This window comes from Micromonospora violae (assembly GCF_004217135.1).
In the GTDB taxonomy this organism is placed as follows: domain Bacteria; phylum Actinomycetota; class Actinomycetes; order Mycobacteriales; family Micromonosporaceae; genus Micromonospora; species Micromonospora violae.
Genome location: NZ_SHKK01000001.1, coordinates 748,754 through 804,571, shown reverse-complemented (window position 1 = coordinate 804,571; position 55,818 = coordinate 748,754). Strand labels below are relative to the sequence as shown.

The 55,818-nt window shown below is 72.0% G+C and carries 56 protein-coding genes (2 of these 56 only partly in view); 25 read left to right on the top strand and 31 right to left on the bottom strand.

What is annotated here, in order from left to right; all coding sequences use genetic code 11:
* A protein-coding gene (locus EV382_RS03545) for a cation:proton antiporter (protein ID WP_130400211.1) crosses the window boundary here: on the top strand, positions 1–1,167 show its 3' portion. The gene continues 129 nt to the left of window position 1, outside the view; the window shows 1,167 of its 1,296 coding nt (coding positions 130–1,296); its start codon lies beyond the left edge, outside the window; its stop codon occupies positions 1,165–1,167.
* 35 nt (positions 1,168–1,202) lie between these two features.
* Here the strand turns inward: EV382_RS03545 and EV382_RS03540 are convergent, their stop codons facing one another.
* The 3 genes from EV382_RS03540 to EV382_RS03530 all read right to left on the bottom strand — a co-directional run bounded on the left by EV382_RS03540 (position 1,203) and on the right by EV382_RS03530 (position 4,566).
* Complete coding sequence (locus tag EV382_RS03540; RefSeq protein WP_208758556.1) at positions 1,203–2,141, bottom strand: NAD(P)/FAD-dependent oxidoreductase; 939 nt, start codon at positions 2,139–2,141, stop codon at positions 1,203–1,205.
* 75 nt (positions 2,142–2,216) lie between these two features.
* Positions 2,217–2,717: a metallophosphoesterase family protein gene (locus EV382_RS03535; RefSeq protein ID WP_130400209.1), complete on the bottom strand. Its 501-nt coding sequence runs from the start codon at positions 2,715–2,717 to the stop codon at positions 2,217–2,219.
* A 16-nt stretch (positions 2,718–2,733) separates the two neighbouring features.
* Complete coding sequence (locus EV382_RS03530) at positions 2,734–4,566, bottom strand: glycoside hydrolase family 15 protein (protein WP_130400208.1); 1,833 nt, start codon at positions 4,564–4,566, stop codon at positions 2,734–2,736.
* A gap of 111 nt (positions 4,567–4,677) precedes the next feature.
* Between EV382_RS03530 and EV382_RS03525 the strand changes: the two genes are divergently transcribed.
* Positions 4,678–5,265, top strand: coding sequence for a YflT domain-containing protein (locus tag EV382_RS03525; RefSeq protein WP_130400207.1), 588 nt, complete (start codon positions 4,678–4,680; stop codon positions 5,263–5,265).
* Positions 5,266–5,309: 44 nt separating this feature from the next.
* On the opposite strand, the gene EV382_RS03520 is transcribed toward EV382_RS03525, so the two are convergent.
* Both EV382_RS03520 and EV382_RS03515 read right to left on the bottom strand, forming a co-directional pair.
* Entirely contained in the window at positions 5,310–5,897 is a 588-nt protein-coding gene (locus EV382_RS03520) for a DUF1684 domain-containing protein (RefSeq protein WP_130408402.1), read from the bottom strand.
* Complete coding sequence (locus EV382_RS03515; protein WP_165435706.1) at positions 5,894–6,295, bottom strand: winged helix-turn-helix transcriptional regulator; 402 nt, start codon at positions 6,293–6,295, stop codon at positions 5,894–5,896. Before EV382_RS03515 ends, EV382_RS03520 begins: the two co-directional genes overlap by 4 nt.
* Positions 6,296–6,389: 94 nt before the next feature.
* On the opposite strand from EV382_RS03515, the gene EV382_RS03510 reads away from it, so the two are divergent.
* On the top strand, positions 6,390–7,394 hold the full coding sequence (locus EV382_RS03510; protein ID WP_130400205.1) for a hypothetical protein: 1,005 nt from the start codon (positions 6,390–6,392) through the stop codon (positions 7,392–7,394).
* A gap of 166 nt (positions 7,395–7,560) precedes the next feature.
* Here EV382_RS03510 and EV382_RS03505 read toward each other — a convergent pair whose 3' ends face one another.
* The gene (locus EV382_RS03505) at positions 7,561–8,130 is read right to left on the bottom strand and encodes a TetR/AcrR family transcriptional regulator (protein ID WP_130400204.1); all 570 of its coding nucleotides are present in this window, start codon (positions 8,128–8,130) and stop codon (positions 7,561–7,563) included.
* A gap of 60 nt (positions 8,131–8,190) precedes the next feature.
* On the opposite strand from EV382_RS03505, the gene EV382_RS03500 reads away from it, so the two are divergent.
* Complete coding sequence (locus tag EV382_RS03500) at positions 8,191–8,679, top strand: FBP domain-containing protein (RefSeq protein ID WP_130400203.1); 489 nt, start codon at positions 8,191–8,193, stop codon at positions 8,677–8,679.
* A gap of 199 nt (positions 8,680–8,878) precedes the next feature.
* Here EV382_RS03500 and EV382_RS03495 read toward each other — a convergent pair whose 3' ends face one another.
* Positions 8,879–9,412: a GNAT family N-acetyltransferase gene (locus EV382_RS03495; protein ID WP_130400202.1), complete on the bottom strand. Its 534-nt coding sequence runs from the start codon at positions 9,410–9,412 to the stop codon at positions 8,879–8,881.
* A 157-nt stretch (positions 9,413–9,569) separates the two neighbouring features.
* Here EV382_RS03495 and EV382_RS03490 point away from each other — a divergent pair, with 157 nt between their 5' ends.
* Positions 9,570–10,052 (top strand): MarR family winged helix-turn-helix transcriptional regulator, encoded by a 483-nt coding sequence (locus EV382_RS03490; protein WP_130400201.1) that lies wholly within the window; start codon positions 9,570–9,572, stop codon positions 10,050–10,052.
* A gap of 11 nt (positions 10,053–10,063) precedes the next feature.
* Positions 10,064–11,050, top strand: a complete 987-nt coding sequence (locus EV382_RS03485; protein WP_130400200.1) for a pirin family protein — start codon at positions 10,064–10,066, stop codon at positions 11,048–11,050.
* A 64-nt stretch (positions 11,051–11,114) separates the two neighbouring features.
* Here the strand turns inward: EV382_RS03485 and EV382_RS33735 are convergent, their stop codons facing one another.
* Positions 11,115–11,243: a hypothetical protein gene (locus EV382_RS33735; protein ID WP_256441970.1), complete on the bottom strand. Its 129-nt coding sequence runs from the start codon at positions 11,241–11,243 to the stop codon at positions 11,115–11,117.
* Positions 11,244–11,378: 135 nt separating this feature from the next.
* Here EV382_RS33735 and EV382_RS03480 point away from each other — a divergent pair, with 135 nt between their 5' ends.
* Entirely contained in the window at positions 11,379–12,968 is a 1,590-nt protein-coding gene (locus tag EV382_RS03480; protein ID WP_130400199.1) for a phospholipase D family protein, read from the top strand.
* Here EV382_RS03480 and EV382_RS03475 read toward each other — a convergent pair.
* Positions 12,917–13,666 carry a hypothetical protein gene (locus EV382_RS03475; protein ID WP_130400198.1) on the bottom strand — a complete coding sequence of 250 codons (750 nt, stop codon included), beginning with the start codon at positions 13,664–13,666 and terminating at the stop codon, positions 12,917–12,919. The two genes, EV382_RS03480 and EV382_RS03475, sit on opposite strands and share 52 nt — an antisense overlap.
* Positions 13,667–14,033: 367 nt before the next feature.
* Here EV382_RS03475 and EV382_RS03470 point away from each other — a divergent pair, with 367 nt between their 5' ends.
* Positions 14,034–14,858 carry a SigB/SigF/SigG family RNA polymerase sigma factor gene (locus tag EV382_RS03470; RefSeq protein WP_130400197.1) on the top strand — a complete coding sequence of 275 codons (825 nt, stop codon included), beginning with the start codon at positions 14,034–14,036 and terminating at the stop codon, positions 14,856–14,858.
* Positions 14,859–14,986: 128 nt separating this feature from the next.
* Here the strand turns inward: EV382_RS03470 and EV382_RS03465 are convergent, their stop codons facing one another.
* Genes EV382_RS03465 through EV382_RS03455 form a run of 3 tightly spaced genes read right to left on the bottom strand, consistent with a single transcriptional unit; the run spans position 14,987 to position 17,760 of the window.
* On the bottom strand, positions 14,987–15,577 hold the full coding sequence (locus EV382_RS03465; protein WP_130400196.1) for a GNAT family N-acetyltransferase: 591 nt from the start codon (positions 15,575–15,577) through the stop codon (positions 14,987–14,989).
* Complete coding sequence (locus EV382_RS03460; protein ID WP_130400195.1) at positions 15,574–17,085, bottom strand: APC family permease; 1,512 nt, start codon at positions 17,083–17,085, stop codon at positions 15,574–15,576. Before EV382_RS03460 ends, EV382_RS03465 begins: the two co-directional genes overlap by 4 nt.
* Before the next feature lie 48 nt (positions 17,086–17,133).
* Positions 17,134–17,760 (bottom strand): GOLPH3/VPS74 family protein, encoded by a 627-nt coding sequence (locus tag EV382_RS03455; RefSeq protein WP_130400194.1) that lies wholly within the window; start codon positions 17,758–17,760, stop codon positions 17,134–17,136.
* A gap of 141 nt (positions 17,761–17,901) precedes the next feature.
* On the opposite strand from EV382_RS03455, the gene EV382_RS03450 reads away from it, so the two are divergent.
* From EV382_RS03450 to hrpB, 3 genes are read left to right on the top strand one after another with little or no spacing between them, the layout of a single operon-like run.
* A complete protein-coding gene (locus tag EV382_RS03450; RefSeq protein WP_279636437.1) occupies positions 17,902–18,768 on the top strand; it encodes a helix-turn-helix domain-containing protein in 867 nt (288 codons plus the stop codon).
* Between the two features lie 41 nt (positions 18,769–18,809).
* Positions 18,810–19,010, top strand: coding sequence for a DUF397 domain-containing protein (locus tag EV382_RS03445; RefSeq protein WP_130400193.1), 201 nt, complete (start codon positions 18,810–18,812; stop codon positions 19,008–19,010).
* Between the two features lie 28 nt (positions 19,011–19,038).
* On the top strand, positions 19,039–21,579 hold the full coding sequence (gene hrpB / locus EV382_RS03440; protein ID WP_130400192.1) for an ATP-dependent helicase HrpB: 2,541 nt from the start codon (positions 19,039–19,041) through the stop codon (positions 21,577–21,579).
* An 8-nt stretch (positions 21,580–21,587) separates the two neighbouring features.
* Here hrpB and EV382_RS03435 read toward each other — a convergent pair whose 3' ends face one another.
* Positions 21,588–22,313: a PP2C family protein-serine/threonine phosphatase gene (locus tag EV382_RS03435; RefSeq protein ID WP_130400191.1), complete on the bottom strand. Its 726-nt coding sequence runs from the start codon at positions 22,311–22,313 to the stop codon at positions 21,588–21,590.
* Positions 22,314–22,585: 272 nt separating this feature from the next.
* On the opposite strand from EV382_RS03435, the gene EV382_RS03430 reads away from it, so the two are divergent.
* The gene (locus EV382_RS03430) at positions 22,586–25,195 is read left to right on the top strand and encodes a glycoside hydrolase family 9 protein (protein WP_130400190.1); all 2,610 of its coding nucleotides are present in this window, start codon (positions 22,586–22,588) and stop codon (positions 25,193–25,195) included.
* Positions 25,196–25,260: 65 nt separating this feature from the next.
* Here the strand turns inward: EV382_RS03430 and EV382_RS03425 are convergent, their stop codons facing one another.
* Entirely contained in the window at positions 25,261–25,917 is a 657-nt protein-coding gene (locus EV382_RS03425; protein ID WP_130400189.1) for an HAD family hydrolase, read from the bottom strand.
* 238 nt (positions 25,918–26,155) lie between these two features.
* On the opposite strand from EV382_RS03425, the gene EV382_RS03420 reads away from it, so the two are divergent.
* From EV382_RS03420 to EV382_RS03410, 3 genes are all read left to right on the top strand, one after another.
* Entirely contained in the window at positions 26,156–27,070 is a 915-nt protein-coding gene (locus EV382_RS03420; RefSeq protein WP_130400188.1) for a hypothetical protein, read from the top strand.
* A gap of 114 nt (positions 27,071–27,184) precedes the next feature.
* Positions 27,185–28,435 carry an HNH endonuclease signature motif containing protein gene (locus EV382_RS03415; RefSeq protein WP_130400187.1) on the top strand — a complete coding sequence of 417 codons (1,251 nt, stop codon included), beginning with the start codon at positions 27,185–27,187 and terminating at the stop codon, positions 28,433–28,435.
* Between the two features lie 193 nt (positions 28,436–28,628).
* A complete protein-coding gene (locus tag EV382_RS03410) occupies positions 28,629–29,873 on the top strand; it encodes an MFS transporter (RefSeq protein ID WP_279636436.1) in 1,245 nt (414 codons plus the stop codon).
* Between the two features lie 3 nt (positions 29,874–29,876).
* Here the strand turns inward: EV382_RS03410 and EV382_RS03405 are convergent, their stop codons facing one another.
* The 5 genes from EV382_RS03405 to EV382_RS03385 form a co-directional block, all read right to left on the bottom strand.
* The gene (locus EV382_RS03405; protein WP_130400186.1) at positions 29,877–30,134 is read right to left on the bottom strand and encodes a UBP-type zinc finger domain-containing protein; all 258 of its coding nucleotides are present in this window, start codon (positions 30,132–30,134) and stop codon (positions 29,877–29,879) included.
* A complete protein-coding gene (locus EV382_RS03400; protein WP_130400185.1) occupies positions 30,131–31,702 on the bottom strand; it encodes a Na+/H+ antiporter in 1,572 nt (523 codons plus the stop codon). Before EV382_RS03400 ends, EV382_RS03405 begins: the two co-directional genes overlap by 4 nt.
* 38 nt (positions 31,703–31,740) lie before the next feature.
* The gene (locus EV382_RS03395; RefSeq protein WP_130400184.1) at positions 31,741–32,706 is read right to left on the bottom strand and encodes a TIGR03885 family FMN-dependent LLM class oxidoreductase; all 966 of its coding nucleotides are present in this window, start codon (positions 32,704–32,706) and stop codon (positions 31,741–31,743) included.
* A gap of 87 nt (positions 32,707–32,793) precedes the next feature.
* A complete protein-coding gene (locus EV382_RS03390; RefSeq protein WP_130400183.1) occupies positions 32,794–34,209 on the bottom strand; it encodes an NADP-dependent succinic semialdehyde dehydrogenase in 1,416 nt (471 codons plus the stop codon).
* 12 nt (positions 34,210–34,221) lie between these two features.
* Complete coding sequence (locus EV382_RS03385; protein WP_130400182.1) at positions 34,222–34,485, bottom strand: DUF6343 family protein; 264 nt, start codon at positions 34,483–34,485, stop codon at positions 34,222–34,224.
* Positions 34,486–34,671: 186 nt separating this feature from the next.
* On the opposite strand from EV382_RS03385, the gene EV382_RS03380 reads away from it, so the two are divergent.
* A complete protein-coding gene (locus tag EV382_RS03380) occupies positions 34,672–35,523 on the top strand; it encodes a GDSL-type esterase/lipase family protein (RefSeq protein ID WP_130400181.1) in 852 nt (283 codons plus the stop codon).
* A gap of 37 nt (positions 35,524–35,560) precedes the next feature.
* On the opposite strand, the gene EV382_RS03375 is transcribed toward EV382_RS03380, so the two are convergent.
* The 3 genes from EV382_RS03375 to EV382_RS03370 form a co-directional block, all read right to left on the bottom strand.
* Entirely contained in the window at positions 35,561–36,316 is a 756-nt protein-coding gene (locus EV382_RS03375) for an EcsC family protein (RefSeq protein WP_130400180.1), read from the bottom strand.
* Between the two features lie 49 nt (positions 36,317–36,365).
* Entirely contained in the window at positions 36,366–36,512 is a 147-nt protein-coding gene (locus tag EV382_RS32550; RefSeq protein WP_165435705.1) for a hypothetical protein, read from the bottom strand.
* 106 nt (positions 36,513–36,618) lie between these two features.
* Entirely contained in the window at positions 36,619–37,470 is an 852-nt protein-coding gene (locus tag EV382_RS03370; protein WP_130400179.1) for a peptidase M23, read from the bottom strand.
* A 441-nt stretch (positions 37,471–37,911) separates the two neighbouring features.
* Here EV382_RS03370 and EV382_RS03365 point away from each other — a divergent pair, with 441 nt between their 5' ends.
* The 3 genes from EV382_RS03365 to EV382_RS03355 are packed head-to-tail and all read left to right on the top strand — an operon-like array spanning position 37,912 to position 40,004.
* Positions 37,912–38,832, top strand: coding sequence for a proteasome assembly chaperone family protein (locus tag EV382_RS03365; protein WP_130400178.1), 921 nt, complete (start codon positions 37,912–37,914; stop codon positions 38,830–38,832).
* Positions 38,833–38,869: 37 nt separating this feature from the next.
* The gene (locus tag EV382_RS03360; protein WP_130400177.1) at positions 38,870–39,667 is read left to right on the top strand and encodes an exodeoxyribonuclease III; all 798 of its coding nucleotides are present in this window, start codon (positions 38,870–38,872) and stop codon (positions 39,665–39,667) included.
* A 19-nt stretch (positions 39,668–39,686) separates the two neighbouring features.
* The gene (locus tag EV382_RS03355; RefSeq protein ID WP_130400176.1) at positions 39,687–40,004 is read left to right on the top strand and encodes an antibiotic biosynthesis monooxygenase family protein; all 318 of its coding nucleotides are present in this window, start codon (positions 39,687–39,689) and stop codon (positions 40,002–40,004) included.
* A 117-nt stretch (positions 40,005–40,121) separates the two neighbouring features.
* On the opposite strand, the gene EV382_RS03350 is transcribed toward EV382_RS03355, so the two are convergent.
* Positions 40,122–40,925 carry a class F sortase gene (locus EV382_RS03350; protein ID WP_244236526.1) on the bottom strand — a complete coding sequence of 268 codons (804 nt, stop codon included), beginning with the start codon at positions 40,923–40,925 and terminating at the stop codon, positions 40,122–40,124.
* Between the two features lie 7 nt (positions 40,926–40,932).
* Entirely contained in the window at positions 40,933–41,535 is a 603-nt protein-coding gene (locus EV382_RS03345; protein ID WP_130400175.1) for a hypothetical protein, read from the bottom strand.
* A gap of 130 nt (positions 41,536–41,665) precedes the next feature.
* On the opposite strand from EV382_RS03345, the gene trmB reads away from it, so the two are divergent.
* A complete protein-coding gene (gene trmB / locus EV382_RS03340) occupies positions 41,666–42,373 on the top strand; it encodes a tRNA (guanosine(46)-N7)-methyltransferase TrmB (RefSeq protein ID WP_130400174.1) in 708 nt (235 codons plus the stop codon).
* A 112-nt stretch (positions 42,374–42,485) separates the two neighbouring features.
* Complete coding sequence (locus EV382_RS03335) at positions 42,486–44,999, top strand: DEAD/DEAH box helicase (protein WP_130400173.1); 2,514 nt, start codon at positions 42,486–42,488, stop codon at positions 44,997–44,999.
* A gap of 18 nt (positions 45,000–45,017) precedes the next feature.
* On the opposite strand, the gene EV382_RS03330 is transcribed toward EV382_RS03335, so the two are convergent.
* Complete coding sequence (locus EV382_RS03330; protein WP_130400172.1) at positions 45,018–45,737, bottom strand: MBL fold metallo-hydrolase; 720 nt, start codon at positions 45,735–45,737, stop codon at positions 45,018–45,020.
* Between the two features lie 112 nt (positions 45,738–45,849).
* Here EV382_RS03330 and EV382_RS03325 point away from each other — a divergent pair, with 112 nt between their 5' ends.
* The gene (locus EV382_RS03325) at positions 45,850–46,428 is read left to right on the top strand and encodes a TetR/AcrR family transcriptional regulator (protein ID WP_130400171.1); all 579 of its coding nucleotides are present in this window, start codon (positions 45,850–45,852) and stop codon (positions 46,426–46,428) included.
* Positions 46,429–46,567: 139 nt separating this feature from the next.
* Positions 46,568–47,212 (top strand): hypothetical protein, encoded by a 645-nt coding sequence (locus EV382_RS03320; protein WP_130400170.1) that lies wholly within the window; start codon positions 46,568–46,570, stop codon positions 47,210–47,212.
* A 239-nt stretch (positions 47,213–47,451) separates the two neighbouring features.
* Here EV382_RS03320 and EV382_RS03315 read toward each other — a convergent pair whose 3' ends face one another.
* The 5 genes from EV382_RS03315 to EV382_RS03295 form a co-directional block, all read right to left on the bottom strand.
* Positions 47,452–49,569, bottom strand: a complete 2,118-nt coding sequence (locus EV382_RS03315) for an acyltransferase family protein (protein WP_130400169.1) — start codon at positions 49,567–49,569, stop codon at positions 47,452–47,454.
* 178 nt (positions 49,570–49,747) lie between these two features.
* A complete protein-coding gene (locus tag EV382_RS03310) occupies positions 49,748–50,695 on the bottom strand; it encodes an ABC transporter substrate-binding protein (protein WP_130400168.1) in 948 nt (315 codons plus the stop codon).
* The gene (locus tag EV382_RS03305) at positions 50,695–51,615 is read right to left on the bottom strand and encodes an ABC transporter ATP-binding protein (RefSeq protein ID WP_130400167.1); all 921 of its coding nucleotides are present in this window, start codon (positions 51,613–51,615) and stop codon (positions 50,695–50,697) included. The genes EV382_RS03310 and EV382_RS03305 overlap by 1 nt, the downstream gene beginning before the upstream one ends.
* Positions 51,616–51,634: 19 nt before the next feature.
* A complete protein-coding gene (locus tag EV382_RS03300; RefSeq protein ID WP_244236525.1) occupies positions 51,635–52,741 on the bottom strand; it encodes a FecCD family ABC transporter permease in 1,107 nt (368 codons plus the stop codon).
* Complete coding sequence (locus EV382_RS03295; protein ID WP_130400166.1) at positions 52,738–53,784, bottom strand: FecCD family ABC transporter permease; 1,047 nt, start codon at positions 53,782–53,784, stop codon at positions 52,738–52,740. The genes EV382_RS03300 and EV382_RS03295 overlap by 4 nt, the downstream gene beginning before the upstream one ends.
* A 259-nt stretch (positions 53,785–54,043) precedes the next feature.
* On the opposite strand from EV382_RS03295, the gene EV382_RS03290 reads away from it, so the two are divergent.
* Entirely contained in the window at positions 54,044–54,403 is a 360-nt protein-coding gene (locus EV382_RS03290) for a YciI family protein (RefSeq protein ID WP_130400165.1), read from the top strand.
* A gap of 12 nt (positions 54,404–54,415) precedes the next feature.
* On the opposite strand, the gene EV382_RS03285 is transcribed toward EV382_RS03290, so the two are convergent.
* Positions 54,416–54,808, bottom strand: coding sequence for a cytidine deaminase family protein (locus EV382_RS03285; protein ID WP_130400164.1), 393 nt, complete (start codon positions 54,806–54,808; stop codon positions 54,416–54,418).
* 112 nt (positions 54,809–54,920) lie between these two features.
* On the opposite strand from EV382_RS03285, the gene hrpA reads away from it, so the two are divergent.
* Positions 54,921–55,818 carry the 5' portion of an ATP-dependent RNA helicase HrpA gene (hrpA, locus tag EV382_RS03280; RefSeq protein WP_130400163.1) on the top strand. Its footprint extends 3,161 nt past the window's final position, so only the first 898 of its 4,059 coding nucleotides appear in the window; its start codon is at positions 54,921–54,923; its stop codon lies beyond the right edge, outside the window.

Sequence of the window (55,818 nt, the reverse complement as noted above, 5' to 3'; positions counted from 1 at the left end):
TTCCTGCTGCCGGTCGGGCTGCCGTCACCGGATCCCCTGGCCCACCCGGAGCTGACCACCCACCTCACCGAGATCGGCGTGATCGTCGCGCTGATGGGTGCCGGGCTGAAGATCGACCGGCCGTTGAGTTGGCGGCGGTGGTCGTCCACCTGGCGGCTGCTGGCCGTCGCGATGCCCCTGTGCATCGCGACGGTGGCGCTGCTCGGCTGGTGGTGGGCGGGGCTGGTGCCGGCCACCGCGCTGCTGTTGGGGGCCGCGCTGGCCCCCACCGATCCGGTGCTCGCCGCCGACGTGCAGGTCGGCGAGCCGACCGACGTGGAGGACTCCGAGGACGAGGTCCGCTTCGCGCTGACCTCCGAGGCCGGCCTCAACGACGGGCTGGCGTTCCCGTTCGTCTACGCCGCGATCGCCATCGCCTCGACCAGCCTCGCCCCGCGCGACTGGATGGCCGAATGGTTCACCGTGGACGTGCTCTGGAAGATCGGCGTCGGCGTCGGCGGTGGCCTGCTCATCGGCTGGCTGCTCGGCAAGCTGTTCTTCCGCGCGCCCAGCGAGCTACGACTGGCCCGGCACGCCGAGGGTTTCCTGGCGCTGGCCGCCACGTTCCTGGCGTACGGGCTGGTGGAGGTGGTCGGCGGGTACGGCTTCCTGGCGGTGTTCGTGGCCGCCCGGGCCATCCGGGCAGCCGAGCGAACCCACGAGTTCCACTCGGTGCTGCACGACTTCGCCGAGCAGGTCGAACGGTTACTCACCCTGGTGTTGTTGCTGCTCCTCGGCGGCGCGATCGTGGGTGGCCTGCTGGGCCCGCTGACCTGGCCGGCGGCGGCCGTCGGGTTGGCGCTGGTGTTCCTGGTGCGGCCACTGATCGGCTGGTTGTCGCTGCGCGGCGCCCCGGGACGCCCGGCCGAACACTGGGTCATCTCGTTGTTCGGCATTCGCGGCGTCGGCTCGTTCTTCTACCTGGCGTACGCCACCACCAAGGCCGACTTCCCGCAGGCCGAGCTGCTCTGGGCGACCGTCGGGCTGGTGGTGCTCGTCTCCGTCGTGGTGCACGGCATCACGGCGACCCCGGTCATGCAACTGCTGGACCGGGAGGGCGAGCGGACCTCCGACCCGGCCGAGCGGGGCACCGACGCTCGACCGGTGGCGGCAGCCGGCCACGCCTGAGCGTGGCTGTCTCAGGCCCGCCGGGCACGGCTGCCTCAGGTCAGCCTGGCGGCCAGCGCCCGGCCGAGGTCCCGGCCGGAGCGCCAGGCGCTCTGCACCCGGGGCTTGCCGAACGCGTCGCCGGCCAGGCCGATCCCGTCGGCGTCGAGGTGGTAGGTGGCGTTGCCGGCGGCGGTGGTCGGCTTCGCGTACGTCCAGCGGTGCACGTGCACGTCGAGGGCCTGCTCGGGCAGTCCGAGCAGATCCCGGACGGCCTGCTCGATCGCCGGGCCGGCCCCGGTGGGTAGGGCCAGGTGCCCGGCCGCGAACTCCGGCACGGTGTGCGCGACCAGCACCGGCGCGCCGTCACCGCGCCGGTCGCCGTCGTCGCAGACGAGGCTGAGCACCGGATGGTCGTTGACGAACGCACCCCGGAAGTCCGGCCAGCGTCGGGTCGGGAAGCGCAGCACCGCGGCCAGCGACGGCGACCAGCGCTGCGCCTGCACGACCCGGGTGGCGTCGGCCAGGGCGGGGTCGAGCAGCAGGGCGGCCTGCGGGCCCGGCATGGCCAGGGCGACGGCCGCGCACGACTCCCCGTCGACGACCGGGCCGGGCTCGACGGTGAGCACCAACCGGTCGACGGTCACCGGCACCGCGCCGGCCAGGTGCTCGACCAACGACCGCAGCCCACGCGGCGCGGCGAAGCGCATCGGCCCGGGCACGTCCTGGCGTCCGTCGCGGTCGTACGACTGGAAGGTGTCAGTCCATTCGCGGACCAGGCCGGCGGCGCGCCACCGCTCGACCTCGGCGGCGAAGTCCGGATCGTCGACGGTGAAGTACGCCGCGCCGATGTCGGCGGGTCGACCCTCAAATCGTTTGCTGGCCATCCGGCCGCCACGGACGTGGCCCCGCTCCCGGACCTGCACGGGCACCCCGGCGCGAACCAGCTCCACCGCGCAGGCGATGCCGGCGATGCCCGCCCCGACCACGACCACACCCGACCGGCCCACCGTCATCAGGTGATCGTAGGTGGCCGGATCGGGGCGCATGAACGACCGGCGCGCGGACGGTCAGCCACGGGTCAGCCGGTGCAGCGTCACCTCGGTCAGGCGGCCGGAACCGATGGTGGCGGTGAGGTAGGTGGCGTGCGGTTGGGCGCGCCGGTCGGTGGGTGAGCCGGGGTTGAGGAGGCGCAGCCCACCCGGCGCCTCGGTGTCCCAGGGAATGTGCGAGTGCCCGAAGACCAGCAGGTCCACGTCGGGGAAGCGGGCGGCACACCGCTTCTCCCGTCCGGTCCGGGGGCCGGTCTCGTGCACCACGGCGACCCGCAGACCGTCGAGGTCGACCCGGGCCACCTCCGGCAGCCGGGCGCGCAGCGCCGGGCCGTCGTTGTTGCCGTACACCCCGATGAGTCGACGCGACCGCGCGGTCATCGCGTCGAGCAGCGTCTCGTCCACCCAGTCGCCGGCGTGCACCACCACGTCCGCCGCCTCGATCGCCGCCCAGAGTGGGCCGGGCAGGTCCCGGGCCCGCTTCGGTACGTGGGTGTCCGCCGTGAGCACCAACCGCATGCCGGCATTCTCCCTCTCAGGAACGCGTCGGGGTGAAGTGCGACGGTGCCATGCCCCGGCCGCGCAGCGTCGGGTCCCGCTCCACGTCGGTGAGCACACCGGCGGCGTTGATCAGACCGATGTGTGAGAAGGCCTGGGGGAAGTTGCCCAGCTGCTCCCCGGTCAGCGGGTCGATCTGCTCGGCGAACAGGCCCAGATCGTTGACCCGGGCGGCCAACGCCCGGAACAGGTCGTGTGCCCGACGCCGCTCACCGGCCAGCGCCAGACAGCCCACCAACCAGAACGAACAGATGACGAACGCCGCCGGGTCACCGTCCCAGCGCCGCAGCAGACCGTCGTGCGACAACCGCTGCTCCACCACCCGCATCGTCGAGCGCATCCGCGGGTCGTCGGCCCGCAGAAACCCCACCAGGGGCATGACCAGCACCGACGCGTCCAGCTCGTCGGATCCGAAAATCCCGGTGTACGACTGGAGCCGCTCGCTCCACCCCCGCTCGAGCACTGTCGCGCGGACCTCGTCGCGGGCGGCCGCCCAGCGGGCCACGTCCTGCGGCTCGCCGAGCAGGTCACCGAAGCGCACCGCCCGGTCCAGGGCGACCCAGCACTGCACCTTCGACGACACGTGGTGGTGTTCGACGCCGCGCTCCTCCCACATTCCCGCGTCCGGCAGCTTCCAGTCCTGCACGGCCTGGTCGGCGAGCACCCGGAGCAGGTGGTAGACGTCCGGGTGGAAGGGCTCCAGCCGGTCGCGCATCAGCCAGGCGGCGTCCATCGTCTCGCCGAAGACGTCGTTCTGCCGTTGCCGCCACGCGTCGTTTCCGATCATCACCGGCACGCTGTCCCGGTAACCGCCGAGCTGGTCCAGTTCGTGCTCGGTGAGGTCCCGTTCCCCGAGCACCCCGTACATGATGGGCACCGGCTTTTCCTCGACCCGGCCCATCGCCCGGCCCAACCAGGCGAACTGCCGCTCCACCTCGTCGTAGCAGGCCGACCGCCACAGCGCCCGCAGGGTGTGGCTGAAATCGCGGACCCAGACGTAGCGGTAGTCGTAGTTGCGGTCTCCGCCGAGCTTCTCCGGCAGCGAGGTGGTCACCGAGGCCACCACCGCGCCGCTGGGCCGGTACGTCATGCCCTGCACCACCAGGGCGCTGCGCCGCACCTGTTCGGCGTAGAGGCCGTCGTACTGGTGCTCTCCGGTCCAGGAGCGCCACCCGGCGACGGTGTCGGCGATGGTCTGGTCGGCCTCGGGCACCTCGGGCGGCGGCGCGTCGTAGGTCGGGGCGTACCCGAGGGCGAAGTTGTACGTGGTGCCGGCTCTGGCGACGAACGTCGCGGTGGCCTCGCCGTCGGTGGGGGTCATCCGCACGCCGCCGCAGCGCAGGGTGAGCCGGGCGGCGCCGGCGATGGCGTCCAGCCGGTCGTCCCGTTCGACCAGGTACGCGATGGTGCGGCCGTACTCGAAGCGCGGCCGGTAGTGCGTTCGCATCGGCACCGCACCGGAGAGCCCCTGCACCGAGCGGACCAGCACCTGCGGTGAGTGCAGTCCGATGTCGTGACCACGGGAGCCGGGTTCGAAGGCGAGCGCGTCGGTGAGCGCCACCTCCCCGTCGGCGGTGCGGAAGACCGTCCGCAGCACCAGGGTGTCCTTGAGATAGCAGCGTTCAACGCTGTAGTCGCCCTCCGGACGGATCGACCAGTGACCGGCGCCGTCGTCGAGCAACCGCCCGAACACCGACGGGGCGTCGAACCGGCCCGGGCACCACCAGTTCACCGAGCCGGTGCGGTCCACCAGTGCGGCGCTGCGGCCGTCGGCGAGGAAGCCGTAGTCGCTGATCTGTCCGCTCTGCACCTGACTGGTTACCCGGGCGGTGCGGGCTCATTCCCCCGCGGCCGGAGCGGCGACCACGCGTTACCGGTCGGCCTGCGGGGGAACCCGGGCAGCTGACGAGGGAGGATGCTCATGACGTCAGCTTCGGGGCCGACCGCCGCCTGGCGGCCCGGCACACAGGGTGGCGACCTGCTTCCGTCCGGCCCGGCCGGCCGCCTGTCGACACCGGCCGGTGACGGCCACGGGCCGCAGGGCGGCCCGCCGACCGTGACGATCGGCTCGTATCCGGATTATCCGACCGCGCAGCGGGTCGTCGACTACCTGGCCGACAACCGCTTTCCGGTGGAGCAGAGCGCCATCGTCGGCACCAACCTGACCCTGGTGGAGACGGTGCTCGGGCGGATGACGACCGGCCGCGCCGGTCTGCTCGGCGCCGGCACCGGCGCCTGGTTCGGGCTCTTCATCGGCCTGTTGTTCGGCATCTTCACGGTCGGCAACTGGTTGGCGGTGATCCTGGTCGGGCTGGTCATCGGCGCGATCTGGGGTGCCGTGTTCGGCGCGGTCGCGCACGCCATGACCGGCGGGCAGCGCGACTTCACCTCGGCCAGCTCACTGCGCGCCGGCCAGTACGCGGTGACCGTCGACGCACAGCTCGCCGACCAGGCGCGACAGTTGCTCGCTCGGTTGCAGCTGCCCCGTTCGGCGGCGGATGCCCGCTGACCGACGATCGACCGGCCGTCCCGGCAGCACGTCGGGGCGGCCGTTCAGTCGTGGTACGCCTGCTCACCGGCCCGCAGCGGCACGTCGACCCGGTTCTCCGGGGGTGCGAGGGGGCAGGCCCAGCGGTCGTCGTAGGCACAGCTCGGGTTGTAGAGGTAGTTGGCGTCCAGCCGGACCCGGTCGCCGGGCAACAGCTCGACGCCCCGGCCGAAGGTGCCCTTCACCGTGTCGGTGAGGTACCGGCCTCCCCCGTAGCTCTCCCGCCCGCAGGTGCCGTCGCGCAGCGGTACGAACAGCCCACCCCCGTACGCCTCGATCCACCACAGGGTCAGCGGCCCCCATGATGTCTCGGCCACCGCGACCCGCCGGTAGGCGACCACCCCGTCCGGGCCGCCGGTGTCGATGCGCAGCTCGCCGCTGGCCGGGCGCAGAGGCGCCTCCAGCACGGCGTCCGGGTTGGCGGGGAAGTAGCGGACGCCGGTGAAGTCGGCTCGCTCCGCCGGCGGGATCGGACTCTGCGGGTGGGTGGCGAACAGCTCGTCGCGCTGTGCCCGGAACCCGGTCAGGTCGACGTCGGACAGGTACAGCCGGGCCACCCGCTCCCGCCAGTCGGCCAGTTCAAGGTCAGTCAGCATGCCGGGTCCTCGCCGAAAGACAACTCGCCGGACCGGAGGGGCCTGCCACACGCCTGGCAGCGCACCTCGGCGACGAACTCCTGGCCGCAGACGGTGTGGATGAAGTCGACACTGGGCACGTCGTCGTCACTGTAGGTGTCCCCCCAGCGCTTGAGAACAAGGATGACCTGCCCAAGGTCCTTGCCCTTCTGGGTGAGTTCGTACCCCGAGACTTTGCCGTTCTCGGTGGTACATGCCTGGAGGATGCCGGATTGGGCTAGTTTGCGCAGCCGGGCGGCGAGAACGTCCCTGGGCGCGCCGACGACGCGAAGGATCTCGGTGTACCGGGAGGCGCCGAATGCGAGCGCTCGCACGATGTGCAGCGACCACCTGTCGTTGACCGCGTCGAGCGCCACAGCGAGAGAGTCCCGCTCCGGTTTGGATTTCAAACCGTCAGTGCTACGGTTCGCTTGGTTGGACATTCAAACCACACTACCCGAGGAAGCGCCCATGACGTCGCCACCTGAACCACGCACCGACGCAGCAACTCTCGTCGACCAACGCCGAGCCTGGACGACGCTCGTCATCACCGGACTGATCATCGGCACCGCTTTCATCGCGATCTATGTCGGACTGCAACGCGACCCAGAGCCGAGCCGACTGCCGATCGCCGTGGTCAGCGAGCAACTGGCGAACAACGCCCAGGCCGGCTTCGGCAACACAGTGGCCGTCACCGAGGTCGCGAGCGTCGCGGACGGCCGGGCCATGGTGCGACACGGCGATGCCGTCGCCGTCCTCGGCGCGCCCTCCCCCACCACGCTGACACTCGAGTACGCGGGCGCGAGCGGGTTCAGCGAGAGCGGTGCGGCACGTCAACTCGCGGCCGGCCTCGCCACGAAGACGGGGGCGACCGTCCAGGAGAACGACATCGTGCCGCTTGCCACCTACGACAGCCGAGGCCTGTCCGCCTTCTACGTGGTGTTCGGCGTCACCCTGTCGTCGTTCGTCCTCGCGCAAGGGCTCACCGCTGCCGCCGCAAAGGTCCGCCTTCGCCACCGCCTCTACGCGATGGGTGGGTTCGCTGTCGCGATCGGTGTGATCGCAGCGACCGTCGCAGGTCCCGTCTACGGCTCACTGACGGCCCCGTTCCCACTGCTCGCCCTCTCGCTCATCCTCCTGTCCGCCGCGAGCGCCTTCACCACGAAGGCTCTGGGAGCATGGCTCGGGCCGGCGGGCATCGCCCTGGCCGTCCTCACCCTCACGACGATCGGCAACGCGACGAGCGGGGCCACGATCGGGGTCGACCTGCTACCGCAGTGGGCGCAGGCGATATCGGGAAAGCTTCCTCCGGGCGCTGCCGTACGAGCGGTCAACAACTTCGGCTACTTCTCCGGCGCACACACAGTGGCGCCCCTCGCCGTCCTCACCACCTGGTTCCTGGCGGGCCTCGGATTCGTCCTGCTCCGGCAGCGAACCGCCCGACGCCGCCCGCTCACCGCCGAGGCGGGACGATGACCGCCCGGGTCAGTCCCTATCCCACGTTCGTCGGCAACGCTCGACAGGCGATGCGGTTCTACCAGTCGGAACCGACTGGCTGGTGAACGTCACGGCACCGGCGACGCCCTGATCCGCGCACAACCATGAAGATCGGCCGGGCGGGCATCGCGTACCCGCTCGGCCGTCAGCGTGACGGCCAGTTGCTCAGCACGGCGTCGAGGGCGTCCAACGTGCGGGTCCACGAGTCGTCGGTCGGACGGGGGGTGTGCCGGAAGCCGCCGGTCTTCTCCAGGCTGACGAACCCGTGGAACGTGCTGTGCATCATCCGCACCGCGTCGGTCTGGTCGGGCTCGGTGAGGCGGTAGCCACGCAGGATGGCCCGGGTCATCTCCGCGTGCCGAGGGCCGGCGCTCGCCACTGCGGTCTCCGGGTCGAGGTCGATCTGCATCGCCGCGTAGCGGCCCGGGTGTTGCCTCGCGTAGTCCCGGTACGCGTTGGCGAAGGCCACCAGCGCGTCCTTGCCGGCGCGACCGGCGAGGGCGGTGGCGACCCGGTCGGCCAGTTCCGCCAGGGCCAGCAGGGCGATCCGGACACGTAGGTCCCGCGCGTTCTTGATGTGGAAGTACAGGCTCGCGTCCTTGACCCCGAAGTGGCGTGCGACTGCGGCGACCGTCACGTTCTCCACGCCCACCTCGTCGGCCAGCTCGGCCGCGGCCAGCGTCAGGCGCTCGGCGGTAACCCCGGCACGTGCCATGCCGCACACTCCCAACCTATCCCTAATAATCACTTGCCTAGGAGGGCTAGACTACTACCTATGTTGGTCCTGACCGAATCCGCCATCCGCTCGTCCTTCATCAACTGCAGTCGGGGCGAGGCGAAGCGGCTGACCGTACCCAATGATCTTGAAATGCGCCCGTGGGACGACCTCGACTTCCTCGGCTGGCGGGACCCGTCCGCACCACAGCGGGCCTACCTGGTGGCCGAGACCGACGGCGGGCTGGCCGGGGTGGTGCTGCGGGCTGCCACGCACCAGACGGGGCGCGTGCGGCACAGCATGTGCTCGTTCTGCCTGACCACCCACCTGGGCGGAGGCGTCTCGTTGATGACCGCCCCCAAGGCCGGCCCGAGCGGACGGCAGGGTGATTCCGTCGGCACGTACCTGTGCTCCGACCTGGCCTGCTCGTGCTACCTGCGGGGCAAGAAGCGCGCCGGGCCCCCCGCGCCCGAGCCTCTGCCCCTGCCGGAGCGGATCGACCGCGTCAATGCCGCCCTCGCGGCGTTCCTCCGCAAGGTCACCGGGTGACGGCTGGCGCCTGTCCGCGCAGCCCGGGCCGCACTGGTGTCGACCTGTAGAGCTGCCCCATATCTGGTCCACCCCTTCCACACCGTGCCATGCCCAACCACACCGACGCCTGCCCCACCTGTGGGGCAGGTCTACAGGCACGGCGGGGACCTGCACGCCTCGCCTCAGGCCTGGAGGCCGCCCGGAGCGCGGCCCGCGGCTAGCGGTCGGTGGCCAGGCGGGCGTGCAGGTGCTCGTCGTAGCGGCGGCCGTCGCCGTAGCGGTACGACTCGCGCAGCGTGCCCTCGGCCGCGTAGCCGGCGCGCTCGGCCACCCGGCAGGACGCCGGGTTGGCCGCCGCGTGACACAACTCCACCCGGTGCAGCCCGAGGTCCGCGAACGCCCAGTCGGTGAGCCGCACGACGGCCCGCACCGCCACCTGACGCCCACGTGCCGCGGGCACCGTCCAGTAGCCGATGGACGCGCCGCCGTCGTGGATGCTGTGCAGCGACACCGAGCCGAGCAGTTTGCCGTCGGCCGCCGCGGTGACCGCCATCGAGGCATGGGTGCCGGTGGACCAGTCGGCTCGGCGGCGCACCCACCGCAGCGCGACCTCGTCGTCGATCTGGCCGTCACCCTGCGGGTTCCACTGCGCGATGGCCGGATCGCGCAGGGCGTCACGCACCGCGGGAGCGTCCTCGTCTCGCCAGGGGCGCAGCAACAGGTCGGCGGCGGTGAGTTCCACGTGTTCCACGAGGCCGGAGTCTGGCACACCGTACGGCTTGCGCGCCGCCGAATTACCGCAGACTTTGTTCAAAGTTGGACGGCTCTACCCGTAGAGCGTAGAGAAGTGATCCAGGCAACGAACAAACCCGTTAGTTAAATTTTGAAAGAGTGCTACTGTCGTGGGCATGACCGAGAGCCTGGACCGCACCCGAGAGGCCGCCTGGCGGACCTACATCGAGGCCAGCCAGCGCCTCTACACCCAGTTGGAGGAGGATCTGCGGGTCGACAGCGACCTCAGCTTCGCCGACTACCACGTGCTGGTCCTGCTCTCGGAGGCACCCGGGCAGCGCCTCCGGATGGGCGAGCTGGCCAGCCGGTTGATCTTCTCGCCCAGCCGCCTCACCTACCAGGTCTCCTCCATGCAGCGCCGTGGCCTGGTCAGCAAGGAGCCCTGCCCGGACGACCGGCGCGGCAGCGAGGCGGTGCTCACCGCCGCCGGGCTGCTCGCCCTGCGGGAAGCCGCACCCCACCACCTGGCGTCGGTACGCACCCACCTGATGGACGACCTCGACGACGCCGAGGTCGCCTGCCTCACCCGGGTCTTCGACCGGCTCGGCGAGCGCCTGCGGGCATCGCAGGCCAGCTCGACCACCCCTGCCCCACGTTAGGAGCCATCGACATGCCCGCGATCACCGTCGACAACGTTCTCGTCCTTCCCCGCCTGCCTCGACTCGACGAGGCCGCCACGATCCGCACGGTCCGCACGGTGACCACCGCGCCCAGCGGCTTCGAGGGTGAGGGCTTCCCGGTCCGTCGCGCCTTCGCCGGGGTGTCGACCACCGACCTGGACCCGTTCATCCACCTCGACCAGATGGGTGAGGTCGACTACGCGCCGGGCGAGCCAAAAGGCACCCCGTGGCACCCGCACCGCGGCTTCGAGACCGTCACGTACATCATCGACGGCGTCTTCGACCACCAGGACTCCAACGGCGGTGGGGGCACCATCACCGACGGCGACACCCAGTGGATGACGGCGGGCAGCGGCCTGCTGCACATCGAAGCGCCGCCGGAGCACCTGGTGCTGAGCGGCGGCCTCTTCCACGGCACCCAACTGTGGGTCAACCTGCCCCGCTCGGCCAAGATGAACCCACCCCGATACCAGGACATCCGGGGTCGGGAGTCGGCGCTGCTCACCACGCCCGACGGCGGCGCGCTGATCCGCGTCATCGCCGGTGAGGTCGCCGGGCACCGTGGCCCGGGTTCGACCTTCACCCCGATCACCATCACGCACGTCACGGTGCAGCCGGGCGCGCAGGTCGACCTGCCCTGGCGACCCGACTTCAACGCCCTGGTGTACGTGCTGGGCGGTCGCGGCACGGTCGGCGTCGACCGGCGGCCGGTGCGGACCGGCCAGCTCGCGGTGCACGGGCGGGGTGACGCGCTGCGGTTCAGCGCCGACACCGCGCAGGACAGCAACACCCCGGCTCTGGACCTCTACATCATGGGTGGGCAGCCGATCCGGGAGCCGGTGGCACAGTACGGCCCGTTCGTGATGAACACCCGCGACGAGTTGCTCCAGGCGTTCGAGGACTTCCAGGCCGGCCGGCTCGGTGTGATTCCCGCCGAGCGGCTGCCGCACACCGGCGGCCAGGGCACTCGGCCCTGACCACGGTCGAGCGCTGAGGTCGGCGCCGACGCCCCCGGTTCACCCCGGAGGCGTCGGCGCCGCCTCAGGAGACCGCAAAAATCCCGGCGACGCCCAGAATCACCATCACCAACACCGCTACCAGCGCACCCCGTTCGCTCTCCACCGCCGGCTCGCGGTTCTCGGTCACGGGGTTCGTCGTGTCGCGGGGCATGGTGTGGCCTCCTCGGCTGTTGTCGCGTCACTTCCGCTGGCGGTGGCCAGGTCGCCGGTCACGGTCGCCCTGGCGTGCGGACCCGCGTCGGGGGTCCTACCGTGAGGACGTTGCCGACCTCCGGGAGGGCTGACGGTGCCGTTGCAGGACTGGTTTCTCACCGCGGAGGAACGCGCCAACCCGGTCTCTGGGATACCCGTATGGACGACGGGAAACCTCGCCGAGCCGTTGATTCACGGTGCCGCGTACTTCGATCGGCTGGTGGCGGAGGTCGAGGCCCTGGGCTCCGGCGATCACCTGTTCTTCACCGACTGGCGGGGTGACCCGGACCAGCGGCTACGCCCGGACGGTCCGACCGTGGCCCAACTCTTCGCCCAGGCCGCGCAGCGCGGCGTGGTGGTCAAGGGGTTGATCTGGCGTTCGCACCTCGACGTGCTGGCCTACAGCGAGGCGGAGAACCGCGACCTCGGCGAGACGATCTCGGCCGCCGGTGGAGAGGTGCTGCTGGACCAACGGGTCCGGCGCGGTGGCTCGCATCATCAGAAGCTCGTGGTGCTGCGGCACCGGGGCGCGCCCGAGCGGGACGTGGCCTTCGCCGGCGGGATCGACCTGTGCCACAGCCGCCGTGACGACGCCGCGCACCGCGGCGACCGGCAACCCGTGCTGATGTCCCCCCGGTACGGAACCCACCCGCCCTGGCACGACGTACAGCTCGCGGTGCGCGGTCCGGTGGTCGGCGCGTTGGACACCCTGTTCCGGGAACGGTGGACCGACCCGATGCCCCTGGACTCGGAGAACCCGATGGCCTACCTGCGGGATCGGCTGCGCGGCTCAGACCTGCACCCCGACCCGTTACCCGAACAGCCGCCGGATCCGCCACCCTGCGGTCCGCACCAGATCCAGGTGCTGCGCACCTACCCCGCCGTCCGTCCCCGCTACTCGTTCGCACCGGACGGGGAGCGGACCGTGGCCCGGGGCTACACCAAGGCGGTCCGCCGTGCCCGCCGACTCATCTACCTGGAGGACCAGTACCTCTGGTCGGCCGAGGTCGCGGACCTGTTCGCGCAGGCGCTGCGGGACAACCCGGACCTGCACCTGATCGCCGTCGTCCCCCGCCACCCGGACGTGGACGGCAGGCTGGCGTTGCCGCCGAACATGGTCGGCCGTGAGCAGGCGCTGTCGCTGTGTGAACAGGCCGCACCGGACCGGGTGCACGTGTTCGACGTGGAGAACCACGCCGGTGACCCGGTCTACGTGCACGCGAAGGTGTGCGTGGTCGACGACGTCTGGGCCAGTGTGGGCAGCGACAACTTCAACCGGCGGTCCTGGACGCACGACAGCGAGTTGTCCTGCGCGGTGCTCGACGACACGCTGGACCAGCGGGAGCCCACCGACCCGGCCGGGCAGGGTGACGGCGCGCGCAGCTTCGCCCGGGACCTGCGACTGCGGCTGTGGCGCGAGCACCTGGACCGTGATCCGGACGGCGCGGACGACGCCGACCTGCTGGACCCGGCGGACGCCGTCGCGGCTGTCACCGCCGCCGCCGACGCGCTCCAGCGGTGGTACGACGACGGCCAGCGGGGGGAACGCCCACCCGGGCGGCTGCGCCCGCACCGCCCCGAGCGGCTGCCGTGGTACACCCGGGCCTGGGCGCTACCGGTGTACCGGCTGGTCTACGACCCGGACGGCAGGCCGCTGCGGGCGAGGCTGGCCGGCACCTGGTGAAGCGGTCGGGTCGGCTCCGGCGCCGCCACCGCGTGCACGCTCAGCCCGCCGGGGTAGGCGAACGACGAGCGCGGTGAGTAGTAGCCGAAGCCGATGGTCAGCGGGTTGGCCGGGCGCAGCGCGTAGATCGGGTGACCGGGCTGTAGGAACTCCACCGACTCGATCTCGAAGGGTGCGACCGGCTCGGCGATGAACGGGTAGGCCGAGCTGAGCAGTTGGCCGTCGCGCCGGGTGAAGTAGCGGTGGTGCCCCGCGCTGATCACATGGCCGGTCTCCCCCACCCGACACCGCGCCCTGATCAACGGCGTGCTGTCGATCTCCGTCTCGGAGAGCAGGTCGTCGCCGTTCACCTCGATCCGGGTGCGCCCGGCGAGCACCGGGGCGCCGCGGGCGACGGCGTACTCACGGACCCGCCGGCTGGAGGCCACGTAGTGGGTCCACCAGCCACCCGGGTTGAGGCCGCCGGGAGCGTCGACGCCGAGCAGCGAGACGCCGAGATAGGTCAGCGAGTACGCCCCGAAGCCGGAGGTCTGGGTCTCGTCGTCGACGACGTACTGATTGAGGAAGACCTGCCGGTCAGGGCGGGGGCAGAGCCCCGGGGGCACCAGGGCGGCGACCGCGTCGGGATCCGCCGGCAACCAGCTGAAGTAGAGGGTGCGACTGTTCACGACGAGCTGGGGAGCGGCTGGATCGAGCACGGTGCCTCCGAACCGGGTGTGTACACGCGACGCTACGGCCAGTCCCGCCAGCGGGACAAGGACGGATAGTCGACACTCCTGCCGACTTGTCGGATTTCATGTTGACCGGTCGACGTGACACCGGGGCCGATCGGTGGCAGCGGCTGGACGACCGGATGTGCGGAAAGTGCGGGTAAGGATCCTCACAACCGTCTCAGATTCCGCACCGATTGCCTGCTTTGTAGCCGAACACCCCTTAAGTACATCAGCCTTTCGGCTAGATTTTGAGGAGACGATCAGGTTAAGGTGACTCCCGAACGGCCCATTGGGAGCTAAACCGAAGCGTCACGCTTTTTTGTCCGCGGACGAGGTGCAGGGAGGACCACCCATGACCGCGCCAACGATCACCGAGCAGCCGAGCACCGCCGTCAAGGCCAGCACCAAGCTCGACCCCCGCGCGCTCACCGACAGCGCCGCCGACCTGCTCAACGCGATGGCCGCGCTGCCCGCCAACCACCCGTCGCGCCCCGCGCTGCGGGACCGCGCGATCGAGGCCTGGCTGCCGCTCGCCAACCACCTGGCCCACCGCTACAGCGGGCGCGGCGAGCCGAACGACGACCTGGCGCAGACCGCCGCGATCGGCCTGATCAAGGCCATCGACAAGTTCGACCCCTCGCGCGGTGTCGACTTCGCCGGTTACGCGATCCCCACCATCATCGGCGAGCTCAAGCGGCACTTCCGCGACCGCACCTGGGACATCCGGGTGCCCCGCCGGCTCCAGGAGCTGCGGCTGGCCATCTCCGACGCCAACAGCTCGCTCCTGCAGACGCTGGGCCGCTCGCCGACGGTCGCCGACATCGCCGCGCACCTCAAGCTCACCGAGGAGGAGGTGCTGGAGGGCCTGGAAGGCGCCCGCGCGTACAACGCGGTGTCGCTGTCCACCCCGACCGGCGACGGCGAGCGCGCCACCGAGCTGGGCGACATGCTCGGCGGCGAGGACAGCGAGTTCGAGCTGGCCGAGCTGCGGGTCGCACTCGGCCCCGCGCTGGCCACCCTCGACGAGCGCGAGCAGAAGATCCTCACCCTGCGCTTCTACGGCAACCTGACCCAGTCGCAGATCGCCGAGCAGATCGGCGTCTCGCAGATGCACGTCTCCCGGCTGCTGACCCGGGCGCTGACCAAGCTGCGTGGCCAGCTCGACGGCACCTGCTGACCAATACGCGTGCGGGAGGGGCCGGGTCGACAGACCCGGTCCCTCCCGCACGTCGGCGCTGTCACATCCGCGTGACAGCGCGGACCGTGACGCCTACCGGCGGGGTCGCGTCGACCCGGCCGGCCTGATCAGTTGCCGACCGGCTCCCGCCACATCGGCCAGAACGGTGTGCCGTCGGGCACCCGGAACGGCTCGCCGGCCACGTAGCCGTGCTTCGCGTACAGGTCCCGGCTGCTCGGGCTGCTCGCCTCCAGGTACGCCGGCATCCGGTTGGCGTCCAGCCAGGCGTGGTGGTGGCGCATCAGCGCGGTACCCAGCCCCTGCCCCTGCCGGTCGGGCCGGGTCGCCAGGAACGCGAGGTGGTGGTGATCCGGATGCGGGTGGTTCGCCGCGAACAGCTCGTCGAGGTACTGGAACCGGTCGGTCCAGTCGCCGCAGGCGGCGGCCAGTCGGGCGTCGTAGTCGGCCGGCGGCGGCGCCGGCTCGCCGACCGACGGAAACCAGACCGCGACCGAGGCCCGGTCCGCCGTGGCGTGGACCATGCCGTGTCGCATCGCGTGTCCGACCAGGATCTCGAAGTCCCCGGCCAGCACGGCCTCCCGCTTGCTCGCGTCCGGGACCAGCCACTTCGTCACCTCCAGGACGGTGAACGCCTCGGCGATCCGACCCGCCACGAGGGAGGTCTCCTCCGGTCCGAGCCGCTCGATGACCACGCTCATCGGGTCACCTCCACGGCGGCCGGCTCCGCCGGCTTGACCGCGGCGGCGGCGCTCGCCGCGCCCAGGCCGATCCGGGCGTACGTGTCGGGTCGGTTGCTGCGCAGCAGCAGGGCCCAGCCGATGCCCAGCAGGGCGGCGATCGGGTACGCGGCGGGCAGCGCCCAGCGCAGGGTGGAGTCCGGCGCGACACCGAGCAGGTTGGCGAAGTTCGACACGGCCAACCAGATGATCACGAAGAGCGCGATGGTGGCCAGGCCGGGTGCGATGGCCCGTCGCCAGAGGTTCTCGCCGCCGGCGGAGCGGGCGAAGTAGGCGATCACCGCGACCGAGGTGGTCGCGATCAGCAGCAGGACACCGAAGCCGCCGGTGGTGCCGATCCAGAAGAACAGCTGGACCACCGGGTCCCAGCCGTTGACGGCGTACAGCAGGATGACCAGCAGCCCGAGGATGCTCTGCGCCACCGAGGCGGCGCGCGGCGCCCCGGTCCGGGCCGAGGTCTGCCCGAACACCGCCGGCAGCACGCGCTCCCGACCGAGTGCGAACGTGTAGCGCGCCGTGGTGTTGTGGAAGGAGATCATCGCGGCCAGCACCGAGGTCAGGAAGAGCACCTGCCCGATGGTGACCGCGGTGTTGCCGAGGTGCGCGGCGGCCAGGTTGAAGATCAGTTCGATGCTCTGCTCGCCGGCCTCGGCGACGATCCGGTCCTGCCCGACGGCGACCGTCATGGTCCAGGACGACAGCGCGTACACCCCGGCGATGATCGCCACCGAGAGGTAGGTGGCCAGCGGCACCGTCCGCTTCGGGTCCTTGCTCTCCTCGCTGAAGACCACCGCCGACTCGAAACCGACGAAGCCGAGGACGGCCAGCACCAGCACCGCGCCGACGCCCGGCACGAAGAGGTTGTCCGGCGAGAACGAGGCGAAGCTAATCTGCCCGTCGGCCGGGTTGCCGAGCTGTCCCAGGTCGAAGATGAGGACCACCACGATTTCGGCGATCAGCAGCGCGGCCAGGACCATGCCGTTCAGGTCGACCCGGAGCAGGCCGAGCAGGCCGACCAACGCCCACGCCACCAGGGCCACGACGAACCAGGGCGGGTGCCCGCCGAAGATCCGGTCGAGCACCGGCTGGGCCGCCGCGCCGATGGTGCCGTACAGACCGACCTGCAACGCGTTGTACGCGATCAGCGCGACCCAGGCGGCGCCCACGCCAGCCGGTCGACCGAGGCCACGGGAGACGTACGCGTAGAAGGCGCCGGCGTTCTCCACCCGGCGGGACATCGCCACGTAACCCACCGCGAAGAGCGCCAGCACCGCGGCGATCAGCAGGAAGGCCAGCGGGATTCCGGTCACCCCGATGACGCCGTAGCCGGTGGTGACGACGCCGGCCACCACGGTCAGCGGCGCGGCGGCGGAGAGGACGAAGAAGATCACCGAGGGGATGCCGAGGCGACCTCGGGCCAGGGCTTCAGAGACGTTGCTGGGTCGGTCGCTTGTCGATGTCGGGGGCATACGACTACTCCGATTGGTCGAGGGGAGGGTTGGGGGTTACCAGGGGGGTCAGGGGATGCCGCGCAGCACGGCGGCGCCGACGGCGGCCTCGGTGTGCCCGACGAGTTCCTTGAGCGGGGCCGGCAACGCGGGAAGGAGGACGTTCAACCGGTGATGCGCCCGGGGGCCGGCGCTCCACAGCACCTCCCGGGTCAGGCCCGCGGCCACGACCAGGCCCAGCAGCAGGGCGTCCGGCACGCCCGGTGGGTCCGGCCGGTCCAGCAGGGCCCGCAGTCGGGTGGCCGGCCAGGCCACCGCGTTGAGGTCGATCGGCAGGTAGCTGACGGTGGTACGCAGCAGCCGGCGGCTCTCCTGGCGGCGCAGCACCCCGGCACGGGCCAGCCGCTCCCCCACCGAGGTCGTCGCGCTCTGCGCCAGGAAGCTGAGCCAGGTCCGCAGCTCCTGGTGATGGGGTTCGCCGACCAACTGGTCCAGCACGGTGTGCGCCAGGGCGTCGGCCGGCGGGCGCCGGTCGATGACGGTGATCTGCCCGGCCAGCACGGTGATGTGTCCATAAAGGATCAGTTCGCCGAGGAGGCCGCCAGCGAGCCCGAGCCCGGTCGCCGCCGGGTGCAGTTTGGCCTTACCGCGACTGTCGTTGTGCGCGATCAGGAAGAACTCGTCGGCGATGAGCAACGGTCCTCCCGCACAGGTGTGTCCACAGTGATCGCGACCGAGAAAGGATGCACCGACAGCTACTGCAACGCAACTCCCACATTTGAAAGTTGCACTCCGTGCAGGCGCGACCTGCGGATCTTGTCGTGGCAGACTCGGACGGTGACCGCCACTCCCACCATCCGACCCGCCGCCAGCCCCACCGTCCGACGCCGCCGCATCGCTCGGGAACTCCGCCAACTCCGGGAACGCGCGGGCATGACACTCGATGTGGCCGCCCGCCAGCTCGACATGTCGAAGAGCAACCTCTCCCGGATCGAGACCGCGCAGATCGGCATCAAGCCGCGCGACGTCCGCGCCGCCCTCGCCCTGTACGAGGTGACCGGTACCGACGCCGAAGCGCTGATCGAGATCGCTCGAGGAGCGCAGCAGCGCGGCTGGTGGCAGAAGTACAGCGACGTGCTCCCGGAGTGGTTCGAGTTCTACGTCGGGCTGGAGGCCGAGGCGGCGGCGCTGCGCACGTACGAGGCCGAGTCGGTGCCCGGGTTGTTGCAGACCGAGGCGTACGCCCGGGAGATCTTCCGCCGCACCGCCGGTGAGGACGGCCTGGAGCGCAAGGTCGCCGCCCGGCTGCACCGGCAGGAGGTGCTGCGCCGCGAGGACCCGGTCGACCTGTCCGTGATCCTCAACGAGGCGGTGCTCCTGCGCCCGGTCGGCGGCACCGCGGTGATGGCCGAACAGTTGGTCCACATGAGCCGGATCGCTCAACTACCCAACGTGACAATTCAGGTACTTCCATTCGCGGCCGGCGGCCATCCGGCCATGAGCACCCCGTACGTGATCCTCAACTTCGCCGACGCCGCCGACGCGTCCGTGGTTTACCTGGATAACCTCACGATGGGACTGGCTCTGGAGGAAGCCGATCAAGTGCTCGGGTATAGCCTTCTGCACGAGGAGCTGTGCCGGATGGCGCTCGATCCGACGGCGTCGCTGACCCGTCTTGAGGAGGCTTCTCGTAACTTTGCGTGACCGCTTCTGCGGCACGCCGACGCAGACGAGAGGTACCGCGGATGACGGCGTACGACCGGACCCGAGCAGATTGGCGCACCAGCACGCGCAGCAGCGGCAACGGCAACTGCGTGGAGGTCGCGACAATCGACGGTCAGGTCGCCGTCCGGGACAGCAAGGACCGCTCCGGCCCGGTGCTCGCCTTCGGTGCGGCGGCCTGGCGGGCCTTCGTGCTCGGCGTCGACGAGGTCCGTCGCCGCTGATCCGCCCGCGCCGGTGCGAGACTGGGCCGTGCTCTCCGACGTAACCCTTGACCTGCCGGTCCGTCCGGTGCTGCCGGCGCTGGTCGCGGCGCTCGGCGCGGCCGGGGCCGCCGTGCTGGTGGCCCCGCCGGGCACCGGTAAGACCACCCTCGCGCCGTTGGCCGTGGCCGACCGGGTGACCGGTCGGGTGGTGATCGCCCAACCTCGCCGGGTGGCGGCTCGGGCCGCGGCCCGGCGAATGGCCGAGTTGCTCGGCGAACGGGTCGGCGAACGGGTCGGCTACGCGGTGCGCGGGGAACGCCGGGTCGGCCCGGCCACCCGGATCGAGGTGGTCACCACCGGCCTGCTGCTCCGACGGCTGCACCACGACCCGGAACTGCCCGGCACCGGCGCCGTGCTGCTCGACGAGTGCCACGAACGGCAACTCGACGCCGACCTCGCGTTGGCCTTCACCGTGGAGGCGCGCGCCACCCTCCGACCGGACCTGTGGCTGCTGGCGATGTCGGCGACCCCGGACACCGACCGGTTCGCCGCGCTGCTGGGCGGGCCCACCCCGGCCCCGGTGGTCCGGGCCGACTCGGCACTGCATCCGGTGCAGCGGATCTGGGCGCCCCCGGCACGCCCGATCGCCCCGCCCGGGGCCGGGCCGGTGGACCGGGCGCTGCTCGACCACGTGGCCGCCACCGTCCGCCGCGCGCTGCGCGAGCACGACGGCGACGTCCTGGTCTTCCTGCCCGGGGCCGGCGAGATCGCGGCGGTCACCGGCCGGCTGGCCGACCTGCGGGACACTGTCGCGCTGCTGCCACTGCACGGCCGGCAACGCGGCACCGAGCAGGACGCCGCGCTGCGTCGCGCGGACCGACGACGGGTGGTCCTGTCCACCGCGCTGGCCGAGACCAGCCTGACCGTGCCGGGCGTGCGGATCGTGGTGGACGCCGGGCTCTCCCGAGTGCCCCGGATCGATCTGGCCCGTGGGCTGGGCGCGCTGGTCACCGTGCCGGTCTCCCGCGCCGCCGCCACCCAGCGGGCCGGTCGGGCCGGCCGGGAAGCCCCCGGATACGTCTACCGCTGCTGGTCGGCGGCGACCCACGAACGGCTGCCCGCCCGCGCCGAGCCGGAGGTCGCCACCGCCGACCTGACCGGCTTCGCGCTGGAGTTGGCCGCCTGGGGCCGACCGGACGGCGTGGGGCTCGCGTTGCCCGACGCGCCGCCGGCCGCCGCGATGACGGTGGCCCGGGACACCCTGGCGACCCTGGGCGCGGTCGACGCCGACGGTCGGATCACGGCGCGGGGGCGGTCGATCGCCGCCGCCGGGGCGCACCCACGGCTGGCCCGTGCGCTGCTCGACGGCGCCGGTCGGGTGGGCGCCGACCGGGCCGCCGAGGTGGTCGCCCTGCTGGCCGAGGAGAGCGCGGCCGGCCCCGGTGACGATCTGGTCGCCGGTTGGCGTCGGCTGCGCACCGGCGTGGACGCGGGCGCGACCGCGCGTTGGCGCACCGAGGTACGCCGGCTGCGCGCCGCCCTGCCGAGCGACGCCACACCCAGGAGCCGCGCCGAGGCCACCGACCTCGCCGGCTCGGGACGGCTGAGCGACGATCTCGCCGCCGGGCTGCTCGTCGGGTTGGCGTACCCGGAACGGTTGGCCCGGGTGCGGCGGCCGGGCGGTTCGGCGTACCTGATGACCGGCGGGACCGCCGCGGAGCTGGCCGCCGGCTCGGGGCTGACCGGGTCCGACTGGCTGGCGGTGGCGGTCGCCGACCGCACCCCCGGCGCGCCGTCGGCCCGCATCCGCCGTGCCTCCCCGGTGGACGAGGCGACGGCCCGGGAGGCCGCCGGGCCGTTGCTGCGCACGGGTCGCGAGGTCGGCTGGTCCGACGGGGACGTGGTGGCCCGGGAGGTGACCCGGCTGGGCGCGATCGAGCTGGTCGAGCGCCGGTTGGACCGACCGGACCGGGCGGAGGTGGCCGACGCGTTGCTGACGGGCCTGCGTCAGGACGGGTTGGGGTTGCTGCCCTGGACACCGGCGGCGCGGGCGTTGCGCGAGCGGCTCGCGTTCCTCCGGCACCACCTGGGTGATCCGTGGCCGGCGGTCGATGACGCGCCGTTGCTCGACGCCGCGCCGAGCTGGCTGGGCCCGGAGCTGGCCGCCGCCCGACGCCGGGCCGACCTGGCGCGGGTGGACGTGTCGTCGGCGCTGCGTCGGCTGCTGCCCTGGGCGCAGGCCGCCCGCCTCGACGAGCTGGCCCCGGAGCGGATCGAGGTGCCGAGTGGTTCCCGGATCCGGCTGGACTACCGCGACCCGGGGGCGCCGGTGCTCGCCGTGAAGCTCCAGGAGACGTTCGGCTGGCCGGCGGCCCCCCGCATCGCCGACGGTCGGGTGCCGGTGCTGCTGCACCTGCTCTCCCCCGCCGGCCGGCCGGTGGCGGTCACCGCGGATCTGGCGTCGTTCTGGCGTACCGGCTATCCGCAGGTCCGCGCCGAACTGCGCGGGCGCTATCCCCGGCACCCGTGGCCGGAGGATCCGGGAACGGCCACCCCCACCCGGCACGCCACGCCACGCCGGCGCTGAGCGCCGGGCTACTCCTCGACGACGTCGGCCACCACGACGGTGACGTTGTCCGGAGCGCCCGCGTGCAGGGCCAGGTCGATCAGCTTGCCGGCGCAGGCGTCCCGGTCCGGATAGCCACTGAGCACCTCGGTGAGCGTGTCCGGACGGACCACGTTGGAGAGGCCGTCACTGCACAGCAGCCACCGGTCGCCGGCCCGGGGCACCATCGTCGCGTACGACGGGGAGACCTCATCGCCCTGCAGGGCCTGGGTGACCACGGCGCGGCGCGGGTGACTGCTGGCCTGGTCCGCGGTGATCACGCCCTGGTCCACCAGCATCTGGACGAACGTGTCGTCCCGGGTGACCTGTTTGAGCACGCCCTCACGGAACAGGTAGGCCCGGGAGTCACCGACGTGCGCGAGCGCCAGGCAGCTGCCGGTACGGGCGAAGAGCAGGGCGGTCAGTGTGGTGCCCATGCCCTGGCGCTCGGGATCCTCGGCGACGGCCTGGCGGATCCGGGAGGTGGCCAACGCGATGCCACCCTCCAGCGCGGCCACCAGCGCGTCCTCAGGTGTCTCCACATCCAACGGGGCGACCGCGTCGATGGTGAGGGCGCTGGCGAGGTCACCGGCGGCCATCCCGCCCATGCCGTCGGCGACGGCGACGAGCCAGGTGCCGGCGTGCAGGGCGTCCTGGTTTCCGCTGCGGATCAGCCCACGGTCGCTCGTTCCCACGGAACGCAGCTTCAGGGTCATGGGAGGCAGCCTGCCAGGCGAAGGGCGCAGTTGTCTCTAGGAGATCAGGACGACGGCGCGTGGCGCGGCCAATCTCACGTCCGGGTGGTGGCGCGTCGGGCGGCGCCCGCCAGGCTGACCGCCCTCGTCGAATGCCCGAACCCATCCAACCAGATCAATTGACATGGCGTACCGGCACTGGAAACATCGAGCAGACACCTGGGAGCGCTCCCAGAAAATTCGCAGCTCCACCGTGCCACCACCGTCCCCCTCCCGTCCCGGAAGGACTCCCCGTGACGCCATCCCGACGCCGCCTCCTGCTGGCTGCGGCGACCACTCTGGCCCTCACCGGCGCCGGCGCCGGCGCGGCCCACGCCGACCCACCACCGGACGCCCCCGAGCAGATCGACAACGGCGACTTCAGCGCCGGGGTGAGCCCCTGGTTCTCCTTCGGCACCGGCTCGCTGGCGGTCACCGACGGCCAGCTCTGCACCACCGTCGCCGGCGGGCTGGCGAACCCGTGGGACGCCGGCATCGGCCAGGACGGCGTACCGCTGATCGCCGGTGCCGAATACACCCTCGGCTTCGCGGTCTCCGCCACGCCCGGCGCCGCCGTCAAGGCCGTGTTGCAGCTCGGCAGCGCCCCGTACACCACGTACGCGGCAGTGGACGCCACCGCCACCGGCACCCTCCAGCGGGTCGAGCAGACCTTCACCGTCCCCGACGACAACCCCAACGCCCAACTGATCTTCCAGGTCGGCGGCTCCCCCGAGGCGCAGACCATCTGCCTCGACGACGTCTCGCTGCGCGGCGGCGAGCCACCCGAGCCGTACGTTCCGGACACCGGGCCACGGGTCCGGGTCAACCAGGTCGGCTACCTGCCCGGCGGCCCGAAGAACGCCACGGTCGTCACCGAGGCCACCACCGCGCTGCCCTGGCAGCTGCGCTCCGCCGCCGGGGCCGTCGTGGCCAGCGGCACCACCACCGCGCGCGGTGTCGACGCCGCCTCCGGGCAGAACGTGCACACCGTCGACTTCTCCAGCTACCGCACCCCGGCGCGCGGCCTGACGCTCACCGTGGACGGCGAGACCAGCCACCCGTTCGACATCTCCGGCACCCTCTACGACCAGCTGCGCTCCGACTCGTTGCAGTTCTTCTACGCCCAGCGCAGCGGCATCGCGATCGACGGTGACCTGATCGGCGAGGAGTACGCCCGCCCCGCCGGCCACCTCGGCGTCGCACCCAACCAGGGCGACACCAACGTGCCCTGCCAGCCGGGCGTCTGCGACTACTCGCTGGACGTGCGCGGCGGCTGGTACGACGCCGGCGACCACGGCAAGTACGTGGTCAACGGCGGCATCGCCACCTACCAGTTGCTGAGCACCTTCGAGCGGACCAAGACGGCGGCCACCGCCGACGGCGGCGCGGCGCTGGGCGACAGCACCCTGCGGGTGCCCGAGCGCGGCAACGGCGTACCGGACATCCTCGACGAGGCCCGCTGGGAGCTGGAGTTCCTGCTGCGCATGCAGGTGCCCGCCGGCAAGCCGCTCGCCGGAATGGTCCACCACAAGATCCACGACCAGAACTGGACCGGGCTGCCGCTGGCCCCGCAGGACGACCCGCAGCCGCGCGAGCTGCACCCGCCGTCGACCGCGGCCACCCTCAACATGGCCGCCACCGCCGCCCAGTGCGCGCGCCTGTTCGCCCCCTACGACGCGGCGTTCGCGAACCGCTGCGCCACCGCCGCGAAGACGGCCTACAGCGCCGCCAAGGCCCACCCGGCGGTGTACGCCAGCCCGACCGACGGCAACGGCGGCGGCGCGTACGACGACAGCAACGTCACCGACGAGTTCTACTGGGCGGCGGCCGAGCTGTACCTGACCACCGGGGCAGCGACCTACCTGACCGACCTGACGGCGTCGCCGCACCACACCGGCAACGTGTTCGACCCGCGCGGCTTCGGCTGGCAGAGCGTCGCCGCGCTGGGCCGCCTCGACCTGGCCACCGTGCCCAACGGGCTGCCCGCCGCCGACCTGGCCCGGGTCCGCGCCTCGGTCACCGCCGCCGCCGACACGTACCTCGCCGAGCTACGCCGGCAGGCGTACGGGCTGCCGATGCCCGGTGACGCCAACAGCTACTTCTGGGGCGGCAACAGCAACGTCATCAACAATGCCGTCGTGCTGGCCACCGCGTTCGACCTGACCCGCGACGCCTCCTACCGCGACGGCGCGGTGCAGGCGATGGACTACATCCTCGGTCGCAACGCGCTGAACATCTCCTACATCACCGGGTGGGGTGAGCACGCCGCGCAGAACCAGCACAGCCGCATCTTCGGCAACCAGCTCAACCCGAGCCTGCCCCGACCGCCCGCCGGTTCGCTCGCCGGTGGCCCGAACGCGGCCCTTCAGGACCCGTTCGTGGCACAGTTGCTGGCCGGCTGCGAGCCGATGTTCTGCTACGTCGACGACATCAACTCGTACTCGACCAACGAGGTGGCGATCAACTGGAACTCGGCGCTGACCTGGATCGCCTCGTTCCTGGCCGACCAGGGTGACTCCGGCGCGGTGCCGGCGACCACCTGCTCGGTGGACTACACCAACTACGGCACCTGGCACGGCGGCACCGGGTTCACCGCCCAGCTGACCGTCCGCAACACCGGCGCCACGGCCGTCAACGGGTGGAACGTGCGGTTCGCGTTCACCGGCGACCAGCGGGTACGCGAGGCCTGGCTGGCGAAGGTCACCCAGTCCGGCGCGACGGTGACCGCACGCAACGAGTCGTACAACACCAAGATCGCACCCGGCGGATCGGTGACGTTCGGCTTCAACGCGACGACCGCCGGCGGCGCCAACCCGAGCCCCGGCCTGATCACCGTCAACGGGGCGGCCTGCTCGTTGACCTGAGCCCGGTCCTGGTGGCCGCCAGGGGAAGGTGGCCACCAGGACCGCACGATCACGCGGTCGGCGGGTCAACCGCCGGCCGCGTTGTGCTTCGCGACCAGACCGGGAAGTTCGTCCAGCGAGTCGATCCGGAACAGGCACCGCTCGGCCACGGTGGCGGGGTCGAGGATGTGCCCCCACGGGCCCCGCCGGATCAGGCACGTCTTCATGCCGGCCTCCAGGGCCGGGCGCACGTCGTTGTCGGGTCGGTCGCCGACGTACAGGATCGTCGACGCGACACCGCCACCCGCGTCGACGACCCGCGCGAAGAACGCCGGTGCCGGCTTCGCCACGCCCCACCCGTGCGACGTGCCGATCACGTCCACGGGAAGGTCGAGTTCGCGCAGGGTCGCCTCCGCGTGAGCCGGCTGGTTGCCGGCCAGGCCGACGAACAGGCCCTGGTCCTTCAAGGACGCCAGGCACTCACGCGCGTCCGGGTACAGGTCTTCCTCGCCGAACGACTCCGTCCGGCCGGCGGCCTCCCGACGGGCCAACTCCGTGGCGAGATCGAAGTCGGGCCGGAAGACCCGGAACGCCTCCTGATAGTCCAGACCCCTGGCGATCACCGCGCCGAAGACCGCCGAGAACGTGTGCCGGGGCACGTCGAGCCAGTCGGCCCAGTCGGCGAACTCGCGGGACTCGTCGAGAATGGTGCCGCCAACATCGAAGAAGACCGTGCTGATCATGTCTGTCCCCGTTCCTCGTCGCGGTCGCTGTCGTGCGGTCGCTGTCGTGCGGTCGCTGTCGTGCGGTCGCTGTCGTGCGGTCGCTGTCGTGCGGTCGCGGTGTCGCTGGAGCCTAAATGGGGTCGCCGGGGGTCGGCGTCCCTCATGGCGGCGCTGTCGAGCTGATGACGTGGACGAATCACCGGACTGGCAGCAAAACCGGTGGAGCGGCAGTGCGGCGTCAGCCATGGTGAGGCCCATGGATGGCGACGAACTGGCGGATGCGGAGCGTCGGGTGTGGGCGGCGATGCCGGCGGGAACGCGGAGCACACTGGCCGGACTGTCCGGTGCGGACCTGCGCAGTCTGCTGCTGACCGTGGCCCGCGACCGGGCGTCGACCGCGCGCCCGTCCGAGGTGGTACGCCGCTGGCGCGAGGACCGCTTCGTTCGCCCGGCCCGCACGGACCCGCGCGTGCTCGCTCGGGTGGAGGCCCGGATGTGGGAGCTGCTGCCGACCGACGTCGCCGGAGTGGAGCTGTCGCCGGTCGTACCGGTCGGCACCTGCTCGGCGGTCGCACCGGTCAGCCAGAACAGGGTCGTCACCACGATGCGCGCCAGCGAGGTGCTGAGCGATCCCACCAACGCCCTCGCCATCGAGGCGGCAGTGCGTCGCCGTCGACAGAGCGAGGTGCACCTGGCCGCCGCCCACCGGGTACTGCGGGCGCAGGACTTCGGCAGTGCCGCGTCGGCGCACTTCCGGCTCTTCGCCCTGGTGTCCAGCGCCCGGGGCACCGGCTCGGGAGGGACCGAGGCCCGGCTGCTGGTCCGGCACCTCAGCTACTGGCGGACCGTCCTCGCCGAGCTGGCCCCGGCGGCCGTCCCGCAGTTGCACGTGACCCACTTCGGCGACCAGGTCGTCCGAGAACGGCTAGCCGACACCGTCCGACCGGCGCTCGCCGGGGGTGCGGTGCCGCTCGTGGACGAGCCGGAGCGCACGCGCGGTCGCGGCTACTACACCGGTTGCGCCCTACGGATCAGCCTCCTCGGCGGCGACCTGGAGATCGGTGATGGCGGCCTCACCGACTGGACCGCCCGGCTGACCGGCGACGCCAAGGAACGCTGCCTCGTCTCCTGCCTCGCCACCGAACGCCTCGTCGACGCCACCAGCCACTGAACCGGGCTCGGCGAAGAGCACCTTCCGCACAGCCGCCCACTGCCGCCGGCCGACGCAGCCAGGCTGGCCCGCCAAGGAACCAAGAGTGTCGTACACCTGTTCTATTCTCAGTCCATGTTGGAGGAGTTGACGCAGGCGGAGGCGGCAATCGTCGACTGCCTCGACGCGTCGGTGTGGTCTCTTCCAGAGCCTGACCTCGTCGCAGCGCTCGATGCCGCGCACCGGCTCGAGCAACGCCTGGCCGCGGTCAAGTTGGCTCTCGTCCGGGAGCTGGACGGCCGAGGCACCGCCACCGCACAGGGCGCGTCCTCCACGGCGGTCTGGCTGCGGGACCGGCTTCGCCTCCCGGTCGGTGCCGCCCGCCGTCTGGTCGAGCTGGCCGCCACCCTCGACGCCGCCCCCGCCGGAGTGCGGGACGCGTTGGCCGCTGGATCGGCCGACGCGGACCAGGTCCGGGTCATCGCCGACACGGTCCAGACCGTCCACGGCACCGCCGGCACGCAGGCCGCCGACAAGGCCGTCGGCGTCCTCGTCGACTGGGCGACACAGTTCGACGCCACCCAGCTACGCAAGCTCGGCACCCGCATCCTCGACCACGTCGCCCCGGAGGTCGCCGACGCCGCCGCCGAAGCCGCGCTACGAGCCCAAGAGTCACGCACCGGCCGCGACCGGCACGTCACCATCAGCGAGCAGCCTGACGGCCGGCTACGCCTCACCGGCATCCTCGACACCGAAACGGCCGCCGCGCTCCGCGCCGCCATCGACCCGCTCAGCGCACCCACCGGGCCCGACGACACCCGCACCCCCGGACAACGCCGCCACGACGCCCTCACCGACGTGTGCCGGCTCGCCCTACGCACCGGCGAGCTGCCCGAGAACGGCGGCGACCCCGCCCAAATCGTCGTCACCACCAGCTTCGACGGGTTGACCCGACAGTTGGGCAGCGGCGCTCTCGACGTCGGCCAGCACCTCAGCGCCGAGACGGTGCGCCGCCTCGCCTGCGACGCCGCCATCCTCCCCACCATCCTCAGCGGTGCCGGCCAACCACTCGACGTCGGCCGACAACGCCGCCTCATCACCGGCCCACTACGCCGCGCCCTGGTGCTCCGCGACAAGGGTTGCGCCTTCCCCGGCTGCGACCGACCACCCCGCTGGTGCGACGCCCACCACATCCACCACTGGGCCAACGGCGGCACCACCAGCCTCAACAACGCCGTCCTGCTCTGCGGCCACCACCACCGACACCTCCACCACAGCGACTGGGCCGTCCGACTCGGCCGGGACAGCCACCCCGAGTTCATCCCACCCGCCTGGCTCGACCCCGACCAGCTCCCCCGCCGCAACCACTACCACCGGCGGACGTGAACCAACACCGGTCCGACTCCAGCAACAAAGCCGACGTCGCCGAACAAATCGAAGGCCCCGAACAAACCGGAGGCCCCGAACAAGCCGCAACCCGCCTTCGGTTCACAGCCGACAAACGACCTGGGGGCGGGCTGTGACGGATGCCGCACCCGTCAGGACATCCGCGAGCATCCGTCGGCCCTACGGTCGAGGCGTGGGCAACACGGCAGAGGTTCGCGGCCGTTGGCGGTCGCTGTCGCCACTACCGCCGCCCGGTCGGTTGCGCACCCTGTCGCTGGCCACCCTCGCCAACACGGTCGGCACCGGCCTCTGGGTGACGGGTGCGGCGCTCTTCCTCACCCGTGCGGTGGGTCTGACCCCGACCCAGGTGGGGCTCGGGCTCACTCTCGCCGGCCTGGTCGGGCTCACTGCCAGCGTGCCGCTCGGCGGGCTCGCCGACCGACGTGACCCCCGGAGCCTGCGTGCCGTCCTGCAACTGGCCCAGGCCGCCGTCGCCGCCACCTACCTACTGGTCGACTCTTTCCCGGTCTTTCTGCTGGTGGCCACACTGGACGCTCTGCTGATCTGCGGCAACCTGGCGGTCCGGGGCGCGCTGGTCGCCGCTGTGGGCGGGCCCGAGGGCCGGGTGCACGCCTTCGCCACCCTGCGCGCGGTGGCCAACCTGGGCGTGGCGCTCGGCGCGGGGCTCGCCGCGTTCGCGCTGGTGGCGGACACGGGGTGGGCGTACCGGCTACTGGTGCTCGGCAACGTCGCCACCTACCTGGTCTCAGCGGCGCTGATCATGCGGCTCCCGGCGTACCCGCCGTCCCGGCGGCCCCAGCGGCAGGGACCCGGCCGGGCGCTACGCGACGGGCCGTTCCTCGCGGTCGCCGGAGCGTCGGCGGTGCTCTCCGTACACCACGTGGCGTTGACGCTGGTGCTGCCGCTGTGGGTGGTGGCGCACACCGATGCGCCGCCGGTGACGGTCTCCGCCCTCCTGCTGGTCAACACGTTACTCACCGTGCTGCTCGCCGTACGGCTCAGCGGGAGCGCCAGGCACGCGCTGCCGGCGGCGACCACGATGCGCCGGGCGGGGCTGGTGCTCGCGGCCGGGATGCTGCTCTGGGCCGCGAGTGCGGTTGTGCCCACCACGGCGGCGATCGGCCTGTTGCTGGGCGCAACGGTGATCTACACCATGGGCGACCTCTGGCACGCCGGGGCCGGGGCGGCGCTGGCCTACGACCTCGCCGCCCCGGACGCCCTCGGCGCCTACCAGGGGGTCGACGGACTGCTCGCCGGGCTGGTCCGCGCGGCCGGCCCCGCTCTGCTGACCTGGTTGATCATCGACGGCGGCCCGATCGGCTGGCTCGCGCTGGCGGGGCTGTTCGCACTCACCGGCCTCGCCGTGCCGCCACTCACCCGACGCGCCCTGGGCAGCCGGTCACCACACCTGGGCTGACCGTCAGCCGATCTCCTCGTCGACGAAGCACCAGCGCCAGGCCTCGCCCGGCTGGGCGGAGCGGATCACCGGGTGGCCGGTGGACGCGAAGTGCTTGCTCGCGTGCTGGTTCGGTGACGAGTCACAGCAGCCGACCTGCCCGCAGCTCAGGCAGGTGCGCAGGTGCACCCAGTAGGTGTCGCCGGTGGCGACGCAGTCCGCGCACTGGTCGGGGGTGCGCGGCTCCGCGGTGCCGGCCTCGGTCAGGTGCTGACAGCTCACTTCTCTACCTCTCGCAGCAATGACTCTTCCAGGTCCAGGTCACGGTAGGCCCGCACCAGAACCTCCTCAGGGATCCGACCGGAGTCCCGGGCAGCCCGGAACACGTCCCGCTCGACGTCGATCATCTCCTGTCGCAGCCGACCGTACGCCTGTGACGGGGTCTCCCGCTCGTCGCCGCCGAGTCGTTCCCAGGCCATGTTGGTCCGGTCGTCGACCGCTCGGCGCAGTCGGGCCACCACCGCCTCCGGGGCGCTGTCGGCCAGTTCGTCGAGGCGGTCCTGGGCGGCCTTGCTGGCCTGCTGCTGCACCGCGGCCGCGGAGAGCGCGTCCTGCACCGGGTCGTCCTGCGGCAGTTTCAGCCGGCGGGCGACCAGCGGCAGGGTGGCGCCCTGGCCGACCAGGGTGAAAACGATCACGGCGAAGGCCAACCAGATGAACAACGGCCGGGGGTACGCCTCGTCGTCGGCCAGGGCCAGTGGCAGGGCCAGCGCGGCGGCCAGGGTGACCACTCCCCGCATGCCGGCCCAACCGATGATGATCGGGAACTTCGGTGACGGTCGGGGGTCACGGCGACGGACCTGGGGGACCAGCCGGGCCAGGTAGGTGGCCGGGAAGAGCCAGATGAAGCGGGTCAGGAAGACGGTGGCGAGCACCGCGAAGGTGATCAGGATGAGCGAACCGATCGGCTCGTCGAGTTCGCGCAGCACCTCCCGCAGTTGGAGCCCGACCAGCAGGAAGACCAGGCCTTCCAGCAGGAAACGGACCAGCCGCCAGAACGCGCCGGTCTGCAGTCGGGACGCCGCGGACAGCAGGTGGGGCAGCTTGTGCCCGAGGACCAGACCGGTGACGACCACCGCGACCACACCGGAGGCGTGCAGGTGTTCGGCGGTGAACACCACCGCGAACGGGATGATCAGCGAGAGCGCGTTGTCCAGCAGCGGGTCGGTGATCCGCTTGTGCAGGAAGCCGAACACCATCGCCCCGAGCGCCCCGATCAGGATGCCGCCGCCGGTGGAGCGCAGCACCTCGACGGCGATGTCGGCGCCGTCGATCGCCTGGCCGACCGTCGCGAGCGTCGCGACCCGCAGCAGCACCAGCGCGGTCGCGTCGTTGACCAGGCTCTCGCCCTCCAGGATCGTGACGACCCGCCGCGGCAGCCCGACCCGGCGGGCGACGGCCGTGGCGGCGACGGCGTCCGGTGGGGCGACCACCGCGCCGAGGGCCAGACAGATCGCGAACGGCAGTTGCGGCATCAGCAGGTGCAGCACCAACCCGACCACGAACGCGGTGAACAACACCAGGCCGACCGCGAGCAGCAGGATCGGCCGGATGTTGTTCTTGAACGCCGGTACCGAGGTCTCCAGCGCCGCCACATAGAGCAGCGGCGGCAGGATGCCGACCAACACCAACTCCGGGTCGAGCTCCACCTGCGGGAAGCCCGGAACGAACGAGAGCGCCAGGCCGAGGACCACGAGCACGATCGGCGCGAGCAGACCGAGCCGGCGGGCCAACGCGGCACCCAGGGTGGCGATCGCCAGGAAGACGACGACCGGAAACAGGCTTTCCATGGGGTACGAGCCTAGGGGTACGCCGTGTCCGGCCTTGATCAGCCGCCCGGGCGCAGCTTGGGCAGCACCTCCGCGCCGAACGCGTCGATGAAGCCGCGCTGCTCCTGCCCGACGTGGTGCAGGGCGATCTGGTCGAAGCCGAGTTGCACGTACTCCTCCAGCCAGCCGACGTGCCGGCCCAGGTCCGCCGAGATGTTCACCACGTCGGCGACCCGCTGCGTTGGCACGTCGGCGGAGACCACGTCGAAGTGTTCGACGGTCTCCAGGTCCCAGCAGACCGGCGGGGCGAAGATGTTGCTGCGCCACTGGTCGTACGCGAGCGCCTCGGCCTGCGTCTGCTCCGGCGCCCAGGAGACGTGCACCTGTAGGTGCAGCGGCCCACGCCCGCCCGCGTCCCGGTACGTGTCGATCATCTCGCGCAGGTGGGCCACCGGGGCGTTCACGGTGATCAGCCCGTCCGCCCATTCGGCGCACCAGCGGGCGGTGGCGACGCTGACGGCGGCGCCGACCAGCGCGGGTGGCTGCTCGGGGCGGGTCCACAGCCGGGCGCGGTCCACCGTGACCAGGCCGTCGTGGCTGACCTCCTCGCCGGCCAGCAGGGCCCGGATCACGTCCACGCACTCGCGCAGCCGGGCGGCGCGGACGTCCTTGCGCGGCCACGGGTCGCCGGTGATGTGCTCGTTGCTGGCCTCGCCGGTGCCCAGGGCCGCCCAGAACCGGCCCGGGTACATCGCGCCGAGGGTGCCGATCGCCTGCGCGATGATCGCCGGGTGGTAGCGCTGTCCGGGCGCGTTGACCACGCCGAACGGCAGGCCGGTGGCCTGCAACGCCGAGCCCAGCCAGGACCAGGCGAAGCCGGATTCGCCCTGCCGGGCGCTCCACGGGGAGAAGTGGTCGGAGCACATGGCGGCGTCGAAGCCGGCCCGCTCGGCGTGCATCACCGCCTCCAACAGGGCGCGCGGACCGATCTGCTCATGCGAGGCGTGAAACCCGAACGACGTCATGGGCGCACTTCCTACCCACGACGGCGCCGGCTGATGCGTGCCCGCGCCCCGAACTGCCCCACGCCCCGAACTACCCCACGCCCCGAACTACTCGGCGTGCGCGCCAGCGCCGGCCGAGGCGGCGCCCTCGCCCACCCAGACCGTCTTGGTGTTGCAGAACTCCCGCATGCCCAGCGCCGACAACTCCCGCCCGTAACCGGAGTTCTTCACACCACCGAACGGCAGCTCCGGGTAGGAGGTGGTCATCCCGTTGATGAAGACGTTGCCGGCGTCCAGGTCGGTGGCGAAGCGCTCCTGCTCGGCCGGGTCCCGGGTCCAGGCGTTCGAGCCGAGCCCGAAGTTGGTGCCGTTGGCGACCTCGATCGCCTCCTCGTACGACGACACCCGGAACAGGCCTGCGACCGGGCCGAACACCTCTTCGGACCACATCCGCATCTGCGGGGTGAGGTCGGTGACCACTGTCGGCGGGTAGAACCACCCGTCACCGCCGGGCAGCTCTCCGCCGCAGAGGACCGTGGCGCCGTTGTCGACCGCGTCGCGGACCTGGGCGTGCACCTCGTCGCGGCCCCGCTCGCTGGCCAGCGGCCCGACGTCGGTGTTCAGGTCCATCGGGTCACCGACGCGCAGCGCGGCCATGTTGGCGGCGAACTTCTCGGCGAAGGCGTCGAACACGTCGGTGTGCACGATGAACCGCTTCGCGGCGATGCAGGACTGGCCGTTGTTCTGGCAGCGGGCGGTGGTGGCCACCTCGGCGGCCCGGTCCACGTCGGCCGAGGGCATCACCACGAAGGGGTCGCTGCCGCCGAGTTCGAGGACTGTCTTCTTCAGCTCCCGCCCGGCGATCTGAGCGATGGACCGGCCGGCGGGCTCGCTGCCGGTGAGCGTCGCGGCGCGAACCCGGGGGTCGCTGAGGATGCGGTCGACAGCGTCCGAGCCGACCAGCACGGTGGTGAACGCCCCCTCGGGGAAGCCGGCCCGCCGGAACACGTCCTCCAGCAGCAGCGCGGTCTGCGGCACGTTGGAGGCGTGCTTGAGCAGGCCGGTGTTGCCGGCCATCAGCGCCGGGGCGGCGAAGCGCATCACCTGCCAGAGCGGGAAGTTCCACGGCATCACCGCGAGCACCACACCGATCGGCTGGTAACGGATGAACGCCCTGGTCGCCTTCACGGCGGCGGCGTCGGCCGGCTCGTCGGCGAGGAACGCGGGGGCCTTGTCGGCGTAGAAGCGGGCAGCCGTGGCGCACTTGATCACCTCGGCCTGCGCCGCGACGTACGTCTTGCCCATCTCCGTGGTCATGATCCGGGCGATCTCGTTGCGCTCGGCGTCCAGCAGGTCGGCCGCGGCGTTCATCCACCGGGCACGCTGGTCGACCGTCGTCGCCCGCAGTTGCTGGTACGCGAGGTCGGTGCGCTCGATGGCACCGTCGAGCTGCTCGGTGGACATCGCCTCGTAGGTCTTGAGCACCTGTCCGGTGGCGGGGTTGGTGGTGGCGATGTGGGGCATCTCGTCCTCCTGTCACTCGAACAACGAGTGTCGTACACCCGGCTCCTCGCGGCGGCGGGCGGCGCGGCGGCGCTGGATCACGACCAGGTCGACCACGGCGACCACAGCGAAGATCGCGCAGAGTACGCCGAGCCAGGCGATGCCGGCCCAGAACGCCAGCACCGCGAAGATCACCATGATCACCAGCCCGAAGCTGGCGAGGGTGAGCCGGAGGTTCAGCGCGCTGTTCGCGTGGCCGACCGTGCCACGGGCGCGCCGGGGCTGCGATCTCGTCATACCTACCGACCTACCCCTGATCGGCCGGGTTAACCAGCACAGCCGGCACCGCGGCGGGACATATAGCACTTCCAGGGTTCCTGCGTCGGCGCTCTGCCGCATACCCGACAGCAACTTCCCGGCAAACCACGTCCTACGCATAGAGTTACCGAGCTGTCGCTCTGTGCTGCCGGAACGGGAGACGTCATGCCTCGACGCTGGGTCGCCGCCCTGGCCTGTCTCGCCGCGCTGGTCGCGCTGGCCTGCGAGGGCGGCAACTCCGCGACACCCCGCCCCACCACGAGCGCCCCACCGTCGAGCGGGCCCGGCGGCATCGCCGCCCTGGGCGACTCGATCAGCACCGGCTTCGCCTCCTGCCTGGTGCTCACCTCGTGCGAGCGCAACTCCTGGTCGACCGGGGACGGGCTGCGGGTGCAGAGCCACTACCGGCGGCTGCTCGAACAGAATCCGGCGATCCGCGACCGGAGGTACAACCACGCCCGTCCCGGCGCCCGCGCGGACGCTCTTGCCGGTCAGGCCCAGGCGGCGGTACGCGACCGCGCCGACTATGTCACCGTGTTGATCGGCGCCAACGACGTCTGCCGGGGCGGGCTGGACGCGATGACCCCGGTGGCGGCGTTCCGGGCCGACGTGGACCGGGGGCTGCGGGTCCTGCGGACCGGCCGGCCGAAGGCCCGGGTGCTGGTGGTGAGCATTCCCGACCTGTACCGGCTCTGGGAGGTCGGGCACGACGACGCCCGGGCCACCCGCGCGTGGCGGCGAGGCATCTGCCCGGCCCTGCTGGCCGACGCGACCTCGACCGCACCCGCCGACCGGGCACGCCGGGCCGCCGTCCGAGAGCGGATCGACGCGTACAACGCCGAGTTGAAGGCGGCCTGCCGGGCGTACGGAGCACGCTGCCGGCACGACGGCGGGGCGTTGCACAAGGTCCGGTTCACCCTGGACCTGCTCAACCCACTGGACTGGTTCCACCCCAACGCCAGCGGCCAGAGCCGCATCGCCGAGGTGACCTGGCACTCCTCCGGCCTGGCCAACTGATCACCCGGTCGGGCCGTCAGGTGACCCGGTCGGGACGTCAGGGCTGACGCGGCTCCGGGACTGCGCTGCCGCGGGAGCGGTAGAGGGCCCGGGATCGCTGGGCGAGGTCCTTTGTGGCCGACGAGTTGGCCCAGGTGCCGAGCACGATGGCCGCACCCGGGACGATCTTGGCAACCATCCGCTTGGCGGCCCGGACACCCGCCATCTGGGCCAGTCGGATGCCGAGTTGCAGCATCACCCGCCCGAGCGGACGCTGGCCGCCCAGGCCGAAGAGCGCGTCGGCGCGTTCGCGGCCGGCGGCCACGCCGAGCGCCAGCCGGGCGCTCTCGGCGACCTTGTGGACCCGCTGGAGCACCAGCAGGTCGGTGGCCCGATCGGAGTGCAGGGGGTCGACGTCGTACGCGGCGGCGATGTGCAGCACCATCCGCGCCTGGGTCCAGGCCAGCACACCCACGTCGATCACGGCGCCGGGCAGCCCGGCCGCGCCGGAGACCGCGCCGGAGAGCCGGGCCAGGTTGACGAACTTACGGGCCGCCTGGTCGGCCAGGGCGTCGGCGGAAATCCCGGGCTGCTCGGCGCGGGCCCGGCCGGCCCACTGCACGGCCTCCGGCCCGAGGCGACGCACCGCCTCCAGAGCAAGGTGCTCCGGCGCGTACTGCGGGTCGTCCCGCATCCGGTCCCAGAGCCGGGCGGGCGGCCCCTCGGGGGCGTCCACCGGCCCGGCCGGCAGGTCGGCGGGCGGCTGCGGGGCAGGGGCGGCGGGCTGGCCGCCGGTGGGCGGGGTGTCGGTCACCAGGTCTCCCCAGGGGTGGAAACGGTGGACAGGGCGGCCGGTGGCGCGGTCAGCGGCGGCGGTTGGACAGCCGCGCCGCCAACCCCTTCAGCTTCTGCTGGTTGGCTGGCTTGGCCATCTCCCGACGACCTCGCTCGACCAACTGCTGCCCCTTCGGTGATCTCAGGAACGTGGTGATCCGCTGCATCAGTGACATGGCGTCCTCCTGTCGACGATCCCTTGGTCATGTGTACCCCGAACCCGCAACACATGTACCCGGGATGCGGCAGCCTCAACCCCGACCGTCCATAGTGGGCGGTAGGTTACCGCCCCGCCGACATGATGGCGTCAACGACCCGGGTGGCCCGCCACTCGTGCTGCTGGTAGTACTCGGGGTACGCGGAGACCTGCACGGCCTGCGCGGCGTCGGTGAGTCGCATCCGCTCCCAACCGGGCACCTGCTCCAGCGCGGTGAGGAACTGTCGGGTGGCGAACTCGGGGTCCATCAACCGACCCACCGGCCCCCAGCCGCTACTGGAACGCTGCTGGAACAGCCCGACCGAGTCGTGGTCCCAGCCGACACCCTGGTGCGGATGGTTCTGCGACTCGGGCAGCACCCCGCTGGCCACGTTGTAGAGGTTGCTCTCCTGCATGGCGGTGGCCACCGCGATCACCAGACCCCGGCGCGGCACCCCCATCTTGCGGCCGGTACGGACGATCGCCTCGGCGTTCTCCATCTGGTCCTCGTCCAGCCCGGCGACGGGGGCCGGCTTGGTCGGGCGAGGCGGTGCGGCCTTGCGGGCCGTGGTGTCCGGGTCGGCGGAGTTGGCCGCGGACGGGGCATCCGCCGAGGTGCTCGGGGCAGCGGTGCGGTCGAGGGAACGGGAGGCGCGCTGCTGCTCGGCGCGCTGCGCCAACTCGGAACTGGAGAGCGTTCCGCCCCGTTTCGCCGCATCGGCGTCACCGTCGCGAACCTGGACGACGGCGGTCAAGCCGAGGCAGCACACCACACCGGTAGCGAGGGCCACCTGCGCCCGGCGTCGACCGGTCAGCTCCCGGGCGTACGCCAGGAGCCGGCTCGCGGCGGTTGTCCGTTCGGTTGAGGTGCCGTCCTCCATCGCGGCGGTGGGGCTGCTCGGGGCGTACGGGTCGTCGAGGGTGCCGTCGTCACGCATCAACCGAGGCTAGGCAGGCCACAACTCTGATTACACACGGTGATCACGTGGTGCTCGACACAGATTTCAGAGCCACTGGTGGACGACTCGGCCGGGGCGACCCGCCCGGGGAACGTACCTCGCGTACCGGATGAAGCTGTCGGCGCACGCGGACCGGGACGGACCAGCGCAGGCCGGGGCATCCGACCTCCGAGCCTGACATGATCGACAAACTCGGCCTTTGGGCGGAACCACCCCTCGGCCGATCGGTCACGAGGTGCGGCCTGGTGGCACAGAAGCCCGGCCTGGTGACACAAACAGCCGATTAGTCCGGTCACGCCCATCCCCTGGCCAACGGATCGCCCGGCGCAGGAATGCACCAGGATGGCGGGTACGTTGCCCGAACGGGTGCCCTCCGTCGCGACGGCACTCCGCAGGCACATTTCAGGGAGGTCCGCACCGGTGCTCGACCCACACGAGCTCTACCAGCTCACCGACGATCTGCCCGACCTCGGGCAGCCGGTCCTGATCCAGGCCCTCACCGGGTTCGTGGACGCCGGAAACGCCAGCCGACTGGCGCGTGAGCAGCTACTCACTTCGCTGGAGGGTCGGCCGATCGCGACCTTCGACGTCGACCAGCTCTTCGACTACCGGTCGCGACGACCGGTGATGACCTTCGTCGAGGACCACTGGGAGAGCGTCGACGCACCCACGCTGGAGCTGCACCTGCTGCACGACGACGACGAGACCCCGTTCCTGCTGCTCACCGGCCCCGAACCGGACCTGCAGTGGGAGCGTTTCGTGGCCGCCGTCGCAGGTCTCGCCGCCCGGCTGGACGTCCGGCTCACCGTGGGGTTCAACTCGATCCCGATGGCGGTCCCACACACCCGGCCGACCGGGGTGACCGCGCACGCCACCCGCCCCGAGCTGATCGCCGGCTACGAGCCCTGGCTGCAACGCGTCCAGGTGCCCGGTAGCGTCGGTCACCTGCTGGAGTTCCGCCTCGGCGAGCAGGGCCGCGACGCGTTGGGCTTCGCCGCCCACGTGCCGCACTACGTGGCGCAGACCGAGTACCCGGCCGCCGCCGAGGTGCTGCTCACCTCGGTGTCACGCAGCACCGGGCTGCTGCTGCCCGGCGACGGGCTGCGCTCGGCCGCCGAGGTGGTCCGGGTCGAGATCGACCGACAGGTCGCACAGACCGAGGACGCCGCGGCGCTGGTCCAGGCCCTGGAGGAGCAGTACGACGCGTTCGCCCGAGGTCGGGGCGAGAAGAGCCTGCTCGCCCCGGACGCCGGCCCGCTGCCGACGGCCGACGAACTCGGCGCGGAACTGGAACGCTTCCTGGCCGAACAGACCCGTCCCGGCGACACCCCGGGTAGCTGACCCGGCGTCACGGGCGCGGATGCGGCAGGCTGGGGGCATGCGCCTGGCGACCTGGAACGTCAACTCGGTGAAGGCCCGCCTACCCCGGCTGCTGGCCTGGCTGGCCGACACCGGGCCGGACGTCGTCTGCCTGCAGGAGACCAAATGCCCGGACGGCGCCTTCCCGGTGACCGAGGTGGGCGAGCTGGGCTACACCGTGGCCAGCCACAGCGACGGCCGGTGGAACGGGGTCGCCATCCTGTCCCGGGTCGGGCTGAGTGACGTCCGGGTGGGGTTCACCGCCGAGCCCGGCTTTCCCGAGCCGGAGGCTCGGGCCATCTCCGCCACCTGCGACGGGGTGCGGGTCTGGTCGGTGTACGTGCCCAACGGCCGGACGCCGGACGACCCGCACTACGCGTACAAGTTGGCCTGGTTCGCGGCGCTGCGCGACGCGCTGGACGCCGAGCTGACCGGCGGGCTGCCGCTGGCGGTCTGCGGCGACTTCAACGTCGCCCCGACCGACGCCGACGTCTGGGACCCGGCGGTCTTCGCCCACTCCACCCACGTCACCCCGGCCGAGCGGGCGGCCCTCGCGGCGCTGCGCGACCTGGGCCTCAGCGACGTCGTGCCCACCCCGATGAAGGGCCCGCACCCCTTCACCTACTGGGACTACCGGGCCGGCATGTTCCACCAGAACAAGGGCATGAGAATCGACCTGGTGTACGCGTCCGCGCCGTTCGCCCGCGCGGTCCGGGCCGCGTACGTGGATCGCGAGGCCCGCAAGGGCAAGGGCCCCTCCGACCACGCGCCGATCGTGGTCGACGCGGATCTGGTGCCCGCCGTCGAGACGTTCTGAGCCTGGCTAGGGTGGGCAGATGGCAGTCGTGAAGATCAACGCAATCGACGTCCCACCCGGTGGCGGCGCGGAGTTGGAGAAGCGCTTCGCCGCCCGGGCCGGCGCGGTGGAGAACTCCCCCGGTTTCCTCGGCTTCGAACTGCTCCGCCCGGTGGCCGGCGAGACCCGCTACTTCGTCTACACGAAGTGGGAGAGCGAAGAAGCCTTCCAGGCGTGGGCCGCCGGCCCGTCGCGTGCCGCGCACGCCACCGCCCCCGGCGAGAAGCCCCGTCCCCCGGTCTCCACCGGTGCCAGCCTGCTGGAGTTCGAGGTGGCCCTGCACGTCCCCCAGCCCTGACCGGTTGCCGCGCCGCCCACGCTTGATCCACTCGGGTTCACGGAAATCGGGGCGTCCGGGTCAGTGGGACACCCCGATTTCAAGGAAGCCGAGTCGATCAAGCCCTCTGGCGCGGTGTCAGGGCTTGCGGGTGGACGCGATGGTGGCGAAGGCGATGACGTTGTCGGCGTAGCCGGTGCGGCCCCCGATGAACTGCCCGCCGCAGGTGATCAACCGCAGCGCGGGTGGCCCGTCGTGGCCGTAGATCCGCTCGGCGGGCAGCTGGTCCTTCGGGAAGTGCTCGACGGTGTCGACCCGGAACACCACCACCGACTCGTCCGCCCGAGCCACCTCGATCAGGTCGCCGGGGTGCAGCTTGCCCAGGTCGTAGAAGACCGACGGGCCGGTCTTCGTGTCCACGTGCCCGACGATCACCGCCGGGCCGGGCTCGCCGGGTGTGGGCCCACGGTCGTACCAGCCGGTCTCGTTGTGCCGCTCCAACGGCGGTACGGCGATCGAGCCGTCGCGCGCCTGCCCGACGGGCGCCACCGGCGCGGCCACCTTGATCGCCGGCACCGACAGGCGCACCGGCCGACTGGCCGACAACCCGACCGTTTCGCTGCGGGCCGGCCGGTCGCCGCCGGCCGGGGCGAAGTCGAGTGGGCCGACCGAGCGGCCCAGCCCCGCCCCGGTGGCGAAGACCCCGACCAACACCAACACCACCGCCAACGGTACGGACCAGGGGCGGCGGCCGGGCGGCCGACTACGCCGGGGGGCGACGGCGGTCGGCGGACGCGCCGCCACCGACGGGTCGACCGGCGGACGGGCACCTCCGGGCAGGCGAGCGTCGGTGGACAGGCGGGTGTCGGTCGACACGTGGGCCGCGACCGACGGGCGGGACGCCGGGGGGCGGGCGGAGGGCGGTGGGGGTCGGAAAACCATGGCCGCCTCACCGACCCGCAGTGCCACGGGCGGTGCGCGGTCGGCGCAGTGCCACCACGGCGAGGACCAGCCCGCTGATGGTCACTGCCGCGCCGACGGGCAGCAGCAGTTTGCCGGTCATCCCGCCGGCGCTCCCGCCGAAGCCGGTGGCCGGACCACGGCTGGGGTGGACGGGGATCTTCTTGACCACCTGGAGCATGGTCGAGGCGGTCTCGCCGTCGCGGCACTCCAGCTTGACCCGGTAGTTGCCGGGGCGGGTGCGCTCGCGCACCATCGGCGCGGCGGTGAGCACCCCGCGCTGCGGCTGCACGCCGATCGCGCCGAAGGCGTCGGAGACCACGGTGGCGCCCACCGAGTTGTCCCGGCAACTGGCCCGGATGCCGACCAGGTAGCCGGGCTGCACCGTGCTGGGGCTCACCTCGACGAAGATGTCCGTCGACGGCCCTGGTTGCGGCGCACCGCCGGGCGGCCCGCCAGGCTGCGGCGCGGGCGCGGCAAGCATCGAGGCGACCGGCACGGGAGCGGCGAGGGCGGGCGCGGCGGCCAGCAGGGGGCCGGCGAACACGGTCACCAGCGACAGGGTCACGACGCCGCGGGTCACGGTCACGATGCCCCCTCTCGACGCCGTGCGGCCGAGTCGGGCAGCGGAACACCCGACCTGCCGTACCAGATGGATCCTCTCATTTCCGGTCGCACATCACATCCGATCCGCCGACGGCGTCGCGTAGGCTCGGGTCGCTGTGACCGCCACCGACCATGACCCCGCCGTCCCGCTCGCGAGCCGGACGATCCGCACGTTCCACCCCCGTCGGGGTCGGATGAGCGACCGGCAGACCGACGCGCTGAGCCGGCTCTGGCCCGTGTACGGCGTGGACGTGCCGGACGGACCTGTCGTGCCGGTCGACCTGGCCGACCTGTTCGGTCGCCGGGCACCCGTCGTGCTGGAGATCGGCTCGGGCATGGGCGACACCACCGCCGCGATGGCCGCCGCCGACCCGGATCGAGATTATCTGGCGGTCGAGGTGCACACGCCGGGAATCGCCAACCTGCTCGACCTGGTGCACCGTGGTGGCCTGGGCAACGTACGGGTGGCGCAGGGCGACGCGTTGACCCTGGTCGGCGGCTTGCCCGAGGGCGTGTTGGACGCCGTGCACGTCTTCTTCCCGGACCCGTGGCCGAAGTCGCGTCACCACAAGCGACGGATCATCCAGCCGACGCACGTGGCGCTGCTGCGGTCCCGGCTGCGCTCCGGCGGCACGCTGCACTGCGCGACCGACTGGGCCGAGTACGCCGAGGCGATGCGGGAGACCCTGGAGGCGGACCCGGAGCTGGTGGATGCGTACGGCGGGTTCGCGCCGCGTCCGGCGCACCGCCCGGTGACGAAGTTCGAGCGGCGGGCGATCACCGCCGGCCGGCCGGTCGCCGACCTGCTGTACCGCCGACGGTGACCGGCGAAACGCCCGAACCGGCACAGGGCGGCACTTCCCGGGCGCCCGGACCGGGGTCCGGTGGAGGCCGGGTTGGCGTATCGGTGCATGATCCAGGCACCATGGACAGGCTATGACGCTCACCGCCGCGCTGCCGACAAGCGCCGACCCCGACACCCTCTTCGACGCGTTCGCCAGCTGGGCGAAGGAGCGCGGCCTCGACCTCTACCCCCATCAGGAGGAGGCGGTCATCGAGATCGTCTCCGGCGCCAACCTGATCATGAACACCCCGACCGGCTCAGGCAAGAGCCTGGTGGCGATCGCCGCGCACTTCGCGGCCCTCGCCGACAGCCGGACGACCTTCTACACCGCCCCGATCAAGGCCCTGGTGTCGGAGAAGTTCTTCGCACTCTGCGAGGTCTTCGGTGCCGAGAACGTCGGCATGCTCACCGGCGACGCCAGCGTCAACGCCGACGCCCCGATCATCTGCTGCACCGCGGAGATCCTGGCGAACCTGGCGCTGCGCGAGGGCGCGAAGGCCGACGTCGGTCAGGTGATCATGGACGAGTTCCACTTCTACGCCGAACCCGACCGGGGTTGGGCGTGGCAGGTGCCGATCATCGAACTGCCGCAGGCGCAGTTCATCCTGATGTCCGCCACCCTGGGAGACACCACCCGGTTCGTCGACGACCTGACCCGCCGCACCGGGCGGCCGACCGCCGTCGTGCGCTCGGCGGAGCGGCCGGTCCCGCTCATCTTCTCGTACGCGATGACGCCGCTGCACGAGACACTGGAGGAGCTGCTGGAGACCAAGCAGGCCCCGGTGTACGTCGTGCACTTCACCCAGGCCGCCGCGCTGGAACGCGCCCAGGCGCTGACCAGCGTCAACGTCTGCACCCGCGCCGAGAAGGACATGATCGCCGAGGCGATCGGTGGTTTCCGGTTCACCGCCGGCTTCGGCAAGACGCTCTCCCGGCTGGTCCGCCACGGCATCGGCGTGCACCACGCCGGCATGCTGCCGAAGTACCGCCGGCTGGTGGAGACCCTCGCCCAGGCCGGCCTGCTCAAGGTCATCTGCGGCACCGACACCCTCGGCGTCGGCATCAACGTGCCGATCCGCACCGTGCTCTTCACCGGCCTGTCCAAGTACGACGGGGTCCGCACCCGGCTGCTGAAGAACCGCGAGTTCCACCAGATCGCCGGGCGGGCCGGCCGGGCCGGCTACGACACCATCGGCCGGGTCGTCGTGCAGGCCCCGGAGCACGTCATCGACAACGAGAAGGCGCTCGCCAAGGCCGGCGACGACCCGAAGAAGCGGCGCAAGGTGGTCCGCAAGAAGCCGCCGGAGGGCTCGATCGGCTGGGGCCAGCCCACCTTCGACCGCCTCGTCGACGCCGAGCCGGAGCCGCTGACGTCCAGCTTCCAGGTCAGCCACTCGATGCTGCTCAACGTCATCGGCCGGCCCGGGGACGCGTTCACCGCGATGCGGCACCTACTCACCGACAACCACGAGGAGCCCGCCGCGCAGCGCCGGCACATCCGCCGGGCGATCGCCATCTACCGGGCGCTGCGGGCCGGCGGTGTCGTTGAGGAGCTGGCCGAGCCCGACGAGACCGGCCGGCGGATCCGGCTCACCGTCGACCTCCAGCTCGACTTCGCCCTCAACCAGCCGCTCTCCCCGCTCGCGCTGGCCGCCATCGAGCTGCTCGACGCCGAGTCCCCGTCGTACGCCCTCGACGTGCTCAGCGTGATCGAGTCGATCCTCGACGACCCCCGGCAGATCCTCTCCGCCCAGCAGTTCAAGGCGCGCGGCGAGGCGGTCGCCGCCATGAAGGCCGAGGGCATCGAGTACGAGGCGCGCCTCGAACTGCTCGACGAGGTGACCCACCCGAAGCCTCTGGCCGAGCTGCTGGAGGCCGCGTACGAGATGTACCGGCAGGGGCACCCGTGGGTCGCCGACCACCAGCTCTCCCCCAAGGCCGTGGTCCGCGACATGTACGAGCGGGCCATGACCTTCACCGAGTACGTGCAGTTCTACGGGCTGACCCGCTCGGAGGGTCTCGTCCTGCGCTACCTGGCCGACGCGTACAAGACGCTGCGCCAGACCGTGCCCGAGGACGCCAAGACCGAGGAGCTGATCGACCTCATCGAGTGGTTGGGCGAGCTGGTCCGCCAGGTCGACTCCAGTCTCATCGACGAGTGGGAGCGGCTGCGCAACCCGTCCGACGTGGCCGAGGTGGCCCAGGCGCACGCCGCCCTGACCGACCAGCCACCGGCGGTGACCCGCAACGCGCGGGCGTTCCGGGTGCTGGTGCGCAACGCGCTGTTCCGCCGGGTCGAGCTGGCCGCGCTGCGCCGCTGGGACCTGCTCGCCGAGTTGGACGCCGAGAACGGCTGGGACTACGACGCGTGGGCTGACGCGCTGACGCCGTACTTCGAGGCGTACGACTCGATCGGGGTCGGGCCGGACGCCCGGGGCCCGGCGCTGATCATGATCGAGCAGGGCCGGGAGCGGTGGACCGTGCGGCAGATCTTCGACGACCCGGACGGCGACCACGACTGGGGCATCAGCGCCGAGGTCGACCTGGCCGCCTCGGACGAGGTCGGCGCGGCGGTCGTCCGGGTCACCGACGTCGGCCAGCTCTGACGCGATGCCCCACCCCACTCACCCCACCTCGGCCACCGTCCTGATCTGGCGCACCGCCTCGCGGACGCCTGCGTTCCACGGGATGCCGTGACCGGGGAGGATCCACGTCACCGGCAGGTCTTCGATGCGGGCGAGTGAGGCGAGTGCCTGAGCCGGGTCGTCGGTGAACGGCGCCGGCTGCGGGCCCTGGACGCCGGTCAGCACGTGCCGGGTGGTGAGCGCGTCCCCGACGAACACGGCGTCGGCGACCGGCACGTGCACGGCGATGCTGCCCGGCGAGTGGCCGGGCATTCCGATCACGCGCGGAGCACCGGGCAGGTCGAGCACCTGACCGTCCGTCACGTCGGTCACCTCGGTGAGGTAGGTCGTGCGCAGTCCGCCCTTGCGGGCCGCGTACCAGAGGAAGCCCGCCGTCGCGCCCACCTTGATCTTCCCGAAGGACGCCTTGGGCTTGAACTCGCCGCGGGCGCGGGCGGCGTCCGCGCCGTGCACGTAGATCGGCACACCGTGATCGCGCCGGAGCCGCTCGGCGAAGCCGAGGTGGTCGGTGTCGCCGTGGGTGAGGATGAGACCTCGGATGTCGCTGAGTGAGCGGCCCATGGCGGACAGCTCCGCCACCAGCTCGGGCCAGAGACCGGAGAGCCCGGCGTCCACGACGGTCACCCCCTCCTCGGTCTCGATCAGGTAGACGGCGACGATGTCGTTGCCGATGCGGTGCAGGTGTGGCCCGAGCTTCATGGGTGCCTCCGAGATGACGTCACATGCTGATGGCTACGATACATAGCCATGATGGCTAAAGGCTATAGCTATCATGGTGACGACCGTCGCCCTACCCGGAAGGAGCGCTCGTATGCCGACCCCCGATCGAACGTCGCTGGCCGACATCGTCGAGGCCGCCCGCGGCATCCTGGAGTCGGAAGGACTCGCGCGCCTCACCATGCAGGCGGTCGCCGAGCGGGTCGGCGTGCGCGCTCCGTCGCTCTACAAGCGGGTCCGCAACCGCGACGCCCTGATCCAGCTCGTCACCGAGGCCGTCGTCCACGACCTGGGTGAGCAGCTCGGCGCCGTCGCCAGCAGCGGCGACCCGGGCCGCGACCTCGGCGAGCTGGCCCGCACCTTCCGCGCGTTCGCCCACGCCCAACCGGCCGGCTATCAGCTGATCTTCGCCAACGGCAACATCGAGACCCGGCCCAGCCTGGACACCCTCAGCCGGGCCAGCGCCCCCGCCCTGCGCGTCGCCGCCGACCTCGCCGGGCCCGAGCACGCGCTGGAGGCCGCCCGGATGTTCACCGCCTGGGCCAACGGCTTCGTCAGCATGGAGCACGCGGGCGCCTTCAACCTCGGCGGCGACCTCGACGAGGCGTTCGAGTTCGGCATCAGCCGCCTGATCGCCGCCTTCCGTGCCCCGGAACCACCCCGGGCCGACTGACCCGCAGCGGCCGTCATCCGCCTCCGGTCGACCCACCGCAGCACCCGCTTCTTTCGCTGGGCAATGTCAGACCCGTCGATTAGAATGTATGTACTAATCGAGTTCCTGACCTGCAGGATTACGATCCAGGAGGACGCCCGTGACCGCGCCCGCCTCCACGCCCCTCACCCCCTACGCCACCCTGCTCGGTTTCACCCGCTACGTCGACCGCAGCGGCCCCACCAAGGCGACCTTCGTGGGCGGCCTTCGCAAGCAGCGGGCCAGCCGCTCCGGCTTCAACCCGCACGGCCAGTTCGTCAAGGCGCTCAAGGCCGACATCGCCTTCCACACCGGCGGCACCCACCTGACCGGGGTGGTCGATGTGGTCAAGCCCCGCTGGCGCCCGCTCTACCAGGCGCTCGTTCCCGGCGCCACGGCCTGGCTGCACTCCCTCGGCGAGCCGGCCGCCATCGATCTCGCCCAGACCCGGGACGCCCTGGCGATGCTGGGCGACCTACCCGTCAAGATCAACCCTCACTTCGGGGTACGCCACGCCGACGGTCGCGCCGAAGCCGTCCGCCTGCACTTCGACGAGACCCCACCGAGCGAGGAGTCGGTGCTCGCCACCCTGCACCTGATGGCCCGACACATGGACGCGGTGCTCCCCCACGCCGAGCCGGTCCTGGTCGACGTCCGCCGCGGCCAGGCCCATCACATGCCCACCGACGCCAAGCCGGACCAGATCGAACGCTGGTTGGCCGGCGAAGCCGCCGCCTTCCGCGCCATCTGGTCAGACGCCGCCTGACCCGCACCACCTGACACCTGCCGCCTGACCCCCGCCACCGCCCGAGCACCTGCCGCCGTCAACCGGTCCGGCTCGTCGCTCGGGCGGTGGCCTCATGGTGGAGCTGGGCCCCACCGCGACCTGGGCGATGTCGCCGGTGTGCGCGGCCTCCGTCCCGCCGAAGGCGGCGGAGCGTGCAGTGCGCGCGATGCCTGCGGAGCGCTCGGTGCGCTCGGTGCGCTCGGTGCGCTCGGTGCGCCTCAGCCGAGGACGCGGTCGAGCGCCGTGGCCAACCGGGGCGCGAGGGTGGCGGCGTACGTGGCGGTGATGTGGTTGTTGTCGCGATAGACGAGCGCGCCACCGATCACCGGCGCGCATCGCTCCCGTGGGCAGATGGCCGAGTTCAGGTCCACCAGGTGCACCTTGGTGTTGTCCCGGGCGGCCGTTTCGTGGGCCGGGCCACCGCCACCCGCGAGGACCTTGTCGCGCGGCGAGGCGCAGCGGGTCAGGTTCTTCGGATTCTCGGACACACACTCCGCGATGTCCCGGTCGTGGTAGGGGGTGTCGCGCAGCACGATCACGGGAATCCCGGCTGCCACCGTCGCGGCCCAGGTCCGCCGGAGCGCCTCCGCGAAGGCGGCCTGCGGCTGACCGGTGACCCGCTCGCCGTCTTCCATCATCACGTAGAAGGAGCTGCTCACCACCAGCACGTTGGGTCGCTCCGCCCCGGTCAGCTGCGCGCGGAGCTTCTCGTTCCACTCCGTACAACTGGGGTACGGCCGGCTGTCCAGGGCGACGACGCCGTCGATGAACGGGCAGGACGACTTCGTGTAGCTCCGCAGACGCCACTTCTTCGACTCGGCTACCCGCTGGAGCGCCGGCAGCCACTGGGCGGCGTGGGAGTCCCCGGCGAGAGCCACGGTGAACGATCCGTTCGGGTCCCCGTACTGGCACGCCTTGGCCGCGCTGCTGCGCTGGTCCGCATGGCAGCCGTCCCGCCACGCGTCGGGACCATCCTTGCTGGCCACCAGCGGATCCGGCACGAACGAGCCGACGCGGTCCACCGGGACGCCGGCGTCGCTGCTGGCCGGGGAGCCGCCCAGAGCGGCCGCGCCGAGAACCGTGGGCGCCGCCGCCACGGGCACCCCGGTGCCGCCCACCGTCGGCACGGCCAGGGTGGGTGGCATCGGCGTGCTCGTGGGTGGAACGGTGAACTGGAAGGCCAGCCCCGCCAGGAGGGACACTCCGGTGCAGAGCGCGCCGAGCTGTAGTGCCCGCGCCGGTTCCCACGTGAGCGTCGTCGACATCCGGATCGGGTTCTCGATGAACCGGTAGGTGAGCGCGGCCGGCACCACGGCGAACGCGGCAACGGCGAGGCCGGTGACGGTGCTGAGTTCCCCGAACCGGGCCTCGGCGACGACGAGGAGCGGCCAGTGCCAGAGGTAGAGCGAGTAGGAGATCGCGCCCACCGCGCGTACCGGCGGCAGCGCCAACAGCACGTCCGGGCCGAAGCCGCCCGCGGCCAGGCCGCCGGCGATGACCGCGGCGGTGCCCAGGGTGGGGGCCAGCGCCAGGTAGCCGGGGAACGCGGAACTCTCCGTCAGCAGTGCGGCGGACGCCACGATCGCGACGAGCCCGCACCAGGCGAGCGCGGCCGCGACCAGTCGGGGTAGACGCTGGAGGTGTCCGGCGAGCAGGGCCAGGAAGCCACCGAGCGCCAGCTCCCACATCCGGGTGGTGGTCACGAAGTACGCGCGGGCGGGGTTGTCGTCGGTCAGCCAGACGGACCAGGCGAAGGACGGCACCGCGACCAGCGTGAGCGCGAAGAGCAGGTAGCCGGTGCGGGCGTAGCGCCGCCGGCCGAACCACACCGCGGCGGCCAGCAGCAGCGGCCACACCAGGTAGAACTGCTCCTCGACGCCGAGGGACCAGAAGTGCTGCAGGATGCTGGGCGCGCGGTTGGCCGCCAGGTAGTCGACGGACTGTTCGGCGAGCCGCCAGTTCATCGCGTACAGCCCGCTGAACACCACGTCCCAGCCGGTGGACGACCACCGGGTGCGCGGCAGGAAGGCGAACGTGAGCAGCAGGGTCGCGAGGAGGACCACGACGGCGGCGGGAAGCAGTCGCTTGGCACGCCGGCCGTAGAAGCCGATCAGCGAGAGGCGGCCGGTGCGATTCACCTCGGCCACCAGCAGGCCGGTGATCAGGAATCCGGAGATGACGAAGAAGACGTCAACGCCGACGAAGCCACCGGGCACCAGTTGCTGGCTGGCGTGTCCCACGAGCACCAGAACGACGGCGAGGGCCCGGAGCCCTTCCACATCGCCTCGGAACGCGGCCCGGGGATTGGCTTCCGGTCGCACGGCCGTTCGTGTCATTCGTTTTCCCACCCCATGCCGAATTCGCGTCGCTGACACAACGGGGCGAAGGCAGGGGTGGTTACGATCCGTATTGGCCTGGTTGCCGATGGAATCCGCAGGCCATGGAGGTGGTGACCTCCCCAGGGGGAGAGGTCACCACCTCCATGGTGTCGCCGGATTCCTGACGTGAGGTGGGTCAGGCGGCCGGGAGGTACTTGGCCAGATCGTCGAGGATCTTGTTGGCGGCGCCGACGCCGATGCCGGTCATCCAGACCTCGTCGGCGACCGGGTACGCCCGACCGGCCTTGACCGCGCCGAGGCCCTTCCAGAGGGTCCCGCCGACCACCTTGGACTGCTCGGCGGCGGCCTTGTCGCCGTACGCGGTCACGAAGATGACGTCACCGTCGACCTCGCTGATCCGCTCGGGGCTGACCAGGTCGAAGCGCTTGTCCTCCTTGTTGGCCAGCAGCTGCCGCTCGGGGCGGCCCAGGCCGGTGTCGCCGATGACGATGCCGGAGAACGAGTCCGGGCCGTACACCCGGATGTTGCCGGGCAGGAACCGCACGATCGACACCTTGCGCGCGGCGGCGTCACCGAGCGTCGCGCCGAAGTCCTTGGCCCGCTTCTCGTACGTGGCGAGCAGATCCTTGGCCTGCTGCTCGTGGCCGAGCGCCTTGCCGTCGAGGAGGAAGTTCTCCTTCCAGGTGATGCCCACCTTGTCGGTGAACACCGTCGGCGCGATGGCGGCCAACTCGTCGTAGAACTTCTCCTGGCGGAACTTGCTGCCGAGGATGAGGTCCGGCTTCAGCGCGTTGATCGCCTCCAGGTCGGGCTCGGTGAGCACCCCGACCTCCTTGATGCCGGCGAGCTTGTCCGCGCCGAAGTACGTCGGCCAGCTCTTGGCCTCACCGGCGGTGGCGGCGCCGACCGGCGTGACGCCCAGCGAGAGCGCCGTGTCGATCTTGTCGGTGTCGAGCACGACGACGCGCTTCGGCTCGGCCGGGACCTTGGTGGTGCCCATGGCGTGGGTGATCTCCCGGGTCTCCCCGGTGGCGGAGCCGGCGACCGGGTCGCTCTCACCGCAGGCGGTGAGTCCGACGCCGAGGGCGGCGGCCGCGGCGAGAGCGGCGACGAGACGACGCATCAGAGTCCTTTCGAGGGGTGCGAGCCGGCGAGCGGGCTGACCGCGTCGCCGATGGCGGGTCGGGCGTCCGGTGCGGACACGACCGATGGATCGGAAGAGCCCGTGCCGCCGGCGGCGACAGCCGCAGCGGTCGGGGCGGAGGTGCCACCGGTGTACGCGGGCACCACCAGCGGTGCGCCGGTCACCGGGCAGGGCACGACCACGCAGGCCAGCCCGAAGACGTCGCGGACCAGGTCGGCGGTGAGGATCTCCCGGGGCGGTCCGGCCGCGACCACGGCACCGGCGCGCATGGCCACCAGGTGATCGGCGTAGCGGGCGGCCTGGTTCAGGTCGTGCAGCACGGCGACCACGGTGCGGCCCCGCTCGGCGCGCAGCCGGTGCAGGAGATCCAGCACCTCCACCTGGTGGGCCAGGTCGAGGAAGGTGGTCGGCTCGTCCAGCAGCAGGGCATCGGTGTCCTGGGCGAGTGTCATGGCGATCCACACCCGCTGCCGCTGACCGCCGGAAAGGCTGTCCACCGGCCGGTCGGCCAGGTCGGTGACGTCGGCGAGGGCCATCGCCTGGTCCACCGCCGTGGCGTCCTCCGACGACCACTGCCGCCACCACCGCTGGTAGGGCTGTCGGCCGCGCCCGACCAGGTCCGCCACGGTGACGCCCTCGGGCACCAGTGGGCTCTGCGGCAGGACGCCGAGGCGGCGGGCGACCTCCCGGGTCGGCAGGTCGCGGATCGCGCTGCCGTCCAGCAGCACCGTGCCCCGGCGGGGGGTGAGCAGCCGGGCCATCGTGCGCAGCAGGGTGGACTTGCCGCACGCGTTGGGTCCGACGATCACGGTGAACGCGTCGGTGGGCAGGTCGAGGTCGAGCCCATCGAGCACGGTTCGCTCGTCATAGCCGGCGACCAGGTCGCGAGTGGAGAGCATCACACGACTCCTTGAGGCGTCACGACGACCGCCGCCGGCCGCGCAGCAGCAGGAAGATCAGGTACGGGCCGCCGATCGCGGCGGTCAGTACGCCGGCGGGGAGTTGGGTGGGTGCGAACAGCCGCCGGCCGGCCAGGTCGGCCAGCACCAGCAGCAGGGCGCCGAGCAGCGCCGCGCAGACCAGCGGCGGTCGTTCGGCGCGGACCAGACGGCGGGCCACCTGCGGGGCGACCAGCGCCACGAAGTCGACGGCGCCGACCTGGGCGGTGACCATCGCGGCGACGAGCACACCGGTGCCGGCCAGGCCGATCCGGCGGGCCACCGGGCGCAGCCCGACACCCCGGGCGGTGTCGTCGTCCAGGGCGGTGCTGTTCAACGCCCAGCCGGCCCAGGCCAGCACCGGCAGCAGCACCAGCAGCGTGCCGGCGATCCAGGTGGCCTCGGTCCAGCCCTTGCCGGCCAGGGTGCCGATCAGCCAGATCTGCGCGCGGAGCCCGTCGATCGGGTCGGCGGTGAGCATGACCACCTCGGTGAGCGCCCGGAAGCCGAACGCGACCGCCACCCCGGCGAGCACGAACCGCTGTGCGGCCAGCCCGTGCCGGGCACCGAGGGCGAACAGCAGCACCGCCGCGAGCAGTCCGCCCACCAGCGCGGTGGGCGCCACCAGCACCGCGGCCATTCCGCTGGTCAGCGCCACGGTCGCGGCCAGGCCGGCACCCTGGGTGATGCCGATGACGTCCGGGCTGGCGAGCGGGTTACGGGCCACGCTCTGGATAAGCGTGCCGGCCACGCCGAAGGCAGCGCCGGCCACGGCCGCCAGCACGACCCGCGGCAGCCGAAGATCCAGAACCACGAGGTCGTACGGGGTGCCCGCGCCGGAGAGCGCCCGCACCACGTCGGCCGGGGCGACGTACGGGGTGCCCAGCGAGAGGCTGAGCACGACGGCCAGCAGGAGCAGCACGGTCAGCACGGCGGCCACCAGCACCGCGCGACGGCGGATCAGCAGGCTGACCGGGCCGATCCGCAGCAGCGACCGCCCGGACAGGCGAGCGCCCGCGCCGGTGGACGCGGTGCCGGCGAGGTCGGCGGCGTCGAGCGGGCCCGACGGACGCTGGGTGGTGGTCACGCGGTCACCACCCGGGCGCGGCGGATCAGCACGGCCAGCAGTGGCGCACCGATCAGCGCGGTGACGATCCCGGCCGGTATCTCGCCGGGCGGGGCGACGAGCCGACCGACGATGTCGGCGGCGAGCAGCAGCGCCGGCCCGAGCAGGGCGGAGACCGCGAGGGTCCAGCGGTGGTCCGCGCCGACCAGGGCGCGCGCGAGGTGCGGCACGGCCAGCCCGACGAACGCGACCGGGCCGGCGGCGGCCACCGCGGCGCCGGTCAACAGCACGGCGGCGAGGCCACCACCGAGGCGGACCAGGCCGATCCGGTGGCCGAGGCCACGGGCCACGTCGTCGCCGAGGGCCAGCGCGTCCAGGCCCCGGGCCACCAGGGCGGCCAGCACCAGCCCGGCGAGCACGAAGGGCAGCACCTGCGCGGCGACCGACAGGTCCCGGCCGGCCAGCCCGCCGACCACCCAGAAGCGGTACTCCTCGAAGGTGCGGGCGTCGATGCTGAGCAGCGCGTACACCCCGGAGGCCAGGCTGGCGTCGAGCGCCGCGCCGACCAGCGCGAGGGTGACCGGGCTGGCGCCGTCGCGGGCGCGGGTGGCGATGGCGAAGACCAGCAGCCCGGCGATCAGGGCTCCGGCGATGCCGAACCACACGTACCCGGCGAGCGTGCCGACGCCGAAGACGGAGATCGCGAGCACCACCCCGAACGACGCGCCCGCGCTGATGCCGAGGATGCGCGGCTCGGCGAGGGGGTTGCGGGTGAGCGCCTGGAACAGCACCCCCGCGACGGCGAGCGCGAGCCCGACCGCGAGACCGAGCGCGGTCCGGGGCATCCGCAGCTCACGGACGATGGTGCTGGCCTCGCCGCCGTCCGGGGCGACGAGCGCGTGCCAGACCTGGTCGACGCCGAGTTGTCGGCTGCCGAGGGCGAAGCTGGCCAGCACGGTGAGCAGCAGCACGAGCGCGGCCCCGACGGTGACGGCCACCCGGCGGCCGGTGCGGGTGCCGGACCGGTTGCGGGCCAGGGTCGGCCGGGTGGCGAGGGTGGTCACGAGTCTCCTGCGTGTTCGGGCTTAGGTTCGCCTAACCTTAGCCGAGCTGCAGAAAGCGGCCTAACCGGAGTTTGTCGATGCGGTCGCGGTGCCCATCGGGCCGCCCGCGGGCGTCCAGTGGCGTGGCTGCGGCGAGCGCCCGGGCCGATGCGGCCCAGCCCGCCGGGATCACCGCCGAATGAGATTCGCGGATGGTCCCAGGGCGGACAGATAGCCGATGACACCCAGAAGAGGGACATTCGCGCCATAGGGTGTGGGCATGCGATTCGACCAGCACACGGTCGTCCTCCTGATCCGACCGGCGGATCCGCCGGAGCTGCCGCAGGACGCCATCGACCGGTTGCAGGAGACGCACCTGGCCCACCAGGCCGGCCTCGTGCAGCAGGGGCTGGTGCTCGCGGCCGGGCCGTTCCTGCACCCCGACGACGAGCAGTTGCGGGGCTTCGCCGTGCTCTCCATCGCCCCGGACGAGGCCCGAGAGCTCTATCACAACGACCCGGCGGTGCGCGCCGGGCAGCTGGTCGCACGGGTGATGAGCTGGCTGGTGCCGGAGGGCAACCTACGGTTCGAGGGCGTGCCGATGCCGCAGTCGATGCTGGCGGCGGCATCCGGGGACTGAGGCGCGTCCGCCTCAGCCGGCCGTGCCGCGCTCAGCCTCAGCCGGCAGCTCCGCGAGCGGGACCACCCGCAGGTCGTCCACCGGGCCGACGATCACCCGCAGCGCCGGAAAATGGTCGTGCAGCACCTGCCGACAGTCGCCGCACGGCACGCTGACCTCGCGGCCCCGGTCGGCGACCGTGACGATCGTCTCCAACGCGGTGACGCCCTGCGTGGCGGCCGTGCCGATCACGACCAGCTCGGCGCAGGCCCCCCCGCTGGCGTGCTGGACGTTCACGCCGGTGAAGACCCGACCGTCCGTGGTCCGGGCCGCCGAGGCGACCGTGTGGTGCGGGCTGCGGCAGCGCAGCTTCGCGACCGCCGTCGCGGCCTGCACCAGCGCGCGGTCGGTGTCCCGCATCTCCATCCCGGCTCCCCCAACGCTCGATGTCGGCCGCCAACTCTAGGACCTGTCGACGAGCCGGCCGCCGATAACCCAGGGGCGGTGCGCCGCCGGGCTGCCTATCCTTGGGCACGACATGCAGAATCCAACCGCCTCCGTCGCGTCCGATCCCGTTCGCGAGCTGCACCGCCGCCTCACCCCTCTGATGTTCCGCGACCAGCGCCGGCTCCAGCGGCGGCTCGACGGTGCCCGCAAGCTGCGCGACCCGCAGCGTCGGGAGGCGGCGCTGACCGAGATCACCGCCGACGTGGTCCGGGCCGAGCAGCGCCTGGCGGCCCGCCAGGCGGCGGTGCCCGTGATCACGTACCCGGCGGGTCTGCCGGTCAGTGAGCGCAAGGACGACATCGCCGCCGCCATCCGGGATCACCAGGTGGTGATCGTGGCGGGTGAGACCGGCTCCGGCAAGACCACCCAGATCCCCAAGATCTGCCTGGAGCTGGGGCGCGGCGTGCACGGCCTGATCGGGCACACCCAGCCCCGGCGGCTGGCCGCCCGCACGGTGGCCGACCGGATCGCCGACGAGCTCGGCACCGAGCTGGGCGACGTCGTCGGCTACAAGGTGCGCTTCACCGACCAGGTCAGCGAGCGCAGCCTGGTGAAGCTGATGACCGACGGCATCCTGCTGGCCGAGTTGCAGACCGACCGGATGCTGCGTCAGTACGACACGCTGATCATCGACGAGGCGCACGAGCGCAGCCTCAACATCGACTTCATCCTCGGGTACCTGCGGGAGTTGCTGCCCCGCCGACCCGACCTCAAGGTGATCATCACCTCGGCGACCATCGAGACCGACCGGTTCGCCCGGCACTTCGCCGGGCCGCCCACCGCCGACGAGCCGGCGGGCGTACCCGCGCCGGTGGTCGAGGTGTCGGGGCGCACCTACCCCGTCGAGGTGCGCTACCGGCCCCTCGTCGAGCTCGCCGAGGACGAGGAGGACAGCGACGAGGAGATCGTCCGCGACCAGATCCAGGCGA

What these genes read in the sequence shown, in the direction of transcription:
- EV382_RS03370 (WP_130400179.1), bottom strand. Translation starts at nt 37,470, where the DNA reads ATGCGTGACGACGGCACCCTCGACGACCCGTACGCCCCGAGCAGCCCC.
- EV382_RS03505 (WP_130400204.1), bottom strand. Translation starts at nt 8,130, where the DNA reads ATGGCACGTGCCGGGGTTACCGCCGAGCGCCTGACGCTGGCCGCGGCC.
- EV382_RS03310 (WP_130400168.1), bottom strand. Translation starts at nt 50,695, where the DNA reads ATGCGTCGTCTCGTCGCCGCTCTCGCCGCGGCCGCCGCCCTCGGCGTC.
- EV382_RS03360 (WP_130400177.1), top strand. Translation starts at nt 38,870, where the DNA reads ATGCGCCTGGCGACCTGGAACGTCAACTCGGTGAAGGCCCGCCTACCC.
- EV382_RS03325 (WP_130400171.1), top strand. Translation starts at nt 45,850, where the DNA reads ATGCCGACCCCCGATCGAACGTCGCTGGCCGACATCGTCGAGGCCGCC.
- EV382_RS03290 (WP_130400165.1), top strand. Translation starts at nt 54,044, where the DNA reads ATGCGATTCGACCAGCACACGGTCGTCCTCCTGATCCGACCGGCGGAT.
- EV382_RS03330 (WP_130400172.1), bottom strand. Translation starts at nt 45,737, where the DNA reads ATGAAGCTCGGGCCACACCTGCACCGCATCGGCAACGACATCGTCGCC.
- EV382_RS03465 (WP_130400196.1), bottom strand. Translation starts at nt 15,577, where the DNA reads ATGAGCGTGGTCATCGAGCGGCTCGGACCGGAGGAGACCTCCCTCGTG.
- EV382_RS33735 (WP_256441970.1), bottom strand. Translation starts at nt 11,243, where the DNA reads ATGCCCCGCGACACGACGAACCCCGTGACCGAGAACCGCGAGCCGGCG.
- EV382_RS03350 (WP_244236526.1), bottom strand. Translation starts at nt 40,925, where the DNA reads ATGGTTTTCCGACCCCCACCGCCCTCCGCCCGCCCCCCGGCGTCCCGC.
- EV382_RS03335 (WP_130400173.1), top strand. Translation starts at nt 42,486, where the DNA reads ATGACGCTCACCGCCGCGCTGCCGACAAGCGCCGACCCCGACACCCTC.
- EV382_RS03380 (WP_130400181.1), top strand. Translation starts at nt 34,672, where the DNA reads ATGCCTCGACGCTGGGTCGCCGCCCTGGCCTGTCTCGCCGCGCTGGTC.
- EV382_RS03490 (WP_130400201.1), top strand. Translation starts at nt 9,570, where the DNA reads ATGACCGAGAGCCTGGACCGCACCCGAGAGGCCGCCTGGCGGACCTAC.
- EV382_RS03285 (WP_130400164.1), bottom strand. Translation starts at nt 54,808, where the DNA reads ATGGAGATGCGGGACACCGACCGCGCGCTGGTGCAGGCCGCGACGGCG.
- EV382_RS03510 (WP_130400205.1), top strand. Translation starts at nt 6,390, where the DNA reads ATGACGTCGCCACCTGAACCACGCACCGACGCAGCAACTCTCGTCGAC.
- EV382_RS03415 (WP_130400187.1), top strand. Translation starts at nt 27,185, where the DNA reads ATGTTGGAGGAGTTGACGCAGGCGGAGGCGGCAATCGTCGACTGCCTC.
- EV382_RS03445 (WP_130400193.1), top strand. Translation starts at nt 18,810, where the DNA reads ATGACGGCGTACGACCGGACCCGAGCAGATTGGCGCACCAGCACGCGC.
- EV382_RS03400 (WP_130400185.1), bottom strand. Translation starts at nt 31,702, where the DNA reads ATGGAAAGCCTGTTTCCGGTCGTCGTCTTCCTGGCGATCGCCACCCTG.
- EV382_RS03315 (WP_130400169.1), bottom strand. Translation starts at nt 49,569, where the DNA reads ATGACACGAACGGCCGTGCGACCGGAAGCCAATCCCCGGGCCGCGTTC.
- EV382_RS03460 (WP_130400195.1), bottom strand. Translation starts at nt 17,085, where the DNA reads ATGCCCCCGACATCGACAAGCGACCGACCCAGCAACGTCTCTGAAGCC.
- EV382_RS32550 (WP_165435705.1), bottom strand. Translation starts at nt 36,512, where the DNA reads ATGTCACTGATGCAGCGGATCACCACGTTCCTGAGATCACCGAAGGGG.
- EV382_RS03435 (WP_130400191.1), bottom strand. Translation starts at nt 22,313, where the DNA reads ATGACCCTGAAGCTGCGTTCCGTGGGAACGAGCGACCGTGGGCTGATC.
- EV382_RS03470 (WP_130400197.1), top strand. Translation starts at nt 14,034, where the DNA reads ATGACCGCGCCAACGATCACCGAGCAGCCGAGCACCGCCGTCAAGGCC.
- EV382_RS03390 (WP_130400183.1), bottom strand. Translation starts at nt 34,209, where the DNA reads ATGCCCCACATCGCCACCACCAACCCCGCCACCGGACAGGTGCTCAAG.
- EV382_RS03385 (WP_130400182.1), bottom strand. Translation starts at nt 34,485, where the DNA reads ATGACGAGATCGCAGCCCCGGCGCGCCCGTGGCACGGTCGGCCACGCG.
- EV382_RS03395 (WP_130400184.1), bottom strand. Translation starts at nt 32,706, where the DNA reads ATGACGTCGTTCGGGTTTCACGCCTCGCATGAGCAGATCGGTCCGCGC.
- EV382_RS03355 (WP_130400176.1), top strand. Translation starts at nt 39,687, where the DNA reads ATGGCAGTCGTGAAGATCAACGCAATCGACGTCCCACCCGGTGGCGGC.
- EV382_RS03525 (WP_130400207.1), top strand. Translation starts at nt 4,678, where the DNA reads ATGACGTCAGCTTCGGGGCCGACCGCCGCCTGGCGGCCCGGCACACAG.
- EV382_RS03420 (WP_130400188.1), top strand. Translation starts at nt 26,156, where the DNA reads ATGGATGGCGACGAACTGGCGGATGCGGAGCGTCGGGTGTGGGCGGCG.
- EV382_RS03425 (WP_130400189.1), bottom strand. Translation starts at nt 25,917, where the DNA reads ATGATCAGCACGGTCTTCTTCGATGTTGGCGGCACCATTCTCGACGAG.
- EV382_RS03500 (WP_130400203.1), top strand. Translation starts at nt 8,191, where the DNA reads ATGTTGGTCCTGACCGAATCCGCCATCCGCTCGTCCTTCATCAACTGC.
- EV382_RS03535 (WP_130400209.1), bottom strand. Translation starts at nt 2,717, where the DNA reads ATGCGGTTGGTGCTCACGGCGGACACCCACGTACCGAAGCGGGCCCGG.
- EV382_RS03305 (WP_130400167.1), bottom strand. Translation starts at nt 51,615, where the DNA reads ATGCTCTCCACTCGCGACCTGGTCGCCGGCTATGACGAGCGAACCGTG.
- EV382_RS03485 (WP_130400200.1), top strand. Translation starts at nt 10,064, where the DNA reads ATGCCCGCGATCACCGTCGACAACGTTCTCGTCCTTCCCCGCCTGCCT.